Annotated in this window: 53 protein-coding genes and 1 pseudogene (1 of these 54 running past the window's edge); 27 read left to right on the top strand and 27 right to left on the bottom strand. The window is 59.6% G+C overall.

All coding sequences use genetic code 11. From position 1 onward, the window contains the following. The 6 genes from QK293_RS17340 to QK293_RS17315 all read right to left on the bottom strand — a co-directional run. Nucleotides 1-906 carry the beginning of a TonB-dependent receptor gene (locus QK293_RS17340; RefSeq protein WP_282379182.1) on the bottom strand. Its footprint begins 978 nt before the window's first position, so 906 of the gene's 1884 nt are visible here — the first part of the coding sequence; it begins with the start codon at nucleotides 904-906; the stop codon falls past the left edge of the window. 52 nt (nucleotides 907-958) lie between these two features. Next, nucleotides 959-2857, bottom strand: coding sequence for a 1-deoxy-D-xylulose-5-phosphate synthase (dxs, locus tag QK293_RS17335; RefSeq protein ID WP_282379180.1), 1899 nt, complete (start codon nucleotides 2855-2857; stop codon nucleotides 959-961). Nucleotides 2858-2948: 91 nt separating this feature from the next. After that, nucleotides 2949-3836, bottom strand: a complete 888-nt coding sequence (gene ispA / locus QK293_RS17330) for a (2E,6E)-farnesyl diphosphate synthase (protein ID WP_282379178.1) — start codon at nucleotides 3834-3836, stop codon at nucleotides 2949-2951. Further along, nucleotides 3833-4075, bottom strand: a complete 243-nt coding sequence (locus QK293_RS17325; protein ID WP_007894317.1) for an exodeoxyribonuclease VII small subunit — start codon at nucleotides 4073-4075, stop codon at nucleotides 3833-3835. Before QK293_RS17325 ends, ispA begins: the two co-directional genes overlap by 4 nt. Nucleotides 4076-4327: 252 nt before the next feature. Continuing rightward, nucleotides 4328-5473 carry a Fic family protein gene (locus tag QK293_RS17320; RefSeq protein ID WP_282379176.1) on the bottom strand — a complete coding sequence of 382 codons (1146 nt, stop codon included), beginning with the start codon at nucleotides 5471-5473 and terminating at the stop codon, nucleotides 4328-4330. An 83-nt stretch (nucleotides 5474-5556) separates the two neighbouring features. After that, nucleotides 5557-5736 carry a hypothetical protein gene (locus QK293_RS17315; RefSeq protein WP_282379174.1) on the bottom strand — a complete coding sequence of 60 codons (180 nt, stop codon included), beginning with the start codon at nucleotides 5734-5736 and terminating at the stop codon, nucleotides 5557-5559. A 15-nt stretch (nucleotides 5737-5751) separates the two neighbouring features. On the opposite strand from QK293_RS17315, the gene QK293_RS17310 reads away from it, so the two are divergent. Genes QK293_RS17310 through QK293_RS17285 form a run of 6 tightly spaced genes read left to right on the top strand, consistent with a single transcriptional unit; the run spans nucleotide 5752 to nucleotide 15930 of the window. After that, nucleotides 5752-6543 carry a DUF2135 domain-containing protein gene (locus QK293_RS17310; RefSeq protein ID WP_282379172.1) on the top strand — a complete coding sequence of 264 codons (792 nt, stop codon included), beginning with the start codon at nucleotides 5752-5754 and terminating at the stop codon, nucleotides 6541-6543. Nucleotides 6544-6580: 37 nt separating this feature from the next. Beyond that, complete coding sequence (locus QK293_RS17305) at nucleotides 6581-8293, top strand: DUF2138 domain-containing protein (RefSeq protein WP_282379170.1); 1713 nt, start codon at nucleotides 6581-6583, stop codon at nucleotides 8291-8293. 32 nt (nucleotides 8294-8325) lie between these two features. After that, nucleotides 8326-8928, top strand: a complete 603-nt coding sequence (locus QK293_RS17300; protein WP_282379336.1) for a DUF1175 family protein — start codon at nucleotides 8326-8328, stop codon at nucleotides 8926-8928. Beyond that, entirely contained in the window at nucleotides 8925-13490 is a 4566-nt protein-coding gene (locus QK293_RS17295) for an alpha-2-macroglobulin (RefSeq protein WP_282379168.1), read from the top strand. The genes QK293_RS17300 and QK293_RS17295 overlap by 4 nt, the downstream gene beginning before the upstream one ends. Before the next feature lies 1 nt (nucleotide 13491). Beyond that, nucleotides 13492-15111: a DUF2300 domain-containing protein gene (locus QK293_RS17290; RefSeq protein WP_282379166.1), complete on the top strand. Its 1620-nt coding sequence runs from the start codon at nucleotides 13492-13494 to the stop codon at nucleotides 15109-15111. 3 nt (nucleotides 15112-15114) lie between these two features. Continuing rightward, entirely contained in the window at nucleotides 15115-15930 is an 816-nt protein-coding gene (locus QK293_RS17285; RefSeq protein ID WP_282379164.1) for a DUF2135 domain-containing protein, read from the top strand. 51 nt (nucleotides 15931-15981) lie between these two features. On the opposite strand, the gene QK293_RS17280 is transcribed toward QK293_RS17285, so the two are convergent. From QK293_RS17280 to QK293_RS17265, 4 genes are all read right to left on the bottom strand, one after another. After that, nucleotides 15982-17070, bottom strand: coding sequence for a macro domain-containing protein (locus QK293_RS17280; protein WP_282379162.1), 1089 nt, complete (start codon nucleotides 17068-17070; stop codon nucleotides 15982-15984). Beyond that, nucleotides 17067-17711 (bottom strand): DUF4433 domain-containing protein, encoded by a 645-nt coding sequence (locus QK293_RS17275; protein ID WP_282379160.1) that lies wholly within the window; start codon nucleotides 17709-17711, stop codon nucleotides 17067-17069. Before QK293_RS17275 ends, QK293_RS17280 begins: the two co-directional genes overlap by 4 nt. Continuing rightward, nucleotides 17708-18289 carry a DarT ssDNA thymidine ADP-ribosyltransferase family protein gene (locus QK293_RS17270; RefSeq protein ID WP_282379158.1) on the bottom strand — a complete coding sequence of 194 codons (582 nt, stop codon included), beginning with the start codon at nucleotides 18287-18289 and terminating at the stop codon, nucleotides 17708-17710. The genes QK293_RS17275 and QK293_RS17270 overlap by 4 nt, the downstream gene beginning before the upstream one ends. A 166-nt stretch (nucleotides 18290-18455) precedes the next feature. After that, nucleotides 18456-19376, bottom strand: a complete 921-nt coding sequence (locus QK293_RS17265) for a restriction endonuclease (RefSeq protein WP_282379156.1) — start codon at nucleotides 19374-19376, stop codon at nucleotides 18456-18458. A gap of 199 nt (nucleotides 19377-19575) precedes the next feature. On the opposite strand from QK293_RS17265, the pseudogene QK293_RS17260 reads away from it, so the two are divergent. Next, a pseudogene (locus QK293_RS17260) lies at nucleotides 19576-19788 on the top strand (PDDEXK nuclease domain-containing protein); the annotation flags it as partial. A gap of 316 nt (nucleotides 19789-20104) precedes the next feature. On the opposite strand, the gene QK293_RS17255 reads toward QK293_RS17260, so the two are convergent. The 9 genes from QK293_RS17255 to QK293_RS17215 form a co-directional block, all read right to left on the bottom strand. Continuing rightward, a complete protein-coding gene (locus tag QK293_RS17255; RefSeq protein ID WP_282379154.1) occupies nucleotides 20105-20857 on the bottom strand; it encodes a S24 family peptidase in 753 nt (250 codons plus the stop codon). 222 nt (nucleotides 20858-21079) lie between these two features. Continuing rightward, nucleotides 21080-21607 carry an inorganic diphosphatase gene (ppa, locus tag QK293_RS17250; protein WP_282379152.1) on the bottom strand — a complete coding sequence of 176 codons (528 nt, stop codon included), beginning with the start codon at nucleotides 21605-21607 and terminating at the stop codon, nucleotides 21080-21082. 273 nt (nucleotides 21608-21880) lie between these two features. Then, nucleotides 21881-22693, bottom strand: coding sequence for a zinc-dependent peptidase (locus QK293_RS17245; RefSeq protein WP_282379150.1), 813 nt, complete (start codon nucleotides 22691-22693; stop codon nucleotides 21881-21883). Between the two features lie 6 nt (nucleotides 22694-22699). Continuing rightward, a complete protein-coding gene (locus QK293_RS17240) occupies nucleotides 22700-23356 on the bottom strand; it encodes a DedA family protein (RefSeq protein ID WP_282379148.1) in 657 nt (218 codons plus the stop codon). Nucleotides 23357-23575: 219 nt separating this feature from the next. Further along, nucleotides 23576-24037 carry a GNAT family N-acetyltransferase gene (locus QK293_RS17235; RefSeq protein ID WP_095130795.1) on the bottom strand — a complete coding sequence of 154 codons (462 nt, stop codon included), beginning with the start codon at nucleotides 24035-24037 and terminating at the stop codon, nucleotides 23576-23578. Nucleotides 24038-24155: 118 nt separating this feature from the next. Beyond that, complete coding sequence (gene eutC / locus QK293_RS17230; protein WP_282379139.1) at nucleotides 24156-24980, bottom strand: ethanolamine ammonia-lyase subunit EutC; 825 nt, start codon at nucleotides 24978-24980, stop codon at nucleotides 24156-24158. 8 nt (nucleotides 24981-24988) lie between these two features. Then, nucleotides 24989-26383, bottom strand: coding sequence for an ethanolamine ammonia-lyase subunit EutB (locus tag QK293_RS17225; protein WP_282379136.1), 1395 nt, complete (start codon nucleotides 26381-26383; stop codon nucleotides 24989-24991). A 51-nt stretch (nucleotides 26384-26434) separates the two neighbouring features. Beyond that, nucleotides 26435-27883 (bottom strand): ethanolamine permease, encoded by a 1449-nt coding sequence (eat, locus tag QK293_RS17220; RefSeq protein ID WP_282379134.1) that lies wholly within the window; start codon nucleotides 27881-27883, stop codon nucleotides 26435-26437. Nucleotides 27884-27999: 116 nt separating this feature from the next. Further along, the gene (locus QK293_RS17215; protein ID WP_282379132.1) at nucleotides 28000-29520 is read right to left on the bottom strand and encodes an aldehyde dehydrogenase family protein; all 1521 of its coding nucleotides are present in this window, start codon (nucleotides 29518-29520) and stop codon (nucleotides 28000-28002) included. A 300-nt stretch (nucleotides 29521-29820) separates the two neighbouring features. Here QK293_RS17215 and QK293_RS17210 point away from each other — a divergent pair, with 300 nt between their 5' ends. Further along, entirely contained in the window at nucleotides 29821-31734 is a 1914-nt protein-coding gene (locus QK293_RS17210) for a sigma-54-dependent Fis family transcriptional regulator (protein WP_282379130.1), read from the top strand. A 36-nt stretch (nucleotides 31735-31770) separates the two neighbouring features. Here QK293_RS17210 and QK293_RS17205 read toward each other — a convergent pair whose 3' ends face one another. Beyond that, a complete protein-coding gene (locus QK293_RS17205; protein ID WP_282379128.1) occupies nucleotides 31771-32922 on the bottom strand; it encodes a molecular chaperone DnaJ in 1152 nt (383 codons plus the stop codon). A 197-nt stretch (nucleotides 32923-33119) separates the two neighbouring features. On the opposite strand from QK293_RS17205, the gene mpl reads away from it, so the two are divergent. From mpl to QK293_RS17190, 3 genes are read left to right on the top strand one after another with little or no spacing between them, the layout of a single operon-like run. Further along, nucleotides 33120-34469 (top strand): UDP-N-acetylmuramate:L-alanyl-gamma-D-glutamyl-meso-diaminopimelate ligase, encoded by a 1350-nt coding sequence (mpl, locus tag QK293_RS17200; RefSeq protein ID WP_282379126.1) that lies wholly within the window; start codon nucleotides 33120-33122, stop codon nucleotides 34467-34469. Further along, nucleotides 34466-35098, top strand: coding sequence for a flavin prenyltransferase UbiX (ubiX, locus tag QK293_RS17195; protein ID WP_282379124.1), 633 nt, complete (start codon nucleotides 34466-34468; stop codon nucleotides 35096-35098). Before mpl ends, ubiX begins: the two co-directional genes overlap by 4 nt. Beyond that, a complete protein-coding gene (locus tag QK293_RS17190) occupies nucleotides 35091-35375 on the top strand; it encodes a YceK/YidQ family lipoprotein (RefSeq protein WP_282379122.1) in 285 nt (94 codons plus the stop codon). Before ubiX ends, QK293_RS17190 begins: the two co-directional genes overlap by 8 nt. 122 nt (nucleotides 35376-35497) lie before the next feature. Here QK293_RS17190 and QK293_RS17185 read toward each other — a convergent pair whose 3' ends face one another. From QK293_RS17185 to QK293_RS17175, 3 genes are all read right to left on the bottom strand, one after another. Then, a complete protein-coding gene (locus QK293_RS17185) occupies nucleotides 35498-36139 on the bottom strand; it encodes an oxidoreductase (protein WP_282379120.1) in 642 nt (213 codons plus the stop codon). Between the two features lie 27 nt (nucleotides 36140-36166). Continuing rightward, the gene (locus QK293_RS17180) at nucleotides 36167-37885 is read right to left on the bottom strand and encodes a C13 family peptidase (protein ID WP_282379118.1); all 1719 of its coding nucleotides are present in this window, start codon (nucleotides 37883-37885) and stop codon (nucleotides 36167-36169) included. 113 nt (nucleotides 37886-37998) lie between these two features. Then, a complete protein-coding gene (locus QK293_RS17175; RefSeq protein WP_282379116.1) occupies nucleotides 37999-38454 on the bottom strand; it encodes a MaoC family dehydratase in 456 nt (151 codons plus the stop codon). A 195-nt stretch (nucleotides 38455-38649) separates the two neighbouring features. Between QK293_RS17175 and QK293_RS17170 the strand changes: the two genes are divergently transcribed. Genes QK293_RS17170 through QK293_RS17160 form a run of 3 tightly spaced genes read left to right on the top strand, consistent with a single transcriptional unit; the run spans nucleotide 38650 to nucleotide 40326 of the window. Next, a complete protein-coding gene (locus QK293_RS17170; RefSeq protein WP_282379114.1) occupies nucleotides 38650-39012 on the top strand; it encodes a CidA/LrgA family protein in 363 nt (120 codons plus the stop codon). Next, nucleotides 39009-39725: an LrgB family protein gene (locus QK293_RS17165; protein WP_282379112.1), complete on the top strand. Its 717-nt coding sequence runs from the start codon at nucleotides 39009-39011 to the stop codon at nucleotides 39723-39725. Before QK293_RS17170 ends, QK293_RS17165 begins: the two co-directional genes overlap by 4 nt. Nucleotides 39726-39735: 10 nt before the next feature. Beyond that, nucleotides 39736-40326: an LON peptidase substrate-binding domain-containing protein gene (locus tag QK293_RS17160; protein WP_282379110.1), complete on the top strand. Its 591-nt coding sequence runs from the start codon at nucleotides 39736-39738 to the stop codon at nucleotides 40324-40326. On the opposite strand, the gene QK293_RS17155 is transcribed toward QK293_RS17160, so the two are convergent. Next, a complete protein-coding gene (locus QK293_RS17155) occupies nucleotides 40327-41643 on the bottom strand; it encodes a bifunctional DedA family/phosphatase PAP2 family protein (protein ID WP_282379108.1) in 1317 nt (438 codons plus the stop codon). A gap of 114 nt (nucleotides 41644-41757) precedes the next feature. Next, nucleotides 41758-42456, bottom strand: coding sequence for a DNA-3-methyladenine glycosylase (locus tag QK293_RS17150; protein WP_282379106.1), 699 nt, complete (start codon nucleotides 42454-42456; stop codon nucleotides 41758-41760). Nucleotides 42457-42645: 189 nt separating this feature from the next. Here QK293_RS17150 and QK293_RS17145 point away from each other — a divergent pair, with 189 nt between their 5' ends. From QK293_RS17145 to QK293_RS17085, 13 genes are all read left to right on the top strand, one after another. Continuing rightward, nucleotides 42646-43917 carry a glutamate-5-semialdehyde dehydrogenase gene (locus tag QK293_RS17145; protein WP_282379104.1) on the top strand — a complete coding sequence of 424 codons (1272 nt, stop codon included), beginning with the start codon at nucleotides 42646-42648 and terminating at the stop codon, nucleotides 43915-43917. 1 nt (nucleotide 43918) lies between these two features. Beyond that, nucleotides 43919-44608: a nicotinate-nucleotide adenylyltransferase gene (gene nadD / locus QK293_RS17140; RefSeq protein ID WP_282379101.1), complete on the top strand. Its 690-nt coding sequence runs from the start codon at nucleotides 43919-43921 to the stop codon at nucleotides 44606-44608. A gap of 72 nt (nucleotides 44609-44680) precedes the next feature. Beyond that, entirely contained in the window at nucleotides 44681-45175 is a 495-nt protein-coding gene (rsfS, locus tag QK293_RS17135; protein ID WP_282379099.1) for a ribosome silencing factor, read from the top strand. Between the two features lie 9 nt (nucleotides 45176-45184). Continuing rightward, nucleotides 45185-45652, top strand: coding sequence for a 23S rRNA (pseudouridine(1915)-N(3))-methyltransferase RlmH (gene rlmH / locus QK293_RS17130; RefSeq protein WP_282379097.1), 468 nt, complete (start codon nucleotides 45185-45187; stop codon nucleotides 45650-45652). A gap of 10 nt (nucleotides 45653-45662) precedes the next feature. Further along, nucleotides 45663-47558 carry a penicillin-binding protein 2 gene (gene mrdA / locus QK293_RS17125; RefSeq protein WP_282379095.1) on the top strand — a complete coding sequence of 632 codons (1896 nt, stop codon included), beginning with the start codon at nucleotides 45663-45665 and terminating at the stop codon, nucleotides 47556-47558. A 31-nt stretch (nucleotides 47559-47589) separates the two neighbouring features. Further along, the gene (gene rodA / locus QK293_RS17120) at nucleotides 47590-48693 is read left to right on the top strand and encodes a rod shape-determining protein RodA (RefSeq protein ID WP_282379335.1); all 1104 of its coding nucleotides are present in this window, start codon (nucleotides 47590-47592) and stop codon (nucleotides 48691-48693) included. Between the two features lie 17 nt (nucleotides 48694-48710). Then, complete coding sequence (gene mltB / locus QK293_RS17115) at nucleotides 48711-49721, top strand: lytic murein transglycosylase B (RefSeq protein WP_282379093.1); 1011 nt, start codon at nucleotides 48711-48713, stop codon at nucleotides 49719-49721. Continuing rightward, on the top strand, nucleotides 49721-50731 hold the full coding sequence (locus QK293_RS17110; protein ID WP_282379092.1) for a septal ring lytic transglycosylase RlpA family protein: 1011 nt from the start codon (nucleotides 49721-49723) through the stop codon (nucleotides 50729-50731). Before mltB ends, QK293_RS17110 begins: the two co-directional genes overlap by 1 nt. Nucleotides 50732-50912: 181 nt before the next feature. Next, on the top strand, nucleotides 50913-52070 hold the full coding sequence (locus tag QK293_RS17105) for a D-alanyl-D-alanine carboxypeptidase family protein (protein ID WP_282379090.1): 1158 nt from the start codon (nucleotides 50913-50915) through the stop codon (nucleotides 52068-52070). An 80-nt stretch (nucleotides 52071-52150) separates the two neighbouring features. Next, complete coding sequence (locus tag QK293_RS17100) at nucleotides 52151-52426, top strand: DUF493 domain-containing protein (protein WP_054052426.1); 276 nt, start codon at nucleotides 52151-52153, stop codon at nucleotides 52424-52426. Next, complete coding sequence (gene lipB / locus QK293_RS17095; RefSeq protein WP_282379085.1) at nucleotides 52426-53073, top strand: lipoyl(octanoyl) transferase LipB; 648 nt, start codon at nucleotides 52426-52428, stop codon at nucleotides 53071-53073. The genes QK293_RS17100 and lipB overlap by 1 nt, the downstream gene beginning before the upstream one ends. 25 nt (nucleotides 53074-53098) lie before the next feature. Beyond that, the gene (lipA, locus tag QK293_RS17090; RefSeq protein WP_177412248.1) at nucleotides 53099-54100 is read left to right on the top strand and encodes a lipoyl synthase; all 1002 of its coding nucleotides are present in this window, start codon (nucleotides 53099-53101) and stop codon (nucleotides 54098-54100) included. Between the two features lie 162 nt (nucleotides 54101-54262). Continuing rightward, nucleotides 54263-55213 (top strand): LD-carboxypeptidase, encoded by a 951-nt coding sequence (locus tag QK293_RS17085; RefSeq protein WP_282379083.1) that lies wholly within the window; start codon nucleotides 54263-54265, stop codon nucleotides 55211-55213. Between the two features lie 91 nt (nucleotides 55214-55304). Here QK293_RS17085 and QK293_RS17080 read toward each other — a convergent pair whose 3' ends face one another. Next, the gene (locus tag QK293_RS17080; RefSeq protein WP_282379081.1) at nucleotides 55305-56627 is read right to left on the bottom strand and encodes a lytic murein transglycosylase; all 1323 of its coding nucleotides are present in this window, start codon (nucleotides 56625-56627) and stop codon (nucleotides 55305-55307) included. A 62-nt stretch (nucleotides 56628-56689) separates the two neighbouring features. Continuing rightward, nucleotides 56690-56854, bottom strand: a complete 165-nt coding sequence (gene arfA, locus QK293_RS17075; protein WP_008152840.1) for an alternative ribosome rescue factor ArfA — start codon at nucleotides 56852-56854, stop codon at nucleotides 56690-56692. Between the last annotated feature and the right edge of the window lie 154 nt (nucleotides 56855-57008).

Here is a 57008-nt window from a genome sequence, read left to right as displayed (position 1 = left end):
GCTGTGGCCGAACTCGACGCGGGTTTTCCACCGGTCGTTGATACGCGCATCGACGTAACTGCTGATGCTGCTGACCGCGAAGTCGCTGTAGGGCTGCTGCTGGACTGACTCGAACGTGTCCATGTCGAAGCGGCCGAACGGATTGTCGAACTCACTTTTGCCACGGTTATCCAGCAGGTTGGCGCCGATTTCGATGTCATCGGTGAGGGCGTGACTCAGGCTCAAACTCACCGATTTGTTGCGGTAGTCGTCATGATCGCCGTCGCTGGGATACGACTCGCGAGTGCGATTGATTCCGGCGGTTTCATCGAGGCTGGCGCCGAGATTGAATCGGGTCTGATCGTCACCGCCGGACAACCCGAGGCTGCGTTCCCAGGTCCGGTTGCTGCCGAAACCTGCGTGCATTCGCGGTTGCAAACCGGGTTCGCCGCCATGGCGGGTGAAGATCTGAATCACCCCACCTATCGCGTCGCTGCCATAAATCACCGAGCGTGAGCCGCGCAGCACTTCCACGCGCTCAACCTGTTCGATGTTGATGTGCTGCAGGTTGCTGTCACCGGAGGTGGAATTGCCGATGCGCTGGCCGTCGACCAGCACCAGACTCTGGGCTGATTTGGTGCCGCGAATGTAAATCCCCGGCAGACTGCCGCGCCCACCGGTTTGCCCGACTTGCACGCCGGGTACACGGCGCAGCAAGTCAGTGACGCTGCTCGGTTGCAGGCGATCAATGTCTTCGCGGGTGAACACGGTGTTGGCAGCGCTGCTGTCATTGCGCGCTTCGACCTGACGGTTGGCGCTGATCAGCACGTCGGGAAGCTTCAGGGCCTGATCGCGTTCGAAGGTGTCGGCCAGGAGCGGGCCAGACGGCAGAAGGGTCAGCGTCAGGGCGAGGGGAGAGAGTTTCATCGGTCATCCGTGGCGGGGGTGAAGCACGGCGCACGGGCGTGCGCCGTTTTCTTCAGGTATTGAGCAGTTGCAGGCGCTGACGAATCGAAGCCTCGATCCCAGCCTCATCCAGCCCACACTCAGCCAGCATTTGCGCAGGCTTGGCGTGCTCGACATAACTGTCCGGCAAGCCCAAATGGAGCATCGACTTGAGAATGTTTTCGCGGGCGAGAAACTCGCTGACGGCGCCACCGGCACCGCCCATGATCGCGTTCTCTTCGATCGTCACCAGCAGCTCATGGCTACCGGAGATTTCGCGAACCAGTGCTTCATCGAGCGGTTTGACGAACCGCATGTCGACCACGGTTGCATCCAGCGTTTCGGCGACTTTCAGCGCCTCGGCCAGTTGCACGCCGAACACCAGCAGGGCGACTTTGCGGCCCTGACGACGAACCACGCCTTTGCCGATTTCGATTGGTTCGAGGTTTTTTTCGATCGTCGCATTCGGACCATTGCCGCGCGGATAACGCACGGCCGCCGGGCCGTTGAACAGGTGACCGGTGGTGAGCATTTTGCGCAATTCGTTTTCGTCACTCGGGGTCATCACCAACATGCCGGGGATGCAGCGCAGGAACGACAGGTCGAAGCTGCCCGCGTGCGTCGGGCCGTCTTCACCCACTAAACCTGCGCGGTCGATGGCGAACAACACGTCGAGGTTTTGCACCGCGACGTCATGAATCAGTTGATCGTAACCGCGCTGCAGGAACGTCGAGTAGATCGCCACCACCGGTTTCGCGCCTTCGCACGCCATGCCGGCGGCGAAGGTCACGGCGTGTTGCTCGGCAATCGCCACGTCGAAGTAGCGCAGCGGGAAGCGCTCGCTGAAAGCCACCAGATCGGAGCCTTCTTTCATCGCTGGAGTGATCCCGACAAGACGCGGATCGGACGCGGCCATGTCACACAACCATTCGCCGAACACACCGGAATACTTCGGCCCGCCGGCCTTTTTCGGCGCAGCGGCCGGCGCGTCCAGGGGTTCGAGTTTGGTGATGGCGTGGTAACCGATCGGGTCGACTTCCGCCGGAGCGAAGCCTTTGCCTTTCTTGGTGACGACGTGCAGGAATTGCGGGCCTTTCAGATCGCGCATGTTGCGCAGGGTGGCGATCAGGGTCGGCAGGTCGTGGCCATCGATCGGGCCGATGTAGTTCCAGCCCAGCTCTTCGAACAGCGTGCCGGGAACCAGCATGCCTTTTGCGTATTCTTCGGTGCGACGGGCGATTTCCCAGGCGCCGGGCAGGCGCGACAGGACCTTTTTGCTGCCTTCACGCATGCTCGCGTAAGTGCGGCTGGAAAGGATTTTCGCCAGATAATTCGACAGCCCGCCAACGTTGCGCGAGATCGACATGTCGTTGTCGTTGAGGATCACCAGCATGTTGGCGTTCACTTCCGGCGCATGGTTCAGCGCCTCGAAGGCCATGCCGGCGGTCAGAGCACCGTCGCCGATCACGGCGATCGCCTTGCGATCGCTGTTCTGCAGGCGGGCGGCAATGGCCATGCCCAGCGCTGCGCTGATCGAGGTGCTGGAGTGGCCGACGCCAAAGGTGTCGTACTCACTCTCGGAGCGACGCGGGAACGCCGCGACGCCGTCCTTCTGGCGCAGGGTGCCCATGCGCTCGCGACGGCCGGTGAGGATTTTGTGCGGATAGGCCTGATGACCCACGTCCCACACCAGCCGGTCGTCCGGGGTGTCGAAGACGTAATGCAACGCGATGGTCAGCTCGATGACGCCCAGGCCGGCACCGAAATGCCCGCCGGTCTGACCGACCGTGTAGAGCAATTCCAGGCGCAACTCATCGGCCAGGGTTTCCAGCTCGGCTTCGCCTAACCGGCGCAGGCCGTCCGGCGTGTTGGCACGGTCGAGCAGGGGCGTGGTCGGGCGCTTGCGGGGAATCTCATGAAACGTCGTGGGCATCAGGCGAATCGTTATAGGTATAAAAGATGCGGCAGTTTACCTGATGCATCGCCCCCTGCCCACGCGTTGGTCTTTTTTGGCAGATACGCCGTCAGCTGCGGCGTTCGACGATATAACGGGCCAGATCGCGCAATGGCTCGGCTGCCGCGTCAAACGGTCGCAGCGCGTGCAGGGCCTGATCGCGCAGTTCCAGGGCGTAGGCCTTGGCGGCGTCGAGACCGAGCAGGGCCGGGTAGGTTGGCTTGTCGCGTGCGATGTCCGCGCCCTGGCGTTTGCCGAGGGTTTCGGTATCGCTTTCGACGTCGAGAATGTCGTCCTGGACCTGGAATGCCAGACCGATGGCCTGAGCATAAGTCTGCAAAGATTTCAGTTCGTCTTTCTCGGCACGGCCACTGGCCAGAGCGCCAAGCTTGACGCTGACCTCGATGAGCGCGCCGGTCTTGTGCCGGTGCATGGTTTCGAGAGCTCTTTGATCGAGTTTCAGACCGACCGAGCCGAGGTCGATGGCTTGACCGCCAACCATACCGGCCGGGCCAGCTGCTAACGCCAGCGCGCTGACCATCTGCAGGCGGATTTCAGCGTCCGACGTGCTCAGGCGCGGGTCGAGCAGGGCGCTGAACGCCAGGCTCTGCAAGCCGTCACCGGCCAAAATCGCGCAGGCTTCATCGAATTTCTTGTGGGTGGTCGGCTGGCCGCGACGCAGATCATCGTCGTCCATGGCCGGCAAATCGTCATGCACCAGGGAATAAGCGTGAATCAGCTCCACCGCGCAAGCAGCCCCATTGGCTTGCTCAGCCTTGCCGCCCAGCGCTTCGCAGGCGGCGTAGGCCAGCAGCGGGCGGACACGTTTGCCGCCATTCATCACGCTGTAGCGCATGGCTTCGTACAGACGTGCCAGCTCAGGGCTCGGCGCGTTGAACAGGGTTTCCAGTGCAGCGTTGACGCGGGCCTGGCTGGTCGCCGAATACGCTGCAATCATTCTGGCTGATCCGCGTCGAAGGGTTCCTCGGCCAGCTCGCCGTCACGCTCGAGCAGCACTTGAACCTTTTGCTCGGCCTGGGCCAGCGCTGCCTGGCAATCGCGTGTCAGACCGATGCCTTGCTCGAAAGCCGTCAGCGAATCTTCCAGCGACAATTCGCCGTTCTCCAGACGCTCTACCAGCGTTTGCAGGTCAGCGAGCGATTGTTCGAAATCCAGTGCAGCTTTTTTGCGGGCCATGGCGGCTATTTCCGGTTGACGTTAAACCGGCGCGACACTAGCAGACATGGGGGGTATGGGCAAATGAGCTGGGCGTTTTGGCCACTGGTTTCAGCAGCAACACACTCTATGTAGCAGCCTGCGTCCGGCTGCGCAGCAGTCGTAAAAACCAGTACCCGCGTTACATCAGACATACCGTGCACGCAGGATTGACGACTGCTGCGCAGCCGGACGCAGGCTTCGCCAGCTGCTACAGATCACCTTTTGGTTTATTTAAAGGGTTGAGTCATTTGGATAATTGATCTGGTACCGAGTACTGCGCCCACCACCTGGCAGGCGTTCCAGGCAGCCCTTCTCCAACAGTTCGGCCAGATGACGGGTCGCGGTGGCTTTCGACACTTTGGCGACTGCCTGATATTGAGCCGCGCTGATGCCCGCCTCGAAACCTCGTTCCCCGCCATCGAGCAAGCGGTTGAGGACCTTTATCTGTTCGGCCGACAACCCGGACTCCCGGTGCGCCTGCCAAAAACGCGCTTTGCCCAGCACGCTTTCGATCCGGGCCATGGCTTGTTGCAAGCTGCGCAGCAAGGTTTGCAGAAACCATTCGAGCCACTCGGTGATATCCAGTGTGGCTTTCTGGCAGGTTTCGAGCACTCGATAATAACCGGACCGGTCTTCGAGAATGCTCGCCGACATGGCATAGAAGCGGATGGCTTGAGCTTCGCCCTGAGCCAATGCCAGATCGGTGATCGTGCGCGTCAGGCGCCCGTTGCCATCGTCGAAAGGGTGCAGAGTGACAAACCAGAAGTGCGCGATGCCGGCCCGCAGCAATGGATCGAGCCCCGCCTGATTTCGGCTGGCGGTAAACCAGGTGAGGAAGGTGTCGAGCTGTCGCTCAAGGCCCTGACGAGGCGGGGCTTCGAAGTGAACGGTTGGCCTGTCGAGGCGGCCGGACACCACTTGCATCGGATCATCGCCGCGTAACGCGCCGACACGGATCAGCCGGGCAGCGAGATCGGTGTCCTGCTCGGGAAACAGCCATTCGTGCCAATCGAGCAGACGCTCCAGTGTCAGCGGATCAGCGAAATGCTGGGTGGCGTCGAGCATCAATTGCGCCAACCCTTCACTGCGCTGGCTGACATTATTGCCATCGACCAGCTCCAGACCCAGCCGTCGCGCCAATGACGAGCGAACCGAACCTACATTCAGCTGCTCACCCTCAATGGCGGATGAGGTCACGATGTTCTGCAACAGCGCATCCAGTTCGCTTTGAGCGCTCAGCGAACTGCCCACTGAGCTCGCCATGCCCATCAGTCGCCCTTGTGCTTGGACACACTCGCGCAAAAACGGCCCCAACCGCTCTGCTTGCCAGTTAAAATTCGGCCAATCGGGCTGCTGCCAGATCCAGTGAGGTGCCATGAACTCGGTGCTCTTGGAGTGGGTGAGCCGAATAGAAACGTTATTCGGCTCATGTGGTGAGCCGAATATGACGCCTATTCGGCTCACCGTCCAGCCACGAGCGTGATTCCTGCCGCAAATTCAGATGTCTGCGATTGTTTAAAAACCGCCGAATGGCTAATCTTCGCGCCTTCGACGACCCGATAGTCATGGGTCTTTCTGACGAAACGCAGTTTTTGGATCTGTAACGCGCCGAGGATCGGGCGCAAGGTTTCGTTATGCATGGCAGGAGGCGTCACATGCGTTGTGTTCTTACGTTGCTGATCACGCTTGTCTGCGCGACCGCGGCCTGGGCCGAGCCTTCGGCCGAGCTGTCGGAACCGGTGGGTGGCTGGCGTTATTCCGGCCTGCTGGACCGCAGTGAAAATCCTCAAGTCGCCTATCCCACGCCACCCATTGATCGGGGTGTGCAGCGCAATCGCACAATGATCCAAGGCCAGCTCAAGGCCATCGGCACTCAGCGTGGACCGCACAGCCTGGCGGTTAACGGCAATCCTCTTAATCTGTACACCGACGACCAAGGGCGTTTCGCCCGGCCGTATGCGTTCGGTGCCGGTTCCAACAGCGTCGAAGTTCGCAGCGCTGAGGGCAAATCGCTCAAGCGCGTCCAATTTTATGAAGCCAACAACCTGCGCACCCCGGCGCGGATTCGCGTGGTGCTGGGTTGGGACGACCCGAAAGCCGAACTCGATCTGCACATCATCACCCCCGACGGCCAGCATGCATTCTGGGCCCGCCCGGCGATGAGCAACGGCGGCGGCCTGGATCCGGACGGCGTCGATGGCCCCGGCCCGGAAATGTTCACCATGACCGCGCCGATGCATGGCACCTATCTGGTTTACGTGAACTATTGGGGTAACTTCGGCAGTGGCGGCTATAACTTCGATGAGACCAGCAACCAGAACGAGGTGATCACCTCGCAGATCAACCTGGTGCTCAACGAAAACACCGTCGACGAAAAACGCGAAACCTTCATCGTGCCCCTGCGGGCCATCGGTGACCTGCTGCTGGTCAAGACTTTCAACTATTAAGCATCCCGCACCACGGATGACATCGGGTTTTGTGAACATGAGCGATAACACTGTTTCTCCGGCCGCTGACGCACCGGCTGCCAAACCTTCCCGGCGCTGGCCAGCCGTTCTGATCGGGCTGTGCCTGGTGGCCGGCGTTGCGGCCGGGTTGGGCTGGTTCATGCACAAACCCAAGGCGCCGCCGGCGGAATTGGCCAGCGACAAACTGGGCATGAGCCGGCCGGACGGTCTGCTCGAAACCCACTCCTTGAGCCGGTTGCCCAAGGATTTGCTGGCGGTGCCGTTCCTCAAGGAAACCCTGACTGAAGATTTCGTCTTCTATTACGAAACGCATGCGGATCGTCTCGGTTTGATCGGCAGTCTGCGACGGATCACTTACGAACACGATTTGAAGCTGCAGGACAGCCTGATCGAGCAGCTCTTCGATCAACCGGCGGACGTGGCGCTGTGGCGTGGGGCGGATGGTCGCTTGAAAGACTTTTTGTTGGTGATGGATCGCGGTGGTCTGGCCAAGGTGCTGGAGCCGCTGGCGAAAGTGGCGCTGGATGATTCGCAGCTGAGCAAAATCGGTGATGTGAAAGTGGGTGCCGACGATGTGGCGCTCTATCAACTGAGCTACAACGCCAGCAAAGCGCTGCTGTTCGCTTCCCATGGCGACAAACTGGTGGTGCTGTCCAACCCGACCAAACTCTACGATCCGCAAAGCGGCTCACCGGAAGAACCGGGCAGCGTCTCGACCAAGGCCATCGCGGCGTTGCTCAATGGCGACAAACTGTTCCCTGAAGCCTTCGGCCTGCAACCCCGCGCGCCCGAGGTGAAACAGCGCCTCTCGGTGAATGCCAGCGTCCTGGCCATGGGGTACCAGCGTTTCATCCCGAACTTCGCCGGCCTGCGCTTCGACATGGACGACAAGGGCTGGCACAGCTTCCTCGCCCTGGACGAACTGGACAACCAGCCGGACTTCGATTTCAAACCGATCTGGCAAGCCATGCCGATGGGCGCCAGCGCCTGCGTAGCGTTGCCGCTCGCCGCCGAACAACAGAAGCCGTTGCTGGTGAAACTCGGTGCCGAAGAGTCGGTGGCCCAGGCCCTGACCGAACACATGGCCGGTGCCGCCGGCCTGTGTTGGTACGCCGATTCGCGGTTGTACACGCCGTTGCTGGTGGCCAGCCTGAACGATGATGACAGCGCAAAACTCGACGGTGATCTGGGCAATTTGTTCGGCTCGATGGTCGGCGCCTTTGAGGCCAACGTCGAAGAGCATGCCTTCCCGGTGGTCGAGAAACAGGAAGGTGAAACCCATCAGTGGCAACGTCAGGTCAGCTCCAACTTCGGCCCTTACAAGGCCAAAGACGCCGAGCAACCGGACGCGATCACCGGCAAGGCGTTCATGAAAGTGAGCCTGGCGCGCCACGGCTCGACGCTGCTGTTCTCCCTCGACGACACGCTGGTGGACAAAGCCCTCGGCACCCTCGACAAACGCTTCCCGCCGATGGCCGACGTGGTGCCAAAAGACCTGCTGATGCCGGTCTACTTCGGCCCTGATTCCATGGCGCAGCTGATGCAACAGGAAACCCTCGACAGCCTGCCGCAAGACATGGAACCGGTGTTCTACAACGCGGCGCAAACCTACCTGATCCCCAAACTGCGCAAGCTCGGCGGTTACGGCAAGTACGCACTGACGCTTCCGGAAGGCAGCGAACCCGATGGCCACTGGCAATGGCTGCCGCTGGAATGGAAAGCCCTGTGACCGCACTTATCCGAGGCCTTGGTCTGCTGGCGATGTTGCTGGGCACTCGGGCATTTGCCACTGAGGCGCCGCCACTGGACGTGCAGCAATCCCAGGTGTTCCGTGCCTGGTTCGTGCGCATCGCTCAGGAACAACTGACCCAAGGCCCGAGCCCGCGCTGGTATCAGCAGGACTGCGCCGGCCTGGTCCGTTTTGCCGCCAACGAAGCGCTGAAAGTCCATGACGATAAATGGCTGCGCAGCAATGGCCTGTCCAATCGCTACTTGCCGCCGGAGCTGCAACTGAGCGAGGCCCAACGCGCTCTCGCTCAGCAATGGCAGCAGGGCGGCGGCAAGGTCGGGCCCTACGTCAACGCAATCAAACTGATTCAGTTCAACAGCCATTTGGTCGGCCGCGATTTAGCGCAAGCCCGGCCCGGCGACCTGATGTTTTTCGATCAGGGCGACGACCAGCACCTGATGATCTGGATGGGCCGCTACATCGCCTATCACACCGGCACCGCCACCCCGACTGACAACGGCATGCGCTCCGCAAGCCTGCAGCAACTCATGACATGGAAGGACACCCGATGGATCCCCGACGCAGCCAACCCCAACTTCATCGGCGTCTATCGACTGAACTTTCTCTCCCAATGATCGGTGCCCGCATGCTGCGTTTTCTGCCTCTGCTGTTGGTATTAGTGCTGCCTTTTTCGGCGGTCAACGCCGAAGACACTGTCGAGCCGAGCGGTTACACACCGGTTGCCGGTGAAAGCTTTTTCCTGCTGGCCGACAGCAGTTTTGCCGCCGACGAACAGGCGATGGTTCGCCTCGAAGCACCGGGTCGCGACTACCGGCGGTTCCGCATGGAGCCTTACGGCGGCGCCGACATTCGCGTGTACCGCATCGACAAGCCGCTGGATTTTCTCAAGCGCCAGAAGAACCTGCACCGGGTGGTCAGCGACGGCCAGTTCAAGGGAGAAGGCCTGTCGAACACGCTCGCGTATTTGTGGGACAACTGGTACCGCAAATCCCGTCGGGTGATGCAGCGGGCGTTCTCCTACGAATCGCGTAAACAAGTCACCGAGGAAGTGCCGGAACTGAAGATGGGCACCGCCATCGCCGCGCCAACGCCCTACGACGCTCAGCCGCAATTCGCGCTGATTCCGGGCTTGCCGGTGGTCAGCCAATTCCGTTATCCGCTGTGGCAAGCCAAACCGATCCAGCCGCCTGAGGGCGTTAACCTGGCCGGTTCTTCCAGCGAGTTCGTCAGCGTTGCACCGGGCAACGTGTATATCCCGTTGGGCAATCTGAAGCCGGGTCTGTATCTGGTGGAAGCGCTGATTGGTAAATACCGTGCGACCACCATGGTCTTCGTCTCCAACACCGTGGCCGTGAGCAAAATTGCCGGTGATGAATTGCTGGTGTGGGCGGCGCGCAAACACGAAGGCAGTTCGGTGCCGAAGGTCAACGTTCTATGGACCGATGGGCTGGGCGTGATGAGCAGTGGCTCCACCGATGCCGATGGCTTACTGCGTCTGAAGCACGTCAGCCCGGAGCGTTCTTTCGTGATCGGCGAGGACGAAGAGGGCGGGGTGTTTGTCTCCGAAAACTTCTATTACGACAGCGAAATCTACGACACCAAACTCTATGCCTTCACCGACCGGCCGCTGTATCGGCCGGGGGATTGGGTGTCGCTGAAAATTGTCGGTCGCGAGTTCAAGAATGCCCGCGACTCTGTGCTGCCGACGGCAGCTGACGTGAATGTCACAGTGCTCGATGCCACCGGCACTGCGCTGCAATCGCTGGCGCTGAAACTCGATTCCAAGGCGGGTACTCAAGGCCGGTTCCAGTTACCGGACAACGCCGTGGCCGGCGGTTATGAGCTGCGTTTCAGCTACAAGGATCAGGCCTACAGCAGCGCCTTCCGCGTCGCCGAATACATCAAGCCGCACTTCGAAATTTCCCTGAACCTGGCCAAGCAGGATTACCGCACCGGCGAGCCGGTGAAAGGCAACCTGGTGCTGCTGTACCCGGACGGAAAGCCGGTGGCCGATGCCAAGTTGACCCTGAGCCTGCGCGCCCAGCAACTGTCGATGGTCGACAACGAACTGCAATACCTCGGGCAATTCCCGGTTGAGTTGACCAGCACCGAACTGACCACCGATTCCAAGGGCAACGCGACGCTCGATCTGCCGGCTGCCGAGAAGCCAAGTCGCTACATGCTCACCGTGTTTGCCAGCGATGGTGCGGCGTATCGGGTCAAGACCACTAAGGAAATTCTCATCGACCGGGGTGCCGCGAGTTTCCGCTTGAGCGCACCTCAACGCTTCAGTGCGGTGGGCGACAAGGTTGCGTTCAGTTACTTGAATGAAGGCGGCAGCGAGCAAAGCAAAGCGGTCACTCCGAGCAGCTACAGCTGGGTAAGACTGGAAGATCAGTCCGCTGGCGAAGGCAAACTCGCCGCGAGCGATAAAGGCTTCACCGTGGCCTTCGACCGTCCGGGCACCTACAACCTGACGTTGAAGGATGACCATGGCCGCGTGGTGGGTGCCACCGGTCATTCGGTCACTGGTGATGGCGTCAAAGCCGTGCCCGGCACTGTGGAAATCGTGCTCGACAAACCCGAGTATAAGGCCGGCGACGAGGCCCTCGCATTGATCACCTTCCCTGAGCCGATCAGCGATGCATTGCTGTCGCTCGAGCGCGACAAGGTCGAGGCCACAGCGCTGCTGTCCAAGGGCGGCGACTGGCTGCAGATGGAAAAACTCAGCGAGACCCAATACCGCGCGCGGATCCCGGTGAAAGATAATTTCGCGCCGAACCTGACCTTCTCGGTGCTTTACACCAAGGGTGGTCAGTACAGCTTCCAGAACGCCGGCATCAAGGTGATCGCGCCGCAGATCGACGTGGCCATCGCCACCGATAAAGAGTCGTATCAGCCGGGCGATACCGTGTCGGTTGACTTGACCACCGAGTTCGCTGGCAAGCCGATCCCGGCGCACCTGACGGTCAGCGTGGTGGACGAAATGGTCTACGCGCTGCAACCGGAAGTCGCGCCGACCATCGACCAGTTTTTCTACCACCCGCGCCGCAACAACGTGCGCACCAGCGCCAGTCTGTCGTTCATCAGCTACGACGTGGCATTGCCGGGCAGCCCGGGTGCACCGGGCAAAGCCAACCGCAGCGAACGAGGCGTGAAAGTGCTGGAGCGGCCGCGTCGTGAAGACGTCGATACCGCTGCGTGGCAGCCGGAACTGGTGACCGACGCCAATGGCAAAACCCGTTTCACTTTCAAGATGCCGGACTCGCTGACCCGCTGGCGCATCACCGCCCGGGCCATCGCCGATGACGGTCAGGTCGGGCAGAAGAAGCAGTTCGTACGCTCGGAAAAACCGCTGTACCTGAAGTGGAGCGGGCCAACCAAATTCCGCAACGGCGACAGACCTGATCTGGGTGTGTTTGCTTTCAGCCAAGCGGAAAAACCGGTCAAGGCTGAGCTGGTGATTCATTACGCTGGCGCCGAACAGCGTGTGCCGGTGACGTTGAACAACGGCATCAACTACATCGCGCTGCCGGCGTTCGCGTTGGCCAGTGGCGAGTGGACGGCTGAGCTGATGCAGGACGGCCAAACCGCCGATGCGCTGGCCGTGCGCCTGACCACCACCGGTGAAGGCTGGCAGGTCACGCAAAGCCAAAGCCTGGACGTGGTCAGTGGTGACACGCCGCTGACCCTGCCGACGGACGCCAGCGATATTCGTCTGCGTCTGGATGACAGTCCGCAAGCGCTGTTCCGTTCCGCCCTCGATGATTTGCTGAGTTATCCGTACGGCGGTGTTGAACAAACCGCTAGCCGCTTGCTGCCGTTAAGCATCGCTTATCCGACCTTGGCGTCGAATCCGCAGATTCGCGACCGCTTGCGCCTGATCATGCAAAACAGCCGTCTGCGCCTGGTGCAAATGGCCGGGCCTTCGGCGAGTTTCACTTGGTGGGGCATGGAAGGTGAACCGGATGCATTCCTCACTGCTTACGCTTACTACGCCGACTGGCACGCCAGTAAAGCGTTGGAGTTGAGCCTGCCGCCGGGGCATTGGCAACGGGTGCTGGAGGTTTATTCGAAACAGGCCAATAACACGCCGCTGCTGCAGAGAGCGCTGATTCTATCGTTCGCCAAACAGATGCAATTGCCGGTGAACACCTTGCTCAGCGGGTTGATGGATGACCTGTCGAAAGCGGGTGAGGGTAATGCGGCGAACCTGATGGACGATGGCGAAGACAGCATCGTCATGAGCGATCCGGATTCGGCGTTGGGTCTGGCGGCGGCGCGTGTGTTGACGGCCTCTTTGGCGAAGCAATCGAAGGTGATTCTGCCGGACGCATTCAATCGTCAACTGGCGGATGCGCAACAGCGTTTGGCCGTCAGCTCTCAGCCGTTTGCCGAAGCGTTAAATCTGTCGCTGCAAGCCTTCGATCAGGCTCACGCGCAAGCGTTGTTGCAACGTCTGCTGCCACAGCAATCGACCCTGGAACGCGCGTTGGCGCTGACCTGGTTGCAGCGCAGTATCGAGCAGGCTTCGCCCACCATCGCATTGACACCGGGTGAAGGCTGGAAAAAAGAACACGGTGATACTGGCGAGATGTATTGGACTTGGCAGGGTTCTTCGGCCGTGCCAGCAGTGCTGTCGCTGACCGGTGTGCAAGAGCGTCCGTTGCGAGCGGCATTGAGCTTCCATACCCGGCAATCACCGGTAGATCCGATGGCCGTGATCATCACCCGTCGCCTGTCGCGCCTGGTGCCGGGCGACGAAGCCTTCACCTTCAAACTGGAAGCGGTCGGTACCAAACCGTTGTCCAGCGACAGCCTGTACCTGGATGAAGTGATCATCACCAGTAAAGCCGCCAAACCGCTGCGCTACGGCATGCTCGAAGTGCCGCTGCCACCGGGTGCCGATGTCGAGCGCACCACGTGGGGCATCAAGCTGATGGGCAAGGCTGGCACCGAGCCGTCCGCATTGGAGAAAGCGCGTTTCGAGCCGGGGCAAATGGCTTACGCGATTCCGGTGGATGCCTTGAGCGGCGAATTGCGTCTGCGTCATCTGGTGCGCTTCTCGCAGAAGGGCCAGTTCAACTTGCCGCCGGTGCGCTTCACTCAGGTCTACGCGCCACAGCATCAGGCTCAGGAACAGAAAGCGGCCCTCGGTCAGGTCACGGTCAACTGACATGACCCGACCTCTGGTCTGGTGGCTGCTGTGTTTGATCCCTGTGCTGGCAACCGCGCAGGACGAACCGCTGCGGCTGGCTTTTAAAGGTGAGTTGCTTTCTTTGAGTCGAACTCAGGTGATCGCGCGCGAGCCGTTGCCTGCTGATTTGCAGACGCCTTTGGGCAGTGTGTGGAAGTTGTTTGTGTACGGCTGGCTGGTGGATACCGACGCTCATGAATCGCCTTACGAGTGTCGCGGTCAGTCGAAAGAGGAAGTCTATTGCTGCACCGCAGGCGGCAAGATTGGTCGCGATCAGGCGTTGGTGAAGTCGTGTGGTTTGTACTTTGAACCGCAGCGGTTGGGCATTGCTGGCGCTGACTGGCGCAGGTATTGGCAGGCGCGACAGGCCCCGGAGTGGTTGCTGGATTTGCCGTCGTTGCAACCTGCCACCCGGGTTTCGGTGACTGAGTTGCTACGAATGTTAGCCGTGATGCCGGCGCAGGATCAGGCGCGGCGTGTGTTGCTGGATGTGGTGTTGAATGCGGCTGACGGCAATGTCGTGGGCGATCTGGGTGGCCGATTGCGGGTGAAAACCTGGAGCTGGTTGGGAGATCAGGATCCGTCGTCGCGTCAGGGCGGGTTCGCCGGGTGGATGGCGGACGGCACGCCGATCTGGGCGGGCGGACGGGGGACCAGTCAGATGGTTCTTCGCAACTACGGTGAAGCGTTGTCTTCTGTGCTGCCTGTTGAAGGGCCAGCAGACGTGGGACGTTGCGTCGAAGTCGGCCTGTTTTCCCGTTATCCGATCGGGCGTGTTCTGGCCGGGGATCGCGTTGTTGCTTCCGGGCCTTTGCAAGGCGATTATCGCGTCGAATTCACCAACGGCAATCAACTGGATATTCACAGCGACGGCGAATTGTTTTTACTCAAAGACAAGCTCGTCGCCCGCCTGGACCGCGAAGAATACGTCGCTCGCGTCCTCCAGCGCGAAGCCAAGCCCGAACCCGCCGAAGCCGCCAAAGCCCTGGCCGTCGCCATCCGCACCTACCTGCTGCAAAACGCCACCCGCCACGGCGACTGTCTGAGCATCGACGACAGCAGCAACCGCCAGCGCGTCGCCCCACGCCCGGCCACGGCCGAATCGCGCAACATCGCCGCCTGGACCAGCGACCTAGTCCTCGCCGGCAGCACCGTCACCTACCACTCCGACCAACCCGGCCCGGACAAACTCTCCTGGCAGCAAGCCGTCGAACAAGCCAACGCCGGCCAACGCTACGACGCCATCCTGCTCCACGCCTACCCGCGCGCCAGCCTCAGCCGCTGGGACAACCCCGTCGCCTCCTGCGAAGCACTGCCCGCCGCGCAAGACTGGCTGCTGAACCAACGCCGCGGCTGGCGTCCGCGGTTGGAAAACGAGGTTGGCTACAACGAAGTCAGCACCTTCGCCGTTTGCCGCCTGGCCTTCGGTCGCCCCTACGTCGACCGCGAACGCCAACGCATCTACGTGCGCGGCGTGCTGTCATTGCAAGACCGCCTCGACCTGACCCACGAATACCTGCACCTGGCCTTCGAAGCACACCCCAACGGCCAGGATGAAACCTACATCGAAGGGCTCGCCCGCCACCTCTTGCTGGAATAGGCCATGAAACTCCGTTATCCACAGGTCTTCCTGTTCCTTTGTTCTTTTTGCGTACTGCCGACAGTTCTTGCGGCTGAGAGCGCCGTGAAACTCGATACGCCCGTTGGCGGCTGGCGCACCGGCGCACCTGAGGGTGAAGGCGAAAGCTTCCGTCAGACCGTTAACTACCCAGCCTCCTCGGTGAACACACCGGTGGGCCAAGCCAATACCGCTCGCATCACTGGGCAGATCAAAGCCACGCCCAAGTCCGGTGAGCCGGGCCGTTTGATCGTCAACGGCGTCAGCATGCCGCTGAAGATCGATGCTGCCGGCCGCTTTGATCGGCCGTTCTCGTTTCCCAATGGCAGCAATAGCGTTGAAGTCCGCAGCCCCGATGGTCAACAACGGCATCGCACGCAGTTCCTTAACGCCAGCGGCGGGGCGACTCCGGCGAAGTTGCGGGTGCTGCTGGCTTGGGACAGTGATGGCACCGACCTCGACTTGCACCTCATCACACCCGACGGCGCCCACATCTGGTACGGCGATCGTGTTGTGCCCAATGGTGCTGCGCTCGATGTTGATGTGACGACGGGCTACGGCCCGGAAATCTTCGCCATGCCCGCGCCGATCAAGGGGCAGTATCTGGTTTATGTGAACTACTTCGGGGGCGGGTATCGCAGTGACGAGGAGGGGCAGGAGGATGCGGTTCAGCCGCTGACCACGGCGCAGGTGACGGTGATAACGGAGGAGGGGACGCCGAACGAGAAGATGGAGACGTTCCTGGTGCCGATGCGGGCGGTGGGGGAGTTGACGTTGGTTAAGGGGTTTAGTTATCCGTGATGAAATAATTGTCCAACGGGCTGTTGGACAATTATTCGGGGACAATTGAAGTTAACAGGCAGACATTTCAGGCCTGAAACTACTGGATGTCAGGCGTTTGAGTGCGATATCAAGCGCCGGATCGTCGAACAGCCTGCTCTTGCGAGCTGCAGCACCGGCTCCTCCATCCCAATGCTTCAACGCTTCGCGCACGGCAGGAACAGTCGGGGATACCTTTTCCTGACTCAGCAACCAATCGACAGTCGCCAACAGTTCCATACCGAAGGGGGACTCAAAGCCGTCGATTAACTCGGCGGTGCGCTCCAGGGCCTGGGAATACTCCTTGGCCTCTGTTTTTAGATAGGTTTGCAGAAAAGCTTTGCGCTCTTGGTCAAACCAGATCACGTCACTGATACCCGCATCACTGATGCGCTTGTCGCAATGCAGGTAACTGCCATCCAGGTTATTGAGCAGATGCTCCAACCGATTGGCATAAGGCCCGTACTTATGAGCAACAAACTTAAGATTCAGCGGGTTTTCGGTGTTCGGTAGCTTCTCGATAGCGCGCTCAAGGAACCAGGCTAGCTTCTGAATCTCTAGCAGGCTGCATTCCATACCCAATACCCAGTAGCGCCGAACCAGTTCGGCAATGAGTGCGCGAGCGGGCGTAAGCTTTTCCACGCCGCTACGTTTGGCGACATTTAGATACTGGTTGGATGGCTCGAATACCAACACATCGACATCCAGATCACTCAAGACATCAACAATCTGTTCTCGAACTTCTGGCCATTTCAAACCACCGTTACCGGCACCTAGCGGTGGAACTGCCACGGACTTCACGTCGTTTTCAATCAGGAAGCGACGGAGATCGTGCAAGCCTTCGGTTATCCATGCCATCTGCGACGGCGATCGCCAGTGACGTTTGGTAGGGAAGTTTACGATCCAGCGAGGACCGTCGAGCTCGTTGACTGCCGTTACGTGAACCTTGCCGGTCTCTACCTCGCCGGCCTTGCAGGCCGTCGAATACAGACGGTAGTTCTCCGCGAAGCGCTCTTTGAACATCAGCGCGATACCTTTGCCCATCACACCTACGGTATTTACCGTATTGACGAGGGCTTCGGTTTTGGCTTCCAGAAGGTTGCCTTGGGTAAATCTGATCATTGGAAATACCATCCCGGACGCGCATGAACAGACAACGTCAGGCCTCTAGCGGCGACGTCTTGCTCTATGCGTTCTTTCATTGCATCGGTGTAGCACATGATGCCAAGGAGTCCTGTAATCGGAAGGTGATGGTGAATCAGCGCTTCGGCCTGATAACGCTCCATCTTTCGAGGGTCATCAGGATCACGTTTGAAGTCGCGTCGTTGAAGGATAGACCAATCGATCTCGCCAAGATTCGCCAAGTCGCTGTAATAGTCTGTCCAATCCGGGTAGGCATGTGCGTTTGTGAAGACAAACGGTAGGCCCAGCTCTTCGGCGCGGTAAAGACTAGAGACGAGAACTACAATCTCGTCGTTGTTGCGCTGCTGAACGCTCCACCCGGAATGAATGTTTTTCATCATCACAGAGAAGGGCGTGAAATAGAAGGGTACGTAGTCGGCCAAAAATCCCTCTGGCGCGATGGGCACACGACGGGTGCGGCGCTTGTCGATCAAATCGACGTTGCCGATATTCACGTATTGCGGTGCCTGCACCTTCGAGTTTGCGCAATGCAGCCCGTTGTCCAGAATCCAAGGCAGGTTATCGCGATGGACGATACGCCAAATCAGAGCCTTCTCTGGATTCAGACTGGTGTAGTTCATTGATAAAACATTCTCTCATTCGCGCCGGTGAGTACATTAACACCGGCCTCGCGCATTTTAGCCACGCAGAGTGCTTCGACCTCCTCGTTAGGAGTGAAGATTTTGAAGAAGGCGTTTGGTTTCACAACGCCAGGCGCCAAGCATTCCGCCATGCAGATGCTTTTGCAGTGCGCGTCGTGATACTCCCGGCTGTTCATGACCTCCCACTCGATGGCTTCGAAACCTTCGTCATAATCGAGTAACTGGATTGAATCGTTTGCCAGAGGGTGGCGAGGAATGACTTTCCAACTGTTTTGTTTCGCAATAGACCTGTAAACGGAGATCAGGACGAATTTCACATCAGGGTTGTTACGTTGCACACTTCCGTCAAATGGATTTGCAGCGAACCAGTGAAAGGGCACATAGCTGTCAAGCTCAAGGGCTTTACGCTTCTTCAGAATCTCACTGTCAGCTACATCTTTGAAGTCGGTGAGTTCAGCGCGAGGCTTTAGACCACCCTGAAAAATGCCATCCAGGTTTTCAACCGAAGTGAGGTGGTATAGAAGCTTTTGTTCCTTGATATTTCTGACGTCTGGCATCGTGGTCTCCTTGACCTGCACATCTATCTAAACCCGCTTTAGCCCTATCTCTTCTGCGGGTTAACCGCGACCTTCCAAGTCGGGCGTACTTCGTGATTCTAGTGTGCCATCACCTTAAGCCACAAGCGTTGCAGGGGAAGTGGCTGGTTTGCCCAAAACGGATCTCTCACTCCTCATCAAAATAATCACGATCCAGCGCCGGCAACCGCAACAGTCGCGATGTAACACCCACTTCATGATCCATCATCAGATGCACCAGTCGCGTGCCATCCACCAACCCAATCCCGTCCACCGATTTAGCGAAGTCGACAGCGTGTGCCGTGAAACCAGAGGTTGTGATGAACACCCCGCGCTTAGCCTTTTGCCCGGCGAGTGCGCCGTAGAAAGCCTGCAGCTCAGGGCGGCCTACCGTGTTCTGCCAACGCTTGGCTTGGACATAAACCTTCTCAAGCCCCAGCTTATCGAGCGAAATGATGCCATCAATGCCGGCATCCCCAGACCCACCGACACGCTGCAGATCATTGCGGCTAGCGCCGTATCCCAGGCGATGAAGCACATCCAGTACGATCACTTCGAAGCGGTTGGGGCTGACCTGTAACAAGTGATCCAATAGATCGGCCGCTGTGGCGTCGCGCAATTCCTGGAGGGCTTGTTCAAGCCGATCATCCGGGCTGGCGGTCGCGGAGGTTACGTCAGGTTCAACGGCAGGTTGGTCATCCAGCGGTGCGGCGTCGGCGGCGACTTTCAGTTTCACATGCATATAGCCAATGGCTAAATGCTCCACTTCATCGGCGGCCAGGGGGGTGGAATTCTCTTTGGCATAGGCCACCCCCGCATCAGTTAGTTTCCAGTAACCGCGTTTTGCGCAGCTGGATAGACCGGCGCGTTTGAGCCGGTCGTGTGCCCAGCCAGCTCGGTTCTTGTAGGTAGCCTGACCACTTGCGGTCAGCTCTTGCCGTTGCTCTTCAGTCAGTTGCAGCGTCTTTGCGGCGGCGTCCTGGGCATCCCGGGTCGGTGCACCGTCGGGTTTGGTGACGAGAAAACGCAGGATGGGTTCGATGAACTGATCGTAAGTTGGAACGGACATGGACGCTTCCCTGTGGTGACTACGTTTTTGTGCTGATCGGCGGGCGAGTATAAATTAACGGTCACACAGGCAGCCCTCACCGGTGAGGCGTTGGCACCGAGAAAGCGTAAGCCACTGTGTATTCGAGCATTGGCAAAGGGTTTTGTAATACAGAAGATCCCTGCGCAATAAATTCCGCCGTCTGGCATACGCAAGCTTTGAGGCTCTTGACCGCAATATCCGCAAACCGTATGAAAATCCCGCACTGGGGGTTTTGCTGTGTGCTAGCAAAGATAATGAAGTCGTCGAGTACGCCCTTAACCGCTCACTTTCGCCGGCATTGGTCGCGGAAAATCAGACTCAACTGCCGGACAAGAAGCTGTTGCAGGCCAAGCTACAGGAGTTTTATGCGCTGAATACTGAAGAGTCCTGAGCGATTTTCCGGCGTAAATCACTTTCTTATAGACATTAAAAAGCCGGCTTGTGGCCGGCTTCTCGGGGACTGGCTTGGTTCATTTTTGGTAAACCGCGCCAGCCTTCAAAACGTACACCCGGATCTTGCGTCCGGCTGTGGGACTTGGCGAGAAAATCATCTGCCTTGTCGGTGCGACTCTCCGCCGCGGGGCGGGTCGATGCGCAAATGTGGGGCGCAGCATACTGATTTTTTTGGGGAATTCCCAGCGTGGTGTGCGGGGTAGAGCTATCCCGAGCCGAACGCAGGCTTCGCCAGCTGCTACAAGGTTATGTGTTTACAGAAAAGGTACGGGTGGCCTGCGTTTATTCAGGGTCGACCACCAGAACACCCATCCCAGGACCCTTATGTTTTGTTCTTCGATTTGCGGAGGTCTGAAGACTTCATCCGGGTATTCGGAGCTGTTGTGGCTGCGCATGCGTATTGCGTTGCCTGGTACCCGGCTCAGGTATTTGATGCGCAACATGCCGTCGTGCTCGATTGCGTAAATCTCTCCGTCGACAATTTGCGTGAGCCCGCGGTCGATGGCGACGATGGAGCCGTCTTCAATTTTTTCGGCCATGCTATTGCCAACCATGCGGGCACAGATGGCATCGGCGTGGTTGATTTCCAGGGAGTCAAGATCGCGGCGCGGCAGGCGGATCGATTCGCTGGGGTCTTTGATGACATGGGTTTTGTCGGAGCCGGGGGCAGTGGCCGCTTCTTTGTAAAAGGGTAGTTCGATATCGACTGGCTCGATGACCCGATAGGCGCCCCGGATTGACTGGGCGTCGAAGGTGTTGCCGGATGCGTCGATCAGATGCAATTCCCTGGCGTCTTGCGGTCCTTCGCCGGATTTCAGCCATTCAGTGTTCACGGACAGTCTTCTGGCGACGTCCTCCATACGGTAGTCAGGAACTCCGCGGGTATAGCAGTTATGGACAGTTTGAGGGTCGGAAATGCCCAGGAATTCGGCAAATCTCGTTGTCGTGATTTGGAGCTCTTTCAGGAGCATTCTGAATCGTGGACCGCAGGTTTTGTTCTTTTTCATAAACACGAGTCTAGCCGTGCGGCATAAGGCTTTGATTCAACAAAACGTTCAAATCTAGCGTCAAATTTAAGTCCTGATGTAAGACGTCTTTTGTAAAAATTAAACAAGAAAAAACCGGTTTGCCCGCCAGTTAAATGTGCTGTTGAATGTGATATTCAAACGCCCACAAAAAACCCCGGATCAACCGGGGTTCTTCGTAGAAGCTGATGTCAGCCGCGGCAATCAGCCTTTATAGGCAGCAACCGACTTCATGATCTCGGTACGAGCGGCTTCTGCGTCGCCCCAACCTTCGATCTTCACCCATTTGCCCTTTTCGAGGTCTTTGTAGTTCTCGAAGAAGTGCTTGATCTGTTCCAGCAGCAGAGGTGGCAGATCGGTGTATTCCTTCACGTCGACGTACAGCTGGGACAGCTTGTCGTGAGGGACTGCGATGACTTTGGCATCGCCGCCGCCGTCGTCGGTCATGTGCAGGATGCCGACCGGACGGGCGCGGATGACCGAACCTGGAGTAACCGGGTAAGGGGTCACGACCAGCACGTCGAGGGGGTCACCATCGTCAGCCAGGGTGTTCGGGATGAAACCGTAGTTGGCCGGGTAGAACATCGGGGTGGCCATGAAACGGTCAACGAACAGGCAATCGCTGTCTTTGTCGATTTCGTATTTGATCGGCGCGTGGTTGGCCGGAATCTCGATCGCGACGTAGATGTCGTTCGGCAGGTCTTTGCCAGCCGGAATCTTGCTGTAGCTCATTGGGCGGTGCCCCCGTTAGTTGACCAAAAACACTTGGCCGGATTGACCAAAAAGTGGCGGCGATTATAGGCATATTCCGCCGCCGATGCCACGATCCAAGGGTCGTAGAGACCCGGGTGTCCTGTCTCACCGACACTGTCGCTTTTTGACGGCGTCCGTTGCGACCATGCTGCGTTGCCGCTCTTCGCCATAGCCAGCTATGACTCGTCGCGGCGCCTTGCCTGGCCACAACGGCCACTCGCCAAAAGAGCAACGTATCGGTGAGACAGGACACTAGTCGCGTGCCTGATAGACAGGGTCTTCGGCCAGAAGTTGCCGCAGCCGGGCCAGCGGGTCCTGGCGGTAGAACAGCTTCAGCTGCTCATAGACCTGAGGATACGCCTCGTGCAGCAAATCCGGGGCGCTGAAGAAGTATTCGCTGGTGACCGCGAAGAACTCGGCGGGGTTTTCCGCCGCGTACGGGTCGATGGCGGTTTCGGCGTCTGGATTGCGATCCAGTTGCCGATCGAGGTCGTCATAGGCTTCTTGCATGATCTTGGCCCAGTCGCTGACCCGCATGTCAGCGTGCAGCGGCGGCAGGCCGTTGGCGTCGCCGTTGAGCATGTCGAGTTTGTGCGCGAGTTCGTGGATCACCAGGTTGTAGCCTTCCCAGCCACCGCTGGCCATCACGCCAGGCCAGGCGAGGATGATCGGGCCTTGCTGCCAGGCTTCGCCGCTGTGTTCGCCATCCCATTCGTGTTCGACACCACTGGCATCGCGATGGCGTTGGGGGCTGAGGAAGTCGTCGGGATAGAGGACGATTTCGTGGAAGCCCTGATACCAGTTCAAATCGCCCAGATGGAGCAATGGCAATTGCGCCTGGGCGGCCAGCAGCAGGCGTTGTTCTTGGTGAAGTTCGACGCCGGGCAAGGCGGTCAGGTGCTTGTCTTCGAGGAACAGCACGCTGGCTTCGCGCAACCACTGGTCTTCGGCGGCGCTGATGCCATCGAGAAAACTCAGGTGATGGCGCACCCGCTGCCACCTGTCGTCGGCAATCGGATGCTTGGCCAGGAGGCGTCGGCGACGCCAGGCGCTAAGGGACCACATGGGGAATCAGCGTGATTGGGGTTTGGACGCGGCGTTGCCGAAGCGGCTGCGGACGATGCCGATGATCATCGGAACCAGCGACAGCAAGATGATGCCCACGACCAGCAGCGACAGGTTTTGCTTGATGAACGGTACGTTTCCGAAGAAATAACCGAGGGTCACCAGGCCACCGACCCACAGGAGGGTGCCGAGGACGCTAAAAGCCAAGAAACGCAGGTAAGGCATTTTGGCCACTCCGGCGACGAACGGTGCAAAGGTGCGGATGATTGGCAGGAAGCGCGCCAGGGTCACAGTTTTGCCGCCGTGCTTGTCGTAAAAGTCGTGGGTTTGTTGCAGGTAGTCGCGGCGGAAGATTTTTGAGTTCGGATTGCTGAAAAGCTTCTCGCCGGCCGTACGTCCGATGACGTAGTTGGTGCTGTCGCCGAGAATCGCCGCCAGCATCAGCAAGCCGCCCAACAACACCGGGTCCATGCCACCACCAGCCGCTACTGCGCCAGCAATGAACAACAGGGAATCGCCCGGCAGGAACGGCATCACCACCAGACCGGTTTCGCAGAAGATCACCAGGAACAGAATGGCGTAAATCCATGGCCCGTAGTTGTTTACCAGCAAATCGAGGTAAACATCGAGATGCAGGATAAGGTCGAGCGGGTTGAAATCCATGGAGAGCACCTGTGGTGACGGCCCGACTCGGCAGGCTTGTGCGGATGACTTCGCGAAAGGCTACAGACGGGTGTAGTTTTTCTTACAAGCCGGAAAGGTCCGCATTATACGGGCTGAGAGGTGAAAAGCGCGTTGAGTTTGTAGCGGGGGATTTCGGAGCGCAGTGAGGAGAAAATCGCAGCCTCAGGCCATACCCATGAGGGCTGCGATCTTTTCGGCTTACAGCTCGTCGCTGATTGGCAACACGTAGTTCTTGAACTCGGTGTCTTCCTTGAACCCGATGGATTCGTAGGTTTTTTGCGCGACTTCGTTATTGCTGCTGGTGGAAACGCGCATGCGCACGGCATTGGTTTCCTTGGCCATTTTCTTCGCGGTGCGGATGAGGTTGTCGGCCACCAACTGGCGGCGGGCCTCTTCGGCGACGTAGATGTCGTTGAGGATCCAAACGCGCTTAAGCGAAAGGGACGAAAAGCTTGGATACAACTGACAAAAACCCATCAGTTTGTTGCTGTCGTCATCGGCCAGCGCCAGGTAGATCACCGACTCCTTGCGACGCAGGCGTTTCTCGAGGAACGCCCGGGACGAGTCCGGATAGGCCAGGGAGCCATAAAACTCGCGATATTTGACGAACAACGGGGTCAGCAGGTCCAGATGTTCGAGGGTCGCTTGAATAATCCGCATGGTAGGTCTCGTCTTCAAGTGGCTGTCTTCACGTACTCTGACGGCGAACGGTTCTCACTCGGACAGCCGTGCGTCGATCCTGCCTGAAACTGGATCAGAAACGCAATGCGGAAACGGTTCAGGCTTGCGGCGGACTCAGTAGGAAATTACCTTTCATGCCTGCTCCTGCGTCCGACTCCAGTGTCTGAATCTGGGCTTCGTCCTTTAGATTGACCCCTGACAACTGCCGCCGGCAGGCCTCGCGCATCAAATACAGCAAACGGTGTGCCGCCATGCCATAACTCAGGCCTTCGAGGCGGACATTGGAGATGCAGTTGCGATAGGCATCCGTCAGCCCGATCCTGGGATTGTAGGTGAGATACAACCCCAGGCTGTCCGGGGAGCTGAGGCCAGGGCGTTCGCCGATCAGGATCACCACCATTTTTGCACCCAGCAATTCGCCGATCTCGTCGGCCACCGCGACTCGGCCCTGTTCCACCAGAATCACCGGAGACACAGACCAACCCTCGGCTGAAACCTGTTCTTCCACCCGCGCCAGAAACGGCAGGGTATGGCGATGAACGGCCAGTGCCGACAAGCCATCGGCGACGACGATCGCCAGATCCACCCCGCCAGGATGGGCCAACGCATAATCGCGCAGAGTTTGCGCCGACTCGTCACTCAATTTGCGCCCCAAATCGGGGCGCTGCAAATAGCTGTTTCGATCCGCGGCCGCGCTATGCAGCAGCACACTCTCGCGCCCGCATTCGGCCAGTTGCGAGCTCAGCCCCGCAGGGTCGAACGGCAAGTGCACTGCATCCCGCGCTTGAGCGTGGGCGTACTGGAAATCCAGCTGTGCGCTGGTCGGCATGCTGGTGCCGGTTCTTCCCAAGGCGATCCGCGCCGGGGTCAGGCGACGCAGTTCCAGCAACGGGTTATGTGGATCAGCGGGTGGTTTATCCATTTCAACACTCATCCCAGTTGCGCCATCGCTTGACGGAAAGCCGGCGGCAGGCTGTCACCGAAGTGAATCTTGCCATCCGCCTGGGTGAAGATGCCCATTTTTGCCAGCCATTGTTCGAATTCCGGCGCCGGTTTCAGGCCCAGGGTTTGGCGGGCGTAGAGGGCGTCGTGGAACGATGTGGTCTGGTAGTTGAGCATGATGTCATCGGAGCCGGGGATGCCCATGATGAAATTGATCCCGGCCACGCCCAGCAGGGTCAGCAGGGTGTCCATGTCGTCCTGGTCGGCTTCGGCGTGGTTGGTGTAACAGATATCGCAACCCATCGGTACGCCCAGCAACTTGCCGCAGAAGTGGTCTTCGAGGCCGGCGCGGATGATCTGTTTACCGTTGTAGAGGTATTCCGGGCCGATGAATCCTACGACGGTGTTCACCAGGAACGGTTTGAAATGTCGGGCCACGGCGTAGGCGCGGGTTTCGCAGGTCTGTTGATCGATGCCGTGGTGGGCGTTGGCTGACAGGGCGCTGCCCTGTCCGGTCTCGAAATACATCAGATTTTGGCCGAGCGTGCCGCGATTCAGGCTCAAACCGGCGTCGTAGCCTTCCTGCAGCACGTTCAGGTTGATACCGAAACTGGCGTTGGCCGCTTCGGTGCCGGCGATCGATTGAAACACCAGGTCCAGCGGGACACCGCGATTCACCGCTTCGATAGACGTGGTGACGTGGGTCAAAACGCAGGCCTGTGTAGGAATTTCGTAGCGCTGAATGATTGCGTCGAGCATTTCCAGCATGGCGCAGATCGAAGCGATGCTGTCGGTGGCCGGGTTGATGCCGATCATCGCGTCGCCATTGCCATACAGCAGGCCGTCCAAAACGCTCGCGGCGATGCCGGCCGGTTCGTCAGTGGGGTGGTTGGGTTGCAGGCGTGTGGATAACCGGCCGCGCAAACCCATCGTGCCGCGAAACTGTGTGACCACGCGAATTTTCTGAGCCACCAGCACCAGATCCTGCACGCGCATGATTTTTGACACGGCGGCGGCCATTTCCGGGGTCAGGCCGGGGGCGAGGGTGCGCAGGCTCTGTTCATCGGCGGCGTCGCTGAGCAGCCAGTCGCGGAACCCACCGACGGTGAGGTGGCTGACCGTAGCGAAGGCTTGTTTGTCGTGAGTGTCGATGATCAGTCGGGTGACTTCATCGGCCTCATAAGGAATCAGCACTTCCTGTAGGAAATGAGTGAGCGGGATGTCAGCCAAGGCCATCTGCGCGGCAACGCGCTCGCCATCGTTAAGTGCCGCGACGCCAGCCAGGAAATCCCCTGAACGTGCCGGACTGGCCTTGGCCATCACCTCCTTGAGGCTTTCGAAGCGATAAGTCAGGCCACCGACAGTGTGAGCAAAACTAGCCATACAGATTCTCCGTGACGGCGCAGATGGGGTCTGCGCCGTAATTTTCGGCCCTTAGTGCAGGGCTTCTTCAGCTTTCTGAATAGCCGCGAATTCTTCTTCGGGCGTGCCTGCTACGAGGTGATGCCGACTGTAGAAGGCAAAGTAAGCAATTAACACTCCATAGATGATCGCAGCGCCAATCACTACACGCGGGTCCACCAGAAAACCCGCCACCACGGCGATGCAAGCCAGCACCAGCGCGACACCCGAGGTGAAGATACCGCCCGGCGTGCGATATGGCCGGTCCATTTTGGGGCGCCGAATACGCAGTGTGATGTGCGCCGCCATCATCAAGACGTAAGAAATGGTCGCGCCGAACACTGCCACCAGAATCAGCAAGTCACCCTGACCGGTCAGCGACAAGCCGAATCCGATGATGCCGGGAATAATCAGTGCCAATACGGGAGCCTTGCTTTTGTTGGTTTCTGACAGTTTGCGCGGCAGGTAGCCGGCGCGGGACAGCGCAAAGATCTGCCGCGAGTAGGCGTAGATGATCGAGAAGAAACTGGCGATCAGGCCCGCGAGGCCCACCAGATTGACGAAGTGGCCCATCCAGGTCGAGCCGCCATAGGCTTTGCTCAGCGCTTCGACCAACGGGTTACCCGAGGTCATCAACGCATTGGCGCCCGCACCGCCAGGGCCAATTACCAGAATCAGCAGGGCAAAGGTCACCAGCACCAGCATTGCGCCAATCAACCCGCGTGGCAGGTCGCGTTTCGGGTTTTTGGTTTCTTCTGCCGCCAGTGGCACACCTTCAACAGCCAGGAAAAACCAGATCGCGTAGGGAATGGCCGCCCACACGCCGACGTAGCCGAACGGCAGGAAGCTGCTGGCGCCCTTGGCCTCGGTCACCGGGATGTCGAGCAGGTTGGCGACGCTGAAGTGCGGCACCATCGCCACCAAAAATACACCCAGCGCCAGGGCGGCGACGGCGGTGATGACGAACATCAGTTTCAGGGCTTCGCCGACCCCGAAAATGTGGATGGCGATAAAGATGATGTAGAACGCCAGGTAAATCATCCAGCCACCGATGCCGAACAGTGACTCGCAATAGGCGCCGATAAATACCGCGATCGCTGCGGGTGCGATGGCGTATTCGATCAGGATCGCGGTACCCGTCAGGAATCCGCCCCAGGGGCCGAATGCGCTACGGGCAAAACCGTAGCCGCCACCGGCGGTAGGGATCATGGACGACAGTTCCGCCAAGGAAAAGCACATACACAGGTACATGGTCGCCATCAGCAACGTGGCGATAAACATGCCGCCCCAGCCACCCTGGGCCAGTCCGAAGTTCCATCCTGCGTAATCGCCCGAGATGACGTAGGCCACGCCCAGACCCACTAGCAGGACCCAGCCTGCCGCACCTTTTTTCAGTTCCCGTTGCTGGAAATAGTCGGAGTCGACTTTTTCGAAGTCGACCGAGGAGGTAGCCGGCTGCACGCTGGCTTGATCGCTACGCATAGGAGTTCACCTGTTCTTATTGTTTTTGGCCGGCGTGGTGCCGGGTTGGCACGAAGGCCCGAGGTGCAAGCAAGCTCACTCCCACAAGGAGAGTGGCTTGCTTGCGGCAGACGCTTTTAGAAGAAGCCCAGTGGATTGATGTCGTAGCTCACCAACAGGTTTTTGGTCTGCTGATAGTGGTCGAGCATCATTTTGTGGGTTTCACGACCGACGCCGGATTTTTTGTAACCGCCGAACGCGGCGTGCGCCGGGTACAGGTGGTAGCAGTTGGTCCACACACGACCGGCCTTGATGGCGCGGCCCATGCGATAGGCGCGGTTGATGTCGCGGGTCCAGAGACCGGCACCCAGGCCGAACTCGGTGTCGTTGGCAATGGCCAGGGCTTCGGCTTCGTCTTTGAAAGTGGTGATGCTCACCACCGGGCCAAAGATTTCTTCCTGGAATACACGCATTTTGTTGGTGCCCTTGAGCAGGGTCGGCTGGATGTAGTACCCAGTCGCCAGGTTGCCCTCGAGTTTTTCCACCTTGCCGCCGGTCAGCAGCTCGGCGCCTTCGCCCTTGGCGATTTCCAGGTACGAAAGGATTTTGTCGAATTGCTGCTCGGACGCCTGGGCGCCGACCATGGTGTCGGTGTCCAGCGGGTCGCCACGTTTGATCGACAGGACTTTTTTCATCACGACTTTCATGAAGTCGTCGTAGATCGACTCTTGCACCAGCGCGCGGGACGGGCAGGTGCAGACTTCGCCCTGGTTGAAGAACGCCAGCACCAGGCCTTCGGCGGCTTTTTCGATGAAGGTTTCTTCGGCTTGCATGATGTCGGCGAAGAAGATGTTCGGCGACTTGCCGCCCAGCTCCACGGTGGACGGAATGATGTTTTCGGCGGCGCATTTCATGATGTGCGAGCCGACCGGGGTCGAGCCGGTGAAGGCGATCTTGGCAATGCGTTTGCTGGTGGCCAGCGCTTCGCCAGCTTCTTTGCCGAAGCCTTGTACTACGTTCAGCACGCCCGGCGGCAGCAGGTCGCCGATCAGCTCCATCAGCACGGTAATGCCCAGTGGCGTTTGTTCGGCCGGCTTGAGCACCACGCAGTTACCGGCCGCCAGGGCCGGGGCGAGTTTCCAGGCGGCCATCAGGATCGGGAAGTTCCACGGGATGATCTGCCCGACCACGCCCAATGGTTCATGGATGTGATAGGCCACAGTGTTGCCATCGATCTCGGCGGCGCTGCCTTCCTGGGCGCGGATGCAACCGGCGTAGTAGCGGAAGTGGTCGGCTGCCAGCGGGATGTCGGCGTTGAGGGTTTCGCGCACGGCTTTGCCGTTGTCCCAAGACTCGGTGATTGCCAGGACTTCCAGGTTCTGTTCGATGCGGTCGGCGATTTTCAGCAGCACCAGCGAGCGAGCCTGGACGGACGTGGCGCCCCAGGCATCGGCGGCCGCGTGGGCAGCGTCCAAGGCTTTGTCGATGTCTTCGGCCGTGGAGCGCGGGAATTCGGCAATCGGTTGGCCATTCACTGGCGAGGTATTGGTGAAGTACTGACCTTTAACAGGCGCGACGAACTCGCCGCCGATGTAGTTACCGTATTTGCTCTTGAACGAAACGATAGCGCCTTCAGTACCGGGGTGAGCGTAACGCATGGTGAATTCTCCTTGGCTTTTGTGCTTATAAGGGAGAGCGCATGTGCGCTTGCTATAAGCGTAGAGCAAAGGTCGGGCCACTGCCTTGCAGGTCAGGCAAATCAAGGCCTTACACAGTTTTTGTCGGACCGGTGGACGTTGCCTGTGACGCTTTCGGTACAGCCTTGATGACACTTTGTACCGCTTCTGGCACAACGTGTGACGGGGCGGTCTCGCCAGCATTGCAATGCTCCGTTGGCTGGAGGATGCTGGGCGTCACCTCACGCACGGGTCGCCGAGCCCCGGGGAGAACAATAAGAAATGCACGACAACCATTTGAGTCGCCATGCCCAGCAGGTGCTGACCGTCACTCAGGGGAAAACCCACCTGCACGGTCCCGGCAGCGATCCGTCGATTGCCCGTTCCTGGCTGCGTTGTCTTGAGGATTATCACCTCGACCCGGCCCTGGCCATGGCACCCACGGTGCTGGAACATGGCCGCGTACTGGAAAGCCGCGAGCGCTTGCAGCAAGTGCTGCACATCGCCGGCAGCGAAATGACCAGCCTTCATCAGCAACTCTCCGGCGCCGGCCATGCGGTCTTGCTGACCGACGCCCGCGGCGTGATCCTCAACTGCGTCACCGCACCGGCTGAACGGAAGATCTTCGAACGCGCCGGCCTCTGGCTCGGCGCTGACTGGAGTGAAGCGTGCGAAGGCACGAACGGCATCGGCACCTGTCTGGTGGAGCGTCAGTCCCTGACCATCCATCAAGACGAGCACTTTCGCGGCCGTCACACCGGGTTGACCTGCTCGGCGAGCCCGGTGTTCGACCCTCACGGCGAACTGCTGGCGGTGCTCGACGTGTCCTCGGCGCGCCACGAAGTCTCTCGTCAAAGTCAGTTCCACACCATGGCCATGGTCAATCTTTCAGCGAAGATGATCGAGAGCTGCTATTTCCTGCGTTATTTCGACAATCAATGGCTGCTGCGTTTTCACCTTCAGGCCGAATCCGTCGGGTTGTTCAGCGAAGGGTTGCTGGCGTTTGACGGGGAAGGGCGGATCAGCGCGGTCAACCAAAGTGCGCTGAACCTGTTGGGGCATATTCGCGGTGGGCTGCTGGGCAAACCGGTGGAGGCGTTTTTCGACTGCTCGCTGGATGAATTGCTCGGCCGCGCCAGCGTCAATGCCAGCGCCAGTTGGCCGTTGCGCACGCGCGACGGGCGGAGTCTGTTTGCCGTGTTGCGTGGGCAGCCGCGCAGCATTCCGGTGCCGGTGGTGCAAAGCCCGGTGATCGTCGAACCTTCGCGCTTGGCGGGCATTTGTCTGGGCGACACCGGGTTGCAGGAAGACTTCCGCAAATCCTTGCGCGTGTTCGAGCGGGACGTACCGCTACTGATCAACGGCGAAACCGGATCCGGCAAAGAAGCGTTTGCCAAAGCCGTCCACCAGGCCAGCCGGCGGGCAGATAAAGCCTTCGTCGCGCTCAACTGCGCCGCCATCCCCGAAAGCCTGATCGAGAGCGAACTGTTTGGCTATCGCGGCGGCAGCTTTACTGGCGCGCGCAAGGAAGGCATGCGCGGCAAGTTGCAGCAGGCCGATGGCGGGACCTTGTTCCTCGATGAAATCGGCGACATGCCCCTGGCCTTGCAGACCCGACTATTAAGGGTGCTGGAAGACCGTCAGGTGGTGCCGATCGGCGGCGAGCCGGAATCGGTCAATGTGCGGATCATCAGCGCCACTCACCGTAACTTGCTGGAGCGGGTGCAGGACGGCAACTTCCGCGAAGATTTGTATTACCGGCTCAATGGGCTGGAAGTTGCTTTGCCGGCGTTGCGTGATCGCAGTGATAAGTCCCAGTTGCTCGACTTTTTGCTGGCCGAAGAGGCAGGCGGGGAAACCGTACTGATCGACAGTCCGGCACGCCAGGCGTTGCTGGCCTTCTCCTGGCCGGGGAACGTGCGGCAATTGCGCAATGTGCTGCGCACGTTGGCGGCGTTGTGTGATGGCGGGCGGATTGGCCTTGAGGATTTGCCGACGATGATTCGTCAGGATCGGCTGCTACCGGTCGCTGCCCCTGAACAGCCATCGGAGCATCCGCTGGAGGATGCCGAGCGGCTGGCGCTGCTTAATGCCCTGGAAGAACAGCGCTGGCACATGACCCACACCGCCGAGCAATTGGGCGTCAGCCGCAACACCCTTTATAGAAAGTTGCGCAAGCATGGGATTGCTCGTTAAGGAGCGTGGAGTTGAGTCAAACCCGATGACCGATATTCAGCGGAATAACGAATCCGGGAGCTCGTCGAACTGTTCATCGAACAGGTCCGCTTCAAGGTCCATGGCGTCCATCTCCTTCTGATACTCCCTTTGCGCCTTGAGCCAGGCTTTCAAAATTTTGGGATCCTTCAGTTCTTCGCGCAGGCCGTTCAGCTCTTCGGTGTCGTTGATTAGCCTGTTGAGCTGATATTGGTACTTGCCAGCCAGGTTCTTGGGGGTCACCTCATCGAACGGATCGAGCTGGAATTGCTGTTTGAACGCCAGCTCCCTTTCGAACACTTCGTCTTGCAGCTTTCCGAGTTGCTCGGACAATACCTGGTTGTAATGTTTAAGCCGATCAGCGGGAAGTGCATCAAGGGTGTCTGCGCTGATGTGCTCGATTTCCAATTGCAGTTGCAGCAGATCAAGCAGGTTCCGTTCGCCATAGGCGTGGTTGACTCGTTGCATCAGCACGGTTTTGCGTTCGCGCTCGTCGGGGTCAGTTTCTCGATCGGGGTGCAGGGCACTGGCCAGCTTGCGATAAATCTCGCGCACAGATTGGCTGGCTTGGGCGGCGTCCGCTTCCTGGCGCAGGTGGCTTGCGGTTTTTTTGCCGGTGCTTTGCTGCTGCTGCGCCGTTTGCTCGGTCCACAGGCGCTCGTGCATTTTTTGCGCAATTTCCTCAGCCGATAGCGTGTCGATATCGTCGCCCAAATCAACGCCGAATATCTCTTGCAATCCCTGTTTCAATAACTCGTCGCCTTCACTCGCGTCGGCATCGAAGTCACGACCGCTGTGCTTGTTGTACAGCGCTTTTAAGGTGGCTTTATCTTCATCGGTGTAGTTGCCGCTATCGATCAACGACAAGGTCTGGGCGCAAATTTCCTGAATCAACGTGTGACGATCGGTTTTCGAGAGTTTGATCCGTTCGCTGAGTTCATCCAGAACCTGCACAAGCTCAAGCGAGCGTTGACTAAAGGTGTGGAACTGAGGAATGAACTCCTCGCGCCAGCGTTCAATATATATAGGGGTGGCGGTTTCCCATGCCAGGAGCGTCTGGCGCTGCTTTTCGATTTTTTTGACAAGTCCGTTGAATTTCCGCTGCCCGGCGGACAGTTTTTTCGTGCTTGACCCAGGCGTGATGCTGAGTTGAGACGTCTTGTTATTCATGAGCAGTTTCCGAGCAGTCATCCAGGAGGTAAGGGCGGTATTATCAAGGAAAACCTAGCCGTACTGTGCTGTCCCACAGCGTGGGCCGATTCTGAATGTCGAGTAGCGTAATGGGAAGTCATCGTCGGTCAGTCTAAACACAAGGTGCGATTTCCCCCACCCTACGCTAACCTGCGGCCATGTTTACGAGGTCGACTATGCACATTCATATTCTTGGTATCTGCGGCACTTTCATGGGTTCGATGGCGGTTCTGGCCAAAGAGCTGGGCCATCACGTGACGGGCTCCGATGCCAACGTCTATCCGCCGATGAGCACTCAGCTTGAGGCTCAGGGCATTGAGTTGACCCAAGGTTACGACCCGGCGCAGCTTGATCCGGCACCGGATCTGGTGGTGATTGGCAATGCCATGTCCCGCGGCAACCCGGCTGTCGAATACGTGCTGAACAAAGGCCTGCCGTACGTCTCCGGCCCGCAATGGCTGGCGGATCACGTGCTGCAAGGTCGCTGGGTACTGGCCGTTGCCGGTACTCACGGCAAAACCACCACCAGCAGCATGCTCGCCTGGGTGCTCGAGCACGCGGGCATGAGCCCGGGTTTCCTGATCGGCGGCGTGCCGCAAAACTTCTCGGTGTCCGCTCGCTTGGGTGGCACACCGTTCTTCGTGATCGAAGCCGACGAGTACGACAGCGCGTTCTTCGACAAGCGCTCCAAGTTCGTTCACTACCGCCCGCGCACGGCGATCCTGAACAACCTGGAATACGATCACGCCGACATCTTCCCCGATCTGCCAGCCATTGAGCGCCAATTCCATCATTTGGTGCGGACCATCCCGAGCGAAGGCCTGGTGATCCATCCGACCACCGAGCCTGCATTGCAGCGAGTGATCGAGATGGGCTGCTGGACCCCGGTGCAAACCACCGGTGCCGGCGGTCAATGGCAGGTCAAACTGCACAGTGAAGACGGTTCGAAGTTCGAAGTGATGTTCGAAGGTGTTGCCCAAGGTGTGGTCGAGTGGGACATGACCGGTCAGCACAACGTCGCCAACGCCTTGGCCACATTGGCTGCCGCCCGCCATGTCGGCGTGGTGCCGTCCATGGGCGTCGCTGCTCTGAGCGCATTCAAAAGCGTCAAGCGCCGGATGGAGAAAGTCGCGGAGGTCCGTGGCATTACCATTTACGACGACTTCGCTCACCATCCGACGGCTATTGCGACGACCCTCGACGGCCTGCGCAAGCGCATCGGCGATGCACCGTTGATTGCGATCATCGAGCCGCGCTCCAACTCCATGAAACTCGGTGCTCACCGCGACGGCTTGCCTGAAAGCGTGGTCGATGCCGATCAGGTGATCTGGTACGCGCCGGCCAACCTCGGGTGGGATCTGGGGGCTACCGCCGCGTTGTGCACGGTACCGTCGATCGTCAGCGATTCGCTGGAAGGCATCATCGAGCGTGTGAAGAGCCAGGCCCAGCCCGGCACTCACGTGGTGATCATGAGCAATGGCGGCTTCGGCGGCCTGCACGGCAAACTGGCCGAGGCGCTGCAATGAACAACGGCCCGGAACGCATCACGCTGGCGATGACTGGCGCTTCGGGCGCTCAATATGGTTTGCGCCTGCTGGACTGTCTGGTACGCGAAGACCGCGAGGTGCATTTCCTGATCTCCAAGGCTGCGCAACTGGTGATGGCCACCGAGACTGACGTTACGTTGCCGCCAAAAACCCAAATGATGCAGGCCTTCCTCACCGAGTACACCGGCGCTGCCGCCGGGCAAATTCGCGTGTACGGCAAGGAAGACTGGATGTCACCGGTAGCCTCGGGCTCCGGCTCGCCGGCGGCGATGGTGGTGGTGCCGTGTTCCACGGGGACCTTGTCGGCCATCGCGACGGGAGCCTGCAACAACCTGATCGAGCGTGCCGCCGACGTCACCTTGAAGGAGCGCCGTCAGCTGATTCTGGTGCCGCGGGAGGCGCCGTATTCAAGCATCCATCTGGAGAACATGCTCAAGCTGTCGAACATGGGTGTGACGATTCTGCCGGCGTCGCCAGGTTTTTATCATCAGCCGCAAACCATCGACGACCTGATCGATTTCGTCGTGGCGCGAATTCTTAATCTGCTGAATATTCCCCAGGACATGCTGCCGCGTTGGGGCGAACACCATCTGACCAGCGATGAATAAGCTACTGACGATTGTGCTGGCGTTGCAATTGGCTGGCTGCGCCACGGCGCGCACGCTGGATGCCGCCAAACCAGGTGCGCCAGTGGTGTATTCGGGGACGCGTCTGGATTTATATGCCATGAACGGTGGTTGCTGCGCCATGGACCGCTTCGGTGCCGAAGCCCCGAGCTATCCGGGTATCGACCTGCCGGCCAGTGCGTTGCTCGACACGCTGCTATTGCCGCTGTCGGTACTGACGGTGATCGGGGTTAGTTTTCAGGCGACGGGCGGGTTGTAGCATTTGATCGTTCCCACGCTCCGCGTGGGAATGCCTCAATGGACGCTCTGCGTCCGCATTGGGACGCGGAGCGTCCCGGGCTGCATTCCCACGCAGAGCGTGGGAACGATCTTTGTAGGGCGTTATTTACCTAACTTGCGCAACTCATCCGACTCAACAATCCGCACCCCATCCTGCTCTTCCAGCGCCAGTCGCCACATGGCTCTGGCCAGTTGACAGGCTTCGATGCCACGGTATTTGCCGGGGATCAAGCGCGACAATGGCCCGGCGAATTGCTCGGCCATGCGCGGTTCGAGTCGCTCGCCGAGCAGCAACGAAGGTCGGCAAATGGTCAGCTGCGGCCAATCCTGTGCGCGCAGTGCGTATTCCATCTCGCCTTTGACCCGGTTGTAGAAAATCGAGGATCTCCGATCGGCCCCCAAGGCACTGATCACGATCAGGTGCCGTGCACCCATTTCCCGCGCACGTTTGGCGAACGCCACCACCATGTCCAGGTCCACCGCGCGAAACGCCTGTTCCGAACCGGCCTGCTTGAAGGTGGTGCCGAGGCAGCAGTAGGCGATGTCGACGCGGCCGTTCAATTGCGGCAGGAACACCGCCGGATCGCCGACAGGGTTCTCAAGATGGGGGTGTTCGGCCAATGGCCGGCGTGAGGGGGCTAGTACCCTTGAAATCGTTGGCTCATTGAGCAGACGATCAAGCAAATGTTCACCGGTTAACCCGGTAGCTCCGGCAAGCAATACGTGCTGAGGCGTCAAGTACATAGTGTTTCCCCCCTGATACTGTTCAGCTTAGTTGCTCTTCGCATCCTTGCTGCTGATAGAGACACTTTGTAGTGCTTTTCGTGCCTGCTGTTTGCGTAACAGCTGCCAGTGGGAGAGGACGGTTTTCGGTGCCCAGATCTGCGGCTCGGAGGCTTCGAAGCTGTCTGCCAGTTCGCGCTCGGCGACGGTGGCCCTGGCCAGTTTGAAGGCTTGCTCCAGATCGTCGGTCTGGTTCAGTGCCTGGGCGAACAGCGCGTCGCCGAAGTAGGTGAAGTTGGCTTCTTCGGAGCAGCCGAAGGACACGCGGTCAGCGCGCGAGGCGGTCATGATCAGCGTGCGTTCATCCTTGAGAGCGGGGATGAAGCCACCGGAGTAGCAGGACGAAATCACGATGATCTTGTCGCGGTTTTTCAGCGGAGCGAGCACCGTGGCGAGTTCGTCGGCCGGCAGATCGGACAGTTCCATGCGCGGCTGGTCGAGCACCAGTTCGTGTTCGCTGGTGCCGTGGCTGGTCATGTAGATGAAGATCAAATCTTCCGGGCCGCTGCGTTCGGCCAGGGTGGCGGCGGCGCGGCGCAGGTTTTCCCGGGTGGCCATCGGTCGGTCGACGAGGTGGTCGCGATGGTTCACCAGACGGAGCTGGCCAAACGCACCAAAGCGGCTGCTGAGCATGTTGCTGACATAATCGGATTCGCGCAGGAACACGCTTTGCTTGCCGTCACCGCCGACGGTCAGGGTGTACAACTCGACTGCCGGGGTCGAGGCCGGCACGTTGAACAGTGCATCGTCGAGCAAACGGCCCTGGGCCAGCAAACCGAGTTCCAGGCTATCGGGCAGCAACTTGCCATCGGCATCGCGAACACGCTGGCCATTGATCCACGAACCGCTTTGCACCGTGCCGTCAGTCAGCACCAGGGTACCGTGCCCCGAGTAACTGTCACCGTCGAATTGGCCGATGTAGAAGCTGCCGTCGGACAGGTTCAATCGACCTTGGCCGGTGAAGCGCCAGTCACTGAACTGGCCGATATAATGGCTGCCATCGGCGCCGATCAACTCGCCCTTGCCGTTCAGTGATCCTTCCTTGAACTGACCGAGCCAGACATCACCGTCGGCGTTCTCGTAGCGACCCTTGCCGTGCAGTTGGTTGTTTTTGAAGCCGCCGACATAGATATCGCCATCGGCGCTGTTGAACGTCCCATTGCCTTCGAGCTGACCGTCGACGAAATGCCCGGTGAACTGATTGCCGCTGGCGTCGCCGCGCTGACCTTCGCCGTTGGGTTTGCCGTGGGCGAACTGGCCCTGATATGAGCTGCCGTCTTCGAGCTCCAGACGACCTAGCCCTGAATATTGATCGGCCTTGAATTCACCGCGGTAGGTCATACCGTTTTCTTTGAGGGTGCCTTCGCCGTCCCGTCGACCGGCTTTGAAACCGCCGGTAAAGCTGCTGCCGCTGGTGGTCAGTGTGCCCTTGCCGTCGAACAGCCCTTGATTGAATTCCCCGCGATAGACTTCGCCGTTGCTGCCGTGCCACTCACCCTGGCCATGCCATTGGCCCTTGTCGAAGTTGCCGGCGTACCAGCTGCCGTTTGGGTAATCGATACGGCCCTGGCCTTGCAGCCACCCGTTGACCAGTTCACCGCGATAGCGTCCGCCGTCCGGCAATCGGGCGTCGGGGGGCAATAGCGATTCGCCGTCGCCGCAAGCGGTGAGCAATAGGGTCAGAGCGAGGAGTGCAAGTGAGCGCATAGCGGGATCCGGGCAATTAAGCGAGCGAGTATGCCGCAGCTCTATAACCTTATATAGCCGGGAAAACAGGAGAGGGCGCGAAACAGCGAGAGCTGCTTCGCATCCGGGATGGTTTACACGAAGCAGAGGGACAGTGGCTCGGCGATGTAGGCCGGTTTGTCCGAGCCTTCGATCTCAAGCGTGGCGGTGGCCTTGAGTAGCCATTGGCCGGGTTTCTTCTCGGTGACTTCGTTCATGTCGACCTTGAGTCGAACCCTGGAGTTGACCTTCACTGGCTGGATGAAACGTACGCTGTCCAAGCCGTAGTTGACCACCATCTTCACCCCTTCAGGCAGGATGAGGATGTCCTCCATCAGTTTGGGGATCAGCGACAGCGACAGGAAACCGTGTGCAATGGTGCTGCCAAATGGCGTTTTCGCGGCTTTGACCGGGTCGACGTGGATGAACTGATAATCCCCTGTGGCTTCGGCGAACAGGTTGATGCGCTCCTGATCGATGGTGAGCCATTCGGAACGTCCGAGTTCCTTGCCGACATAATCTTTGAGCTCTGCAACGGGAACATAGGGCATTGAGACTCTCCTTGGGTTCATCGGTTTTATAGTTTTGAGGTGGGGGGATTTGACCTCCCGGATTACCACTTTAGATCAACATGGCAAATGGCTCCGGTCAACTGTCCATGCTTTTGGCGAATGCCGGTCTATAGCGTTGGCGTGCTTATAATGGTCGGCCCGCTTGTGCGGGATGATCTTGGCGGGAGATGACGGATGTTGTTACGTGGCCTGACCTGGCTGGTGCTGTTCCAATTGCTGGGCACAGCCATCAACCACTTGTTTTTACCGGTGCTGCCGGGGCCGATTGTCGGCCTGCTGTTACTGCTGGTGTTCCTGATCGGCCGTGGCGAGGTCGGCGAACCGCTGAACCTCGCGGCCAGTAGTCTGCTGCGTTACCTGCCGTTGCTGCTGGTGCCGCCCGCCGTGGGTGTGATGGTTTACGCCAAAGACATTGCCGCGGATTTCTGGGCTATCGTCGGCGCGCTGGTGTTGTCACTGTTGCTGTCCCTGGCCTTCGCCGGCGTGCTGATGCAGCGCATGGTCAAGCGTCACGCTCATCATGAGGACGGCCAATGATCTTCGACTGGCACGGCGCCTGGGCGTCGGTGATTCATCATCCGTTGTTCGGCATCGGCATTACGCTGGGTGCTTATCAGCTGGTGTTGGCGGCGTTCGAGAAAACCCGCTGGATCTTTCTGCAACCGGTGCTGGTCTCGATGCTGCTGGTGATCGGCGTACTGGTGGGCTGCGGCCTGACCTATGCCGAGTACCGTAAGAGCACCGAGATCCTCAGCATCTTGCTCGGGCCTGCGACCGTGGCGCTGGCCGTGCCGCTGTACCTCAATCTGCGACGCATTCGGCAGTTGTTCTGGCCGATATTTACTACGCTGGTGATAGGTGGCGTCGTCGCCACCGGCATGGGCGTATTGCTGGGCTGGTCGTTTGGTGCCGAGCACATGATCCTGATGACCATGGCACCGAAGTCGGTGACGTCGCCGATTGCCATGCTGGTGGCAGAACAGATCGGTGGCGTCGCGGCGCTGGCGGCCGTATTCGTATTGATCACTGGGGTGATCGGGGCGATCTTCGGGCCGAGTCTTTTGACCCGGCTTGGTGTTCACAGCCCCGAGGCGCGCGGTATGGCGCTGGGCATGACCGCCCACGCGGTCGGCACGGCGGTGGCGATGCAGGAAAGTGAAGAATGCGGCGCCTTCGCGGCGCTGGCGATGAGTCTGATGGGCGTGGCCACGGCAGTTTTCCTGCCGTTGGCGGTGTCGATGGTGGTGTAAGGAAATGTCTATGAGCTTGCCGCTTTTTCCGCTGAACACGGTGCTGTTTCCGGGCTGCATCCTCGATTTGCAGATTTTCGAGGCGCGCTACCTGGACATGATCAGTCGCTGCATGAAACAGGGCGGCGGCTTCGGCGTGGTGTGCATCCTCGACGGCGAAGAAGTCGGCATTGCTCCGGCCGGCTACGCGCAGGTCGGGTGTGAAGCGCTGATCACCGATTTCAAACAGCAGGACAACGGGTTGTTGGGCATCCGGGTGCAGGGCGGACGGCGTTTCAATGTGTTGCGCACCGAGATTCAGCGCGATCATCTGACCGTCGCCGAGGTCGAGTGGCTCGAAGACGAGCCTGAGCAACCACTGCAGGATGAGGACGCCGACCTGGTTGCGCTGCTTAAAGCCTTGGCCGAACACCCGATGGTCGAAGCGTTGAACATGGGCACCGAAGCGACTGGGCAACAGTCGCTGGCCAATCAGTTGGCGTATCTGTTGCCGTTTGCCGAAGTGGACAAGATCGACCTGCTGCAACTCGATGATCCGCAGCAGCGACTGGATGCGATTCAGGCGTTGCTGGATGAGTTGCAGGGTGAGTTGTTTGCCTGATCAGTAGGCATACCGCAGCATTGCATGCGGTAAGTGTCGCAAAGCAAAGAATCCGAACAACGCCACCAGCGCCGGCAACACCAGCCACCAGACCTTCGGTGGCATGGCGTCGAGCGGTACGTGGCGCTGACTCAGCCACAAGCTCGCCGCACATACGCACGCCGCCAGCATGGCGCCGGCCACCACATCCGTTGGCCAGTGCGCCCCCAGGTACACCCGCGACAGGGCAATCGCCAGCGCCGGCAAGCAACCCAGCAGCAGCCAGGTCAGACGCATCCGAGGTGGTTGCCCGCGGCCGGCCAGCACGGCTAGCGTCAGAAACAGCGCAAAGGAGCCTGAGGCATGGCCGCTGGGCATGCTGTAGCTGGTGAGAGGATCACTCAGCACTTCCGGGCGCACGCGGGCGAAAAAATGTTTGGTCACGGTGTTGCCCAACGCGGTGCAAAGCATAGTGCTGCCGGCGAAGACCGCTTGTCGCCATTGTCGGGTGAGCAACAACAGGCCGGTCAGCAGGGCGCTGAAGATCAGCATGTTGCGGAACTCGCCGATCAGCGTGAACGTCACAGCGACCTCATCGAGCAACGGGCTGCGGTGTTCCTGCACCAGGGTCATCACGCCCTGATCGAGAGCGGTCAGGTGCGGATAGCCGATAAACAGTCCCGCCAGAATCAGAAAGCTCATCCCGGTAATCAGCACGGTGGCCTTGCGATGGCGGCGCAGACTGCTGGTAACGCTCAAGCCCAGCATGACGGCGATGCTGCCGGCGACGATTCCGGTCTCAGGCCAGAAACCTTCCGGCAATGGTAAGCGAATGGCCGCACCCGTGGCCCAACCGGGCAGCAGATACGCGACGCTCCAGCCGGCGGCGGCCAGCAGGCTAACGGCGGCGAAGCGCGGGAAGGGCATGTCGAACATTCCGGCGACCATCGGCAGCATCGGCCGCAGCGGGCCGATGAAACGCCCGACCAAAAGACTGGCGATGCCGTAACGCTGGAAATAGGCCTCGGCCCCGGCGATCCATTCTGGATGATGGCGCAACCCTGGCAGGCGCCGGATGTTTTGATGGAAATGTCGCCCGAGGAAGTACGAAATGATGTCGCCCAACACGCCGCCGAGGAAGCCCAGCAATAGCGTTTCGCCCAGCGAAAGCGCACCGCTGCCGGCCAGCACCGCCACGGCAAACAGCAGCACCGTGCCGGGCACGATCAGCCCGGCAATCGCCAGGCATTCCACGCAGGCCACTATGAACACCGCGACGGCCAGCCATTGCGGGTTGACCGTCAACCAACCGGTCACGCTATCGAGCCATGGGCCCATAAAAACAACTCCATCGACTATTCAATTGGCCCCAAGGGACGAATGCAATTTTCAAAACGCTACAGAGCCCCTGTGGGAGCGAGCAAGCTCGCTCCCACATTGGATTTTCATTGTTCAGGTCAGCAAAAAATAATCGCGACCTTCGACCTGTCCCCGTCGCAGCGGGTTGCGCGTGCAATACGGCGCGTAAGCCGAATCGACGAAACGGTACATCAAATGCTCATCGCGTCCGTGGGGAATGCCCAGGCGTGTGGTTTGTATGATGTGACCAGGCGCCGGGCCGACATCTTCCACCAGCAGCACTTCATGGTCGAAGCGCCTGGCGTCCCAGACCGGTACCTTCAGGCCCAGCGCCTTGCAGAGCAAAGTCTGTCCGGCGCAAAGCTTTTGCGAGGGGCGAGGGCGGCCCTGAGCATCGGGATTGTTCACCAGCATCTGCGCCAGGCTCGCCGGCCCGCTCAGCTCATCAACCCATGGATAGCCGGATTTAATCAGCACCGCATTGCCGGGGCCTTTGGCGCTGAAGTTCAGGGAGTCGCCACCGCGGGCGTAGTACATGTAGATATGGCCGCCATCCAGAAACAAAGCCTTACGTTTTTCTGTGTAGCCGAGAGAGGCGTGGCTGCCTTTTTCTTCGAAGTAATAGGCCTCAGTCTCGATAATCCGGGCACTGAGCCACAGATCACCGACCCGGTGACGGATGACTTTGCCGAGTAGATCCCGGGCCAGCGTTTGGGCATCTCTGTCGAAAAAAGCATCCGCGAGCCCCTTGGGCAGGCTCGTAGCGGACGTGCGAACAGTCAGATTGGACATGATGAACGGCGTTAATCAGGGCTGATTGAGTCGTGATGATAACAATTTGCAGCTTAATCACGGCTGAACGTCGGCAAATTGCCCTCCATTTCGACCATCCGCCCGTCACCGCTGTTAGTCGGGGGGCGCGCCAGCTATAATCTGCCGCTTTACTCTTTACCAAGACCTTAGCAAAGACCACCACAGACAATGACTGAGTCCGTTCTTGACTACATGACCCGTTTGGGTCGCGCTGCCCGCGAAGCTTCTCGCGTCATCGGCCGTGCCAGCACTGCGCAGAAAAACCGTGCGTTGCAGGCTACTGCCAATGCGTTGGACGCTGCACGCGCCGAGCTGACGGCTGCCAATGAGCTGGATTTGGCTGCTGGCCGTGCCAATGGTCTTGAACCCGCATTGCTTGAGCGCCTGGCGCTGACCCCGGAACGCATTGACGGCATGATTGTGGGTCTGCGTCAGGTGGCGGCGCTGCCGGACCCGGTCGGTGCGATCCGCGACATGAGCTATCGGCCTTCGGGCATTCAGGTCGGCAAGATGCGCGTGCCGTTGGGCGTGATCGGGATCATCTACGAATCTCGACCGAACGTGACCATCGATGCCGCCAGCCTGTGCCTGAAGTCCGGCAACGCGACCATCCTGCGTGGCGGCTCCGAGGCGATTCATTCCAATCGTGCCATCGCGGCCTGCCTCCAGCGCGGTCTGGCCGAGGCCGATTTGCCCGCCGCCGTGGTGCAAGTGGTCGAAACGACCGATCGTGCCGCCGTTGGTGCGCTGATTACCATGCCTGAATACGTCGACGTCATCGTGCCCCGTGGCGGCCGTGGCCTGATCGAACGGGTCAGTCGCGATGCACGTGTACCGGTGATCAAACACCTGGACGGCATCTGTCACGTCTACGTGAGTGCCCACGCCGACCTGCCGAAAGCCCAGCGCATCGCGTTCAATGCCAAGACTTACCGCTATGGCATCTGCGGCGCCATGGAAACCCTGCTGGTGGATCAAGTCGTTGCCAGAGATTTCCTGCCGTCGATGGCGGCACAGTTCCGCGAAAAAGGCGTCGAACTGCGCGGCTGCGAACGCACGCGGGCGATCATCGATGCTGTCGCGGCAACAGAAAAAGACTGGAACACCGAATACCTGGCACCGATTCTGTCGATCCGCGTGGTCGACGGGCTGGACCAGGCCATCGAGCACATTAATACGTACGGCTCCCACCACACCGATTCGATCGTCAGCGAAAACCTTGCAGATACCCGGCGTTTCGTCGCGGAAGTTGATTCCTCGTCGGTGATGATCAACACGCCGACGTGCTTCGCCGATGGCTTCGAATACGGATTGGGTGCCGAGATCGGCATTTCTACTGATAAGCTGCACGCCCGCGGCCCGGTGGGCCTCGAAGGGCTGACCTGCGAGAAGTACATCGTGGTCGGTGATGGTCAGTTGCGCGGCCAGGCGTCGGTCTGACTTGGGCGACCTCAAAGCGTCAGCCCCGGAAACCGCCAGCGAGCCTGCGCCTCGACGCATTGGCGTGTTGGGCGGGACCTTCGACCCGGTGCACATCGGCCATTTGCGCGGTGCGCTGGAAGTCGCCGAATCGCTGGCGCTCGACGAGTTGCGTCTGACACCCAGTGCCAGACCGCCGCATCGCGGTACGCCGCAGGTGTCGGCAAAGGACCGTCTGGCGATGGTCGAGTGTGCGGTGGCCGGCGTGGCACCGTTGGTGGTGGACGCCCGCGAATTGCAGCGGGACAAACCGTCCTACACCATCGACACCCTGGAACTGATGCGCGCTGAATTGGCCGCTGAAGACCAGGTTTTTCTACTTTTGGGCTGGGACGCATTTTGCGGCCTGCCCACTTGGCACCGCTGGGAAGACTTACTCCAGCATTGCCACATCCTGGTGCTGCAACGCCCGGATGCCGACAGCGAACCGCCGGATGCCTTGCGCAATCTGCTGGCAGCGCGCTCGGTAAGCGACCCGCTGGCCCTGAAGGGGCCGAGTGGACAGATTGCATTCGTCTGGCAGACACCGCTCGCGGTATCCGCCACCCAGATCCGTCAACTGCTGGCCAGCGGTAAGTCGGTACGTTTCCTGGTGCCCGACGCGGTCCTGGCCTACATCGATGCGCACGGACTTTACCGTGCGTCGAACTGAAAAAGGGCGCGCTTCAAGGCACGTGATCACGTGTAACGAAGCGCCCGAACATACGAGCAAAACGAGTTTTATATGACGAACAAAGACGTAACTAAAGTAAAGCGCAAAGGCACGTTCAAGAGCGCCCCGCTGCCAGTAGAGGCTCAAACCGGCCCTGAGCTGCGTGGTGAAGAACTGGTCAAGGTTGCCGTAGCGGCCCTGGAAGACGTGAAGGGCCAGGACATCCAGGTCATCGACGTTCGTGAAAAGCAGAGCATCACTGACTTCATGATCATCGCCACCGGTACTTCGAACCGTCAGATCGGCGCGATGCTGGATAAGGTCCGCGAAGCGGTCAAAGCCCTGGGCGTCAAGCCGCTGGGTGAAGAAGGCAAGGGCGACAGCGACTGGGTGCTGCTGGATATGGATGACGTCATCGTGCACATGATGACCGCCTCGGCTCGTCAGTTTTACGACCTGGAGCGTCTGTGGTCCGGTGCAGAACAGAGCCGTGCTCTGAACGCGGCTCACCACAGCCCGGAAAACACCCATGAGCACTTCGTCAAGCTCAACAAAGACCAGCAATAAGGGACCGCTGTGCGACTGCGACTGATCGCCGTCGGTTCACGCATGCCCAAGTGGGTGGAAGAAGGCTGGCATGAATATGCCAAGCGTCTTCCGTCCGAGCTGGCGCTGGAACTGGTGGAAATACCGCTCAACACCCGTGGCAAGAACGCCGACGTGGCACGCTTCATCCGTCAGGAAGGCGAAGCCATGCTGGCCAAGGTCGGGCCGAACGAGCGCGTTGTGACCCTCGAAGTCCACGGCAAGCCCTGGAGCACCGAGCAGCTGGCGGTCGAGCTCGATCATTGGCGGCTGGACTCGCGCACGGTGAATTTCATGGTCGGTGGCCCCGAAGGGCTGGCGCCGGAAGTCTGTGCCCGGGCCGATCAGCGCTGGTCGCTCTCGCCGTTGACGTTGCCGCACCCGCTGGTGCGAATTCTGATCGGCGAACAGCTGTATCGTGCCTGGACAGTCTTGTCCGGCCACCCTTACCACAAGTAGTTCTGCCCTCATGCCCCAGCCGATCCGCATCAAGGACCACGAAAAAGACGCCCGTCTGGTGCGTGGCCGCGTCGTGTTCGGGGCAATTGCGGTGGTGGTGCTGATCTGCGTGCTGATTGCGCGGCTGTATTTCCTCCAGGTGATCCAGTACGAGTACCACTCGACCCTGTCGGAAAACAACCGCGTCCATGTGCAGCCGATTCCGCCGACTCGCGGATTGATCTTCGATCGCAATGGTGTGGTGGTGGCCGATAACCGGCCCAGCTTCAGCCTGAGCATGACCCGCGAGCGCTCGGGCGACTGGCAGCAAGTGCTCGACGTGATCGTCGAAGTGCTGGAGCTGACACCCGAGGACCGGGTGATCTTCGAGAAGCGCATGCGTCAGGGGCGCCGGCCGTTCGAGCCGGTGCCGATCCTGTTCGAGCTGACCGAAGAGCAGATCGCCCGCATCGCGGTGAATCAGTTCCGCCTGCCCGGTGTGGAAGTGGTCGCGCAGCTGGTGCGTCATTACCCGCAGGGCGCGCATTTTGCGCACTCGGTGGGTTACATGGGGCGGATCAACGAGAAAGAGCTGAAGTCGCTCGATCCGGTCAATTACAGCGGCACCCACCACATCGGCAAGACCGGTATCGAGCGCTTTTACGAGCCCGAGCTGCACGGTCAGGTGGGTTACGAAGAAGTCGAGACCAACGCTCGAGGCCGCGTATTGCGTGTGCTCAAGCGTACCGATCCGATTCCCGGCAAGGACATCGTCTTGAGCCTGGACATCAAATTGCAGGAAGCGGCCGAAGCTGCACTCGGCGGTCGTCGTGGCGCGGTGGTGGCGCTGGACCCGAAAACCGGCGAAGTCCTGGCGATGGTCAGTCAGCCGAGTTTTGACCCGAACCTGTTCGTCACCGGCATCGGCTTCAAAGCCTATGCCGAGCTGCGCGATTCCATCGACCGGCCACTGTTCAACCGCGTGCTGCGTGGCCTCTACCCGCCGGGCTCGACCATCAAACCGGCGGTGGCGATTGCCGGGCTGGATGCTGGTGTCGTGACTGCGTCGAGTCGGGTCTACGATCCCGGCTATTACCAGTTGCCCAATTACGACCACAAATACCGTAACTGGAACCGTACCGGTGACGGCTACGTCGATCTGGACACGGCGATCATGCGGTCCAACGACACCTACTTCTATGACTTGGCGCACAAGCTGGGGATTGATCGGTTGTCGGCCTACATGAGCAAATTCGGCATTGGCCAGAAGGTCTCCCTCGACATGTTCGAAGAGTCGCCGGGATTGATGCCGACACGGGAATGGAAGCGTGCAACCCGACGTCAGGCCTGGTACCCGGGCGAAACACTGATTCTCGGGATTGGGCAGGGCTACATGCAGTCCACGCCGTTGCAGCTGGCCCAGGCCACCGCGCTGGTCGCCAACAAAGGTGTCTGGAACCGTCCGCACCTGGCCAAGACCGTCGAAGGCGAGAAGCCGAAGGACGAAAACCCGATGCCGGACATCGTCCTGCGTGACCCCTCCGACTGGACCAAGGTCAATCACGGGATGCAGCAGGTCATGCACGGTGCCCGTGGTACGGCACGCAAAGCGGCGATCGGTTCGCAGTACCGCATCGCGGGTAAAAGTGGTACGGCCCAGGTCGTTGCGATCAAGCAGGGCGAGAAGTACGACCGCTCCAAGGTTCAGGAACGCCATCGCGACCACGCCTTGTTCGTCGGCTTCGCGCCGGCCGAAAACCCGCAAATCGTAGTGTCGGTGATGGTCGAGAACGGTGAATCCGGCTCCGGCGTTGCCGCGCCGGTGGTGCGTCAGATCATGGACGCCTGGCTTCTGGACCAGGACGGTCGGTTGAAGGCCGAATACGCCAGTCCTATCAGTGCGGAGGCTACGGCCCGTGAAGAGTAATTTCGATCGCATCCTCTCCAGCGAGGACGTGATGCGTCGCCGCGCGACGCTGTTGCAACGCATGCACATCGACGGCCCGTTGCTGATCCTGCTGCTGACCCTCGCCGCTGGCAGCTTGTTCGTGCTGTATTCGGCCAGCGGCAAGAGCTGGGATCTGCTGGCCAAGCAAGCCACTTCGTTCGGCATCGGCCTGGTGTCGATGATCGTCATTGCTCAGTTCGAACCACGCTTCATGGCCCGTTGGGTGCCCGTCGGTTATGTGCTCGGTGTGCTGTTGCTGGTGGTGGTGGACGTCATGGGCCATAACGCCATGGGTGCCACGCGCTGGATCAACATTCCCGGGGTGATCCGCTTCCAGCCCTCGGAATTCATGAAGATCCTGATGCCGGCGACCATCGCCTGGTACCTGTCCAAGCGCACCTTGCCACCGCAGCTCAAGCATGTGGGCGTCAGTCTGTTTCTGATCGGGTTGCCGTTCATCCTGATCGTGCGCCAGCCCGACCTCGGCACTTCGCTGCTGATCCTCGCCGGTGGCGCTTTCGTGTTGTTCATGGGCGGCCTGCGCTGGCGCTGGATCCTCAGCGTGCTCGCCGCGGCTGTGCCGGTGGCAGTCGCCATGTGGTACTTCGTCATGCACGATTACCAGAAGCAGCGAGTCCTGACCTTCCTCGACCCGGAGAGCGATCCGCTGGGCACCGGCTGGAACATTATTCAGTCGAAAGCCGCCATCGGTTCCGGCGGTGTGTTTGGCAAGGGCTGGCTGCTCGGTACTCAGTCGCACCTGGACTTCCTGCCGGAAAGCCACACCGACTTCATTATTGCGGTCATGGGCGAAGAATTCGGCTTGGTGGGTATCTGCGCGTTGCTGCTGATTTACCTGTTGTTGATCGGTCGGGGACTGGTGATTACTGCCCAGGCACAGACATTGTTCGGCAAATTGCTCGCGGGCAGCCTGACCATGACGTTTTTTGTTTACGTTTTCGTCAACATCGGTATGGTCAGTGGCCTGTTGCCGGTTGTGGGGGTGCCGTTGCCGTTCATTAGCTACGGAGGAACTTCGCTGGTGACGCTGCTGTCAGCGTTTGGGGTTTTGATGTCGATCCATACCCATCGTAAGTGGATCGCTCAGGTTTGAATAAGGTGAAGATCTCAATGCAAGTAATGCGTGGCTGGGCGACTCGATATGCGCCATGGGTCGGCCTGGTAAGCATCCTTGGCACAGCGCAGGAAGCGTTGGCCGGCGATTACGAAGGCTCACCCCAGGTGGCCGAATTCGTCGGTGAAATGACCCGCGACTACGGTTTCGCCGGTGAACAACTGATGGGCGTGTTCCGCGACGCAGAGCGCAAGCAGTCGATTCTGGACGCTATCTCGAAACCTGCCGAGCGGGTCAAGCAGTGGAACGAGTATCGCCCGATGTTCATCACCGACGCGCGTGTCGCCCGTGGTGTCGACTTCTGGCGTCAGCACGAGGCGGTACTGGCCCGTGCCGAGCAGGAATATGGCGTGCCGGCGCAGGTTATTGTTTCGATCATTGGTGTTGAGACCTTTTTTGGGCGAAATACCGGTAATTTCCGGGTGATCGATGCCTTGTCGACCCTGGGTTTCGACTATCCTCCCCGTGCCGAATTTTTCCGCAAGGAATTGCGTGAGTTCCTGTTGCTGGCCCGGGAAGAGCAGGTCGATCCGCTGACCCTCAAAGGCTCTTACGCCGGAGCAATGGGCTTGCCGCAGTTCATGCCGAGCAGTTTTCGCGCCTATGCGGTGGACTTCGACGGTGATGGCCACATCAATATCTGGACCAATCCGGACGATGCCATTGGCAGCGTCGCCAGTTATTTCAAGCGTCACGGCTGGGTCGTCGGCGAACCGGTGGTCAGCCGCGCCGATGTTCGTGGCGAGCAGGTGGACGAAGGTTTGACCACGGGCATCGAACCCACTAAAACCGTCGGGGAGTTGCGGGCGCTAGGGTGGTCAAGTCATGATGCGCTGCGCGATGATATGCCGGTCACGGCTTTCCGCCTGGAAGGTGACAATGGCCCCGAATACTGGATGGGCCTGACGAATTTTTACGCAATCACGCGTTATAACCGCAGCGTGATGTACGCCATGGCCGTACATCAACTGTCTGAACAGCTGGTCCAAGCACGGGGCGTCAAGTAATGCGGGCATTGCCTATGAATAAACCCCTGAAGCTGATGGCATTCGCCGCGTTGGCGGTGCTGGTCGCCAGTTGTTCTACCAGCCGTTCGCCGGCCCAAAAGTCGTCCACCGCCGTGCGTGCAGCGCCGGGACTGGACATCAACCGTGCGCACAAAGATGGCGCGCCGTGGTGGGACGTCGATGTATCGCGCATCCCGGATGCCACGCCGACCCTGCATTCCGGTCCTTATAAAGCCAATCCGTACACCGTGCTGGGCAAGACTTACTTCCCGCTGCAAGAGTCCAAGACTTACGTCGCTTCGGGCACAGCGTCGTGGTACGGCACCAAGTTTCACGGTCAGAACACCGCCAATGGCGAGGTTTACGACCTGTACGGCATGAGCGCCGCACACAAAACCTTGCCACTGCCGAGTTACGTTCGGGTGACCAACCTGGACAACAACAAAACGGTGATCCTGCGTGTCAACGACCGCGGGCCGTTCTACTCGGACCGGATCATCGACTTGTCCTATGCCGCCGCCAAAAAGCTCGGTTACGCCGAAACTGGTACCGCGCGGGTCAAGGTCGAAGGTATCGATCCGCAGCAGTGGTGGGCACAAAAGGGCCGTCCGGCGCCTTTGATGCTCAACGAGCCGCAAGTCGCGCAGAATAGCGCCCCGGTGATTACCGCTTCGGCCGGCACGGTCGAGCAATGGACGCCACCGCCGCAGCAACACGCCGCGGCCGTTGTGCCCTTGCAGATCGATGCAAAAAAAAACGCTTCTGTACCAGCCTCTGGCCAGTATCTGCAGGTGGGCGCGTTCGCCAACCCGGACGCTGCAGAACTCCTGAGATCGAAGCTCAGCGGGATGGTGAGCGCTCCGGTGTTCATCAGCTCGATCGTGCGCAATCAACAGACGCTGCATCGGGTGCGCCTGGGGCCAATCGGTTCGCCGGGTGAAATCCAGCAAGTGCAGAACAGCGTGCGAATGGCCAATCTCGGTTCGCCGAGCCTGGTCACTGCCGAGTAATACGTAGTACTTGATTGACGGTTCGTTTGCGGTTGAGGGGCGAATCGGGTTGTTGGCTCGTTAAAGAACAAAAGCCCGGCAAGGGTTACAGAGTGAGCAACTGAACACGCGATGACCCGTTAGAAGGTCATCTGATTAGTTTTGCCCTTGGGCAGTTTCCATTAGCGATTTCGAGAGACGGATGAACATCACCACCTTTGCCAAACGCCTGTGCCTGCTAGTCCCGCTGCTCCTCTCGCCTGCCGCTTTCGCGGTCGAGATGATGCCGTCGCCACCGCAACTGGCCGCCAAAGCCTACGTACTCATGGACGCCAGCAGCGGCAACGTGCTGGTAGAGAACAACGGTGACCAGCGTCTGCCTCCGGCCAGCCTGACCAAGCTGATGACCGCGTACATCGCGACCCTGGAAATTCGTCGTGGCCAGATCGGTGAAAACGATCCGGTGACCGTCAGCGAAAACGCCTGGCGTACCGGCGGTTCGCGGATGTTCATTAAAGTCGGCTCGCAGGTGACTGTCAGCGACCTGCTGCACGGCATCATCATTCAGTCGGGTAACGACGCCAGTGTTGCGCTCTCCGAGCACATCGCCGGCAGCGAAGACGCCTTCGCTGACATGATGAACAAAACCGTGGCCGACCTGCGCATGACCAACAGCCACTTCATGAACCCGACCGGCCTGCCGAACCCTGAGCACTACTCGTCGGCTCACGACATGGCCGTGCTGGCTCGCGCGATCATCCACGAAGACCCGGCTCACTATGCGATCTACTCGCAGAAAGAGTTCTTCTGGAACGGCATCAAGCAGCCTAACCGTAACCTGCTGCTGTGGCGCGACAAGACTGTCGACGGTCTGAAAACCGGTCACACCGACGAAGCCGGCTACTGCATGGTGTCTTCGGCTGTGCGTGACGGCATGCGCCTGATCGCCGTGGTGTTCGGCACCAACAGCGAAGTGGCGCGTGCGTCTGAAACCCAGAAGTTGCTGACGTACGGTTTCCGCTTCTTCGAAACCCAGACGTTCTATCAGAAAGGCGCCGAGCTGGCTCAGGCTCCTGTCTGGAAAGGCACCACCAATCAAGTCAAGGCCGGCCTGGCCCAAGACCTGACCATGACCCTGCCGAAAGGCCAGCTGAAAAAGCTCGCCGCCAGCATGACCATGAACCCGCAACTGGTTGCGCCAATCGCCAAGGGCGACGTGATCGGTAAAGTCGAAGTGAAACTGGACGACAAGGTCGTGCACAGCGCTGATCTGATCGCTCTGGACGCGGTTGACGAGGGTGGTATCTTCCGTCGCATGTGGGATAGCATCCGTCTATTCTTCTACGGCTTGTTCAACTGAATTAGTGTGGACTTGCATGGCCCTGTTCCAATCCGGAACGGGGCCATGTCCGTTGCCACGGCTTACGAGGCCGTTACGCCATGACAGACACCGAAGTAAAGGCGCCAAAGATCGAATTCCCTGCCAATGATTACCCGATCAAAGTGATCGGCGACACCATTGTCGACATCAAGCAAAAGATCATCGATATCGTCAAGAAACACGCGACGATCAACGATGAGAAAGTGGACGAACGCCAAAGCAGTAACGGCAAGTACACCACCATCCAGTTGCACATCATCGCCACCGGTCAAGATCAGCTGTACGACATCAACAGTGAGTTGCGTGCTACCGGTTTCGTGCACATGGTGCTGTGATGTCTGGCACGCTGGGCTTTCGCGAGCTCGGCCAGCTGGCTTACGAGCCGGTCTGGCATGCCATGCAACGCTTCACCAACGAACGCGGCAGCGATGCCGCCGACGAGATCTGGCTGGTCGAGCACCCACCGGTGTTCACCCAGGGGCAGGCCGGCAAGGCCGAGCACGTGTTGCTGCCGGGGGATATTCCGGTGGTAAAGGTTGATCGCGGTGGTCAGGTGACTTATCACGGCCCCGGTCAACTGGTGGCCTACCTGTTGCTCGACGTTCGCAAGCTGGGTTTTGGAGTGCGTGACCTGGTCAGCCGCATGGAACACTGCCTGATTGAGTTGCTGGCCAGCTACGGCGTCACCGCCGTGGCCAAACCGGATGCTCCGGGTGTCTACGTCAATGGGGCGAAAATCGCTTCTCTCGGCCTGCGGATCCGCCATGGTTGCTCCTTTCATGGCTTGGCCCTGAACGTGGACATGGACCTGGAACCGTTTCGACGGATTAATCCCTGCGGCTACGCCGGGCTGGCGATGACCCAGTTGCGCGATCACGCAGGATCGATTGAATTTGCCGAGGTAAGTGCCCGGCTGCGCGCGCAGCTCGTCAAACACCTCGACTATGCTGAGCAGACGACCCTAACGGGCGGAATCGACTGATATGACTACTGATGCAGTGCAAACCATGATCCCGACGCTCGATGTCACCGAACGTCCGGCCCCGCGTGCCAAGGTTGAAGCCGGCGTCAAGCTGCGCGGCGCCGAGAAGGTTGCACGTATCCCGGTGAAGATCATTCCGACCACCGAACTGCCGAAGAAACCCGACTGGATCCGCGTGCGCATCCCGGTTTCCCCGGAAGTCGACCGCATCAAGGCCCTGCTGCGCAAACACAAGCTGCACAGTGTGTGCGAAGAGGCGTCCTGCCCGAACCTGGGCGAATGCTTCTCCGGTGGCACTGCGACCTTCATGATCATGGGTGACATCTGCACCCGTCGCTGCCCGTTCTGCGATGTGGGTCACGGTCGTCCGAAGCCGCTGGACGTCAACGAGCCGGAAAGCCTGGCCATTGCCATTGCCGACCTGAAACTCAAGTACGTGGTGATTACCTCGGTAGACCGCGACGACCTGCGTGACGGCGGTGCCCAGCACTTTGCCGACTGCATTCGCGAAATCCGCAAACTGTCGCCGAACGTACAGCTCGAAACCCTGGTCCCGGACTACCGCGGCCGTATGGACGTAGCGCTGGAAATCACCGCTGCCGAGCCGCCGGATGTGTTCAACCACAACCTGGAAACCGTGCCGCGCCTGTACAAGGCTGCGCGTCCGGGCTCGGATTACCAGTGGTCGCTGACCCTGCTGCAACGCTTCAAGCAAATGATGCCGCACATTCCGACCAAGTCCGGCCTGATGCTGGGCTTGGGCGAGACCGACGAAGAAGTGATCGAAGTCATGAAGCGCATGCGCGAGCACGACATCGACATGTTGACTCTGGGCCAATACCTGCAACCGTCCCGTAGCCACTTGCCGGTGCAGCGTTTTGTGCACCCGGACACCTTCGCCTGGTTCGCCGAGGAAGGTTACAAGATGGGCTTCAAGAACGTCGCTTCCGGCCCGCTGGTACGTTCCTCGTACCACGCCGACGAGCAGGCGAAGCTGGTTAAAGCTGAATTGATGTCGTCCTTATAACAAAGCGCCCGCAAGGCTTTTCAGCCTTGCGGGCGTTTTTGTTGGCCGTGCCTACGGCCACTACAGTCTTTTCCTGCAACCTGCGGGGCGACTGACCCTCTTCTGTTTGTCCCCGTTCCTGACTACTGTGTGCTTGATGCTTTCACGCAGGGAGATTCATGGATGACCGTTCGACCGACCCACACGCTTTGTCCTCACACACCCGTTCCGGCCTTGGCGTCCCAAGGGCTGATTGGCGTCATCGCGCCTGCCGGTCCCGCACCGCTGGACACCGATAAAGCCATCGACTGGATGCGTGCTCGCGGATATTCGCTGCGGGTTTTCCCCGGCGTGTACGAGAAAGATGACTATCTGGCCGGCAGTGATGATGTACGGCTCAATGATCTGCACGGGGCGTTCGCTGACAGTGAGGTCGACGCAATCATCTGTCTGCGCGGTGGTTACGGTACGCCGCGATTGCTTGACCGTATTGATTTCGAATTGCTGCGCAACAATGCCAAGCCGTTCATCGGCTACAGTGACGTCACCGCGCTGCACTTGGCGATCAGCCGTTATGCGGGTTTCGTGACCTTTCATGGCCCGATGCTCAACGCCGACCTGCTGGGTGACAAGCAAAAACCTACCGAGTCTTCGTTCTTCAACATGCTGAGAGGACAGGTGAGGGCCGGCAGCGTGCTGACGCATCCGGTGGCCTACCCGTTGACCACGATTGAGCCTGGTATCGCTCACGGGCGTTTGCTTGGGGGTAATTTGTCGATGATCGCTGCCACCATGGGTACGCCTTACGAGATGGATGCCGAGGGCGTCATTCTGTTCATCGAGGACATCAACGAGCCGTTGTATCGAATCGACCGGCTGCTGACCCATCTGCGCCTGGCGGGCACGTTGAACAAACTGCGCGGGGTTCTGGTGGGGGATGTGGCGGGGGTAGATGGGGTTGCGCTGGAGCGTTTGCTCAAGCAGACCTTTGCGCCGTTGCGCATCCCGGTGCTGGCCGGGTGGCGCAGCGGGCATTGCGATCCGAACCTGACGTTGCCGATGGGCGCGCTGGTGAGGCTGGATGCGGGGAACAAGGAATTAATGTTGGAGCAGGATGTGGTCGTCAAACGTTAGATATTGGTCGTCTGACAGTCAGTCATCGCGGGCAAGCCTCGCTCCTACACGATTGCGTGATCCGTAGGAGCGAGGCTTGCCCGCGATGCTTTTAGCGGTTACGCAGGCCTTCGAGCAACTTGTGCGTCGGATACCCATCCGCCGGCCAGCCAAACGACTGCTGGGCGCTGCGGATCGCTTTGCGCGTATTGGCGCCGATAATTCCGTCGGCGTTGCCCGCGTCGTAGTTCTGCGCGCTTAACAGGCTTTGCAATTCGATCCGCTCGGTACGGCTCAACGGCAAATCATCTTTCGGCCATGTGCCGTTGATCAGGCCCGCACCGTTGAAACGCTCGGACAACAGACTCACGGCCAACGCGTAGGACGACGAGTTGTTGTACTTGAGGATCGCGCGGAAGTTGTCGAGGACCAGGAACGCCGGGCCACGGTAACCGGCCGGCAGCAGCAGGGCGGCTGACAGGTGCTCGGAGCCTGCCGGAACCTGACCGCCATTGGGCAGGGTGACGCCCAGTTGCAGCCATTCAGCGACGCTCTTGCGAGTCGTGCCATCGGCCAGGACGTAGTTGAAGCCACTCGCCAGTTGCACTTCGAAACCCCACGGCTGGCCTTTCTGCCAGCCTGAGCTTTGCAGGTAGTGCGCCGTCGAGGCCAGGGCGTCGGCGGGGCTGCCCCAGATGTCGCGGCGGCCATCGCCATCGAAGTCCACGGCGTGGGTGTTGTAGGTGGTCGGGATGAACTGGGTCTGGCCCATGGCGCCAGCCCAGGAACCGAGCATTTTTTCCGGTTCGATATCACCTTGTTGCAGGATCTGCAGGGCGGCGATCAGTTGTGCGTGGGCAAATCCCGGACGCCGGCCTTCATAGGCCAGGGTCGCCAGGGAATTAATCACCGACTTGTTGCCCTGGAACTGCCCGAAGTTACTTTCCATGCCCCACACCGAGACCAGCGCCTGACGGTCGACGCCGTAGCGCTGTTCGATGCTTTGCAGGATGTCAGCGTACTGGCTGACCAGCGCCTGACCGTTGCGTACCCGCAGTGGCGAAAGGGCGCCGTCGAGGTATTCCCAGACCGGGCGGGAGAATTCCGGCTGGCTGCGGTCGGCACGGATGACGCTGGTGTCCAGGCTGACATTGGCGAAGGCGCGATCGAACAGGTCGGCGCGGATGCCGGCGGCCAGCGCATCCCTGCGGAAACCCGCCTGCCATTCGGCGAAGGTCTGGGTTGGTTGGATGTCGAGGTTTTCACCGGTCGGAACCACGGGCGGAATGACCGCAGGGGCTGTCGCGACGGGAAGGGTCTGAAGCGGCTTGGCGTTGGCCGCGGTGGGTTTTTCCGCGCAGGCAACAAGCAAAATGAGGCTGGAGGCAGCGATCAGTTGGCGCAGGTGCCAACGACGGGAAATACAAAAGGGCATGCACGGGTCCAGAGAGTACGAATCAGGTGCAGACCTTAACATGTTGAGCGAGCGCTTGCCTTTCAGGCCGCCAGAAAGTAAGAAGCCTCCCAGCTATTAGACTGGAAGGCTTCGCGGCGGTAGCTGCCTTTGCCCTTGCCGGCGGGTTCCTGACGGCTGCGGAACAGTGGCTGGGCGATGATGGATTTGGCCTTGTTGGGGCCATTTTTGGATGGCTTTTTGCTCATGATGATTTCTCGCAAGTGAGTGGGTTTTGCGGTGCAAATCATCGGCCGAAGTCTGGGTTTTGTCTAGTCCACGTGATGTGTAGGACTTTTCGCCGATCGCCCTGTAATTGGATGGACTCGCCCAAGCCGAGGCGTCAATGCGCCACGGTGGCAG

This window comes from Pseudomonas sp. AL03, from assembly GCF_029960815.1.
Taxonomy (GTDB): Bacteria; Pseudomonadota; Gammaproteobacteria; order Pseudomonadales; family Pseudomonadaceae; genus Aquipseudomonas.
This window is presented reverse-complemented; position numbering and strand designations above follow the sequence as displayed.

Coding starts and splice junctions, on each gene's coding strand:
- dxs (WP_282379180.1), bottom strand. CDS start 2,857: ATGCCCACGACGTTTCATGAGATTCCCCGCAAGCGCCCGACCACGCCC.
- ispA (WP_282379178.1), bottom strand. CDS start 3,836: ATGATTGCAGCGTATTCGGCGACCAGCCAGGCCCGCGTCAACGCTGCA.
- QK293_RS17325 (WP_007894317.1), bottom strand. CDS start 4,075: ATGGCCCGCAAAAAAGCTGCACTGGATTTCGAACAATCGCTCGCTGAC.
- QK293_RS17320 (WP_282379176.1), bottom strand. CDS start 5,473: ATGGCACCTCACTGGATCTGGCAGCAGCCCGATTGGCCGAATTTTAAC.
- QK293_RS17315 (WP_282379174.1), bottom strand. CDS start 5,736: ATGCATAACGAAACCTTGCGCCCGATCCTCGGCGCGTTACAGATCCAA.
- QK293_RS17310 (WP_282379172.1), top strand. CDS start 5,752: ATGCGTTGTGTTCTTACGTTGCTGATCACGCTTGTCTGCGCGACCGCG.
- QK293_RS17305 (WP_282379170.1), top strand. CDS start 6,581: ATGAGCGATAACACTGTTTCTCCGGCCGCTGACGCACCGGCTGCCAAA.
- QK293_RS17300 (WP_282379336.1), top strand. CDS start 8,326: ATGTTGCTGGGCACTCGGGCATTTGCCACTGAGGCGCCGCCACTGGAC.
- QK293_RS17295 (WP_282379168.1), top strand. CDS start 8,925: ATGATCGGTGCCCGCATGCTGCGTTTTCTGCCTCTGCTGTTGGTATTA.
- QK293_RS17290 (WP_282379166.1), top strand. CDS start 13,492: ATGACCCGACCTCTGGTCTGGTGGCTGCTGTGTTTGATCCCTGTGCTG.
- QK293_RS17285 (WP_282379164.1), top strand. CDS start 15,115: ATGAAACTCCGTTATCCACAGGTCTTCCTGTTCCTTTGTTCTTTTTGC.
- QK293_RS17280 (WP_282379162.1), bottom strand. CDS start 17,070: ATGATCAGATTTACCCAAGGCAACCTTCTGGAAGCCAAAACCGAAGCC.
- QK293_RS17275 (WP_282379160.1), bottom strand. CDS start 17,711: ATGAACTACACCAGTCTGAATCCAGAGAAGGCTCTGATTTGGCGTATC.
- QK293_RS17270 (WP_282379158.1), bottom strand. CDS start 18,289: ATGCCAGACGTCAGAAATATCAAGGAACAAAAGCTTCTATACCACCTC.
- QK293_RS17265 (WP_282379156.1), bottom strand. CDS start 19,376: ATGTCCGTTCCAACTTACGATCAGTTCATCGAACCCATCCTGCGTTTT.
- QK293_RS17255 (WP_282379154.1), bottom strand. CDS start 20,857: ATGAAAAAGAACAAAACCTGCGGTCCACGATTCAGAATGCTCCTGAAA.
- ppa (WP_282379152.1), bottom strand. CDS start 21,607: ATGAGCTACAGCAAGATTCCGGCTGGCAAAGACCTGCCGAACGACATC.
- QK293_RS17245 (WP_282379150.1), bottom strand. CDS start 22,693: ATGTGGTCCCTTAGCGCCTGGCGTCGCCGACGCCTCCTGGCCAAGCAT.
- QK293_RS17240 (WP_282379148.1), bottom strand. CDS start 23,356: ATGGATTTCAACCCGCTCGACCTTATCCTGCATCTCGATGTTTACCTC.
- QK293_RS17235 (WP_095130795.1), bottom strand. CDS start 24,037: ATGCGGATTATTCAAGCGACCCTCGAACATCTGGACCTGCTGACCCCG.
- eutC (WP_282379139.1), bottom strand. CDS start 24,980: ATGGATAAACCACCCGCTGATCCACATAACCCGTTGCTGGAACTGCGT.
- QK293_RS17225 (WP_282379136.1), bottom strand. CDS start 26,383: ATGGCTAGTTTTGCTCACACTGTCGGTGGCCTGACTTATCGCTTCGAA.
- eat (WP_282379134.1), bottom strand. CDS start 27,883: ATGCGTAGCGATCAAGCCAGCGTGCAGCCGGCTACCTCCTCGGTCGAC.
- QK293_RS17215 (WP_282379132.1), bottom strand. CDS start 29,520: ATGCGTTACGCTCACCCCGGTACTGAAGGCGCTATCGTTTCGTTCAAG.
- QK293_RS17210 (WP_282379130.1), top strand. CDS start 29,821: ATGCACGACAACCATTTGAGTCGCCATGCCCAGCAGGTGCTGACCGTC.
- QK293_RS17205 (WP_282379128.1), bottom strand. CDS start 32,922: ATGAATAACAAGACGTCTCAACTCAGCATCACGCCTGGGTCAAGCACG.
- mpl (WP_282379126.1), top strand. CDS start 33,120: ATGCACATTCATATTCTTGGTATCTGCGGCACTTTCATGGGTTCGATG.
- ubiX (WP_282379124.1), top strand. CDS start 34,466: ATGAACAACGGCCCGGAACGCATCACGCTGGCGATGACTGGCGCTTCG.
- QK293_RS17190 (WP_282379122.1), top strand. CDS start 35,091: ATGAATAAGCTACTGACGATTGTGCTGGCGTTGCAATTGGCTGGCTGC.
- QK293_RS17185 (WP_282379120.1), bottom strand. CDS start 36,139: ATGTACTTGACGCCTCAGCACGTATTGCTTGCCGGAGCTACCGGGTTA.
- QK293_RS17180 (WP_282379118.1), bottom strand. CDS start 37,885: ATGCGCTCACTTGCACTCCTCGCTCTGACCCTATTGCTCACCGCTTGC.
- QK293_RS17175 (WP_282379116.1), bottom strand. CDS start 38,454: ATGCCCTATGTTCCCGTTGCAGAGCTCAAAGATTATGTCGGCAAGGAA.
- QK293_RS17170 (WP_282379114.1), top strand. CDS start 38,650: ATGTTGTTACGTGGCCTGACCTGGCTGGTGCTGTTCCAATTGCTGGGC.
- QK293_RS17165 (WP_282379112.1), top strand. CDS start 39,009: ATGATCTTCGACTGGCACGGCGCCTGGGCGTCGGTGATTCATCATCCG.
- QK293_RS17160 (WP_282379110.1), top strand. CDS start 39,736: ATGAGCTTGCCGCTTTTTCCGCTGAACACGGTGCTGTTTCCGGGCTGC.
- QK293_RS17155 (WP_282379108.1), bottom strand. CDS start 41,643: ATGGGCCCATGGCTCGATAGCGTGACCGGTTGGTTGACGGTCAACCCG.
- QK293_RS17150 (WP_282379106.1), bottom strand. CDS start 42,456: ATGTCCAATCTGACTGTTCGCACGTCCGCTACGAGCCTGCCCAAGGGG.
- QK293_RS17145 (WP_282379104.1), top strand. CDS start 42,646: ATGACTGAGTCCGTTCTTGACTACATGACCCGTTTGGGTCGCGCTGCC.
- rsfS (WP_282379099.1), top strand. CDS start 44,681: ATGACGAACAAAGACGTAACTAAAGTAAAGCGCAAAGGCACGTTCAAG.
- mrdA (WP_282379095.1), top strand. CDS start 45,663: ATGCCCCAGCCGATCCGCATCAAGGACCACGAAAAAGACGCCCGTCTG.
- rodA (WP_282379335.1), top strand. CDS start 47,590: ATGCGTCGCCGCGCGACGCTGTTGCAACGCATGCACATCGACGGCCCG.
- mltB (WP_282379093.1), top strand. CDS start 48,711: ATGCAAGTAATGCGTGGCTGGGCGACTCGATATGCGCCATGGGTCGGC.
- QK293_RS17110 (WP_282379092.1), top strand. CDS start 49,721: ATGCGGGCATTGCCTATGAATAAACCCCTGAAGCTGATGGCATTCGCC.
- QK293_RS17105 (WP_282379090.1), top strand. CDS start 50,913: ATGAACATCACCACCTTTGCCAAACGCCTGTGCCTGCTAGTCCCGCTG.
- QK293_RS17100 (WP_054052426.1), top strand. CDS start 52,151: ATGACAGACACCGAAGTAAAGGCGCCAAAGATCGAATTCCCTGCCAAT.
- lipB (WP_282379085.1), top strand. CDS start 52,426: ATGTCTGGCACGCTGGGCTTTCGCGAGCTCGGCCAGCTGGCTTACGAG.
- lipA (WP_177412248.1), top strand. CDS start 53,099: ATGATCCCGACGCTCGATGTCACCGAACGTCCGGCCCCGCGTGCCAAG.
- QK293_RS17085 (WP_282379083.1), top strand. CDS start 54,263: ATGACCGTTCGACCGACCCACACGCTTTGTCCTCACACACCCGTTCCG.
- QK293_RS17080 (WP_282379081.1), bottom strand. CDS start 56,627: ATGCCCTTTTGTATTTCCCGTCGTTGGCACCTGCGCCAACTGATCGCT.
- arfA (WP_008152840.1), bottom strand. CDS start 56,854: ATGAGCAAAAAGCCATCCAAAAATGGCCCCAACAAGGCCAAATCCATC.